Source organism: Acinetobacter sp. AOR18_HL (assembly GCF_027855145.1).
GTDB classification, from domain to species: domain Bacteria; phylum Pseudomonadota; class Gammaproteobacteria; order Pseudomonadales; family Moraxellaceae; genus Acinetobacter; species Acinetobacter pittii.
Genome location: NZ_JAKTIG010000081.1, coordinates 1 through 56,261 on the forward strand (window position 1 = coordinate 1; position 56,261 = coordinate 56,261).

At 39.3% G+C, this 56,261-nt stretch carries 46 protein-coding genes, 2 tRNA genes, 3 rRNA genes and 1 pseudogene; 28 read left to right on the top strand and 24 right to left on the bottom strand.

The window, feature by feature from the left end:
* Window positions 1–23: 23 nt before the first annotated feature.
* The 7 genes from rrf to MKL51_RS19520 form a co-directional block, all read right to left on the bottom strand.
* Window positions 24–138 (bottom strand): 5S ribosomal RNA (rrf, locus tag MKL51_RS19490).
* A 186-nt stretch (window positions 139–324) separates the two neighbouring features.
* Window positions 325–3,215 (bottom strand): 23S ribosomal RNA (locus tag MKL51_RS19495).
* A 352-nt stretch (window positions 3,216–3,567) separates the two neighbouring features.
* Window positions 3,568–3,643: transfer RNA gene (locus MKL51_RS19500), tRNA-Ala, on the bottom strand.
* A 55-nt stretch (window positions 3,644–3,698) separates the two neighbouring features.
* Window positions 3,699–3,775: transfer RNA gene (locus tag MKL51_RS19505), tRNA-Ile, on the bottom strand.
* Between the two features lie 59 nt (window positions 3,776–3,834).
* Window positions 3,835–5,372: ribosomal RNA gene (locus tag MKL51_RS19510) — 16S ribosomal RNA — on the bottom strand.
* Together the 16S, 23S and 5S rRNA genes with 2 tRNA genes alongside form the textbook arrangement of a ribosomal RNA operon.
* A gap of 398 nt (window positions 5,373–5,770) precedes the next feature.
* On the bottom strand, window positions 5,771–6,322 hold the full coding sequence (locus MKL51_RS19515) for a peptidylprolyl isomerase (protein WP_017481230.1): 552 nt from the start codon (window positions 6,320–6,322) through the stop codon (window positions 5,771–5,773).
* A gap of 158 nt (window positions 6,323–6,480) precedes the next feature.
* On the bottom strand, window positions 6,481–7,551 hold the full coding sequence (locus MKL51_RS19520) for an alpha/beta hydrolase (RefSeq protein ID WP_270904388.1): 1,071 nt from the start codon (window positions 7,549–7,551) through the stop codon (window positions 6,481–6,483).
* Window positions 7,552–7,760: 209 nt separating this feature from the next.
* Between MKL51_RS19520 and MKL51_RS19525 the strand changes: the two genes are divergently transcribed.
* Entirely contained in the window at window positions 7,761–8,087 is a 327-nt protein-coding gene (locus tag MKL51_RS19525) for a hypothetical protein (RefSeq protein ID WP_017481228.1), read from the top strand.
* Window positions 8,088–8,254: 167 nt separating this feature from the next.
* On the opposite strand, the gene MKL51_RS19530 is transcribed toward MKL51_RS19525, so the two are convergent.
* Together MKL51_RS19530 and MKL51_RS19535 are read right to left on the bottom strand one after the other, a co-directional pair.
* Complete coding sequence (locus MKL51_RS19530) at window positions 8,255–8,485, bottom strand: hypothetical protein (protein ID WP_000733015.1); 231 nt, start codon at window positions 8,483–8,485, stop codon at window positions 8,255–8,257.
* A 392-nt stretch (window positions 8,486–8,877) separates the two neighbouring features.
* Window positions 8,878–9,744, bottom strand: a complete 867-nt coding sequence (locus MKL51_RS19535; protein WP_017481227.1) for an MBL fold metallo-hydrolase — start codon at window positions 9,742–9,744, stop codon at window positions 8,878–8,880.
* Between the two features lie 107 nt (window positions 9,745–9,851).
* Here MKL51_RS19535 and MKL51_RS19540 point away from each other — a divergent pair, with 107 nt between their 5' ends.
* From MKL51_RS19540 to MKL51_RS19565, 6 genes and pseudogenes are all read left to right on the top strand, one after another.
* Window positions 9,852–10,745, top strand: coding sequence for a LysR family transcriptional regulator (locus tag MKL51_RS19540; RefSeq protein WP_009392834.1), 894 nt, complete (start codon window positions 9,852–9,854; stop codon window positions 10,743–10,745).
* A 162-nt stretch (window positions 10,746–10,907) separates the two neighbouring features.
* Window positions 10,908–11,462, top strand: a complete 555-nt coding sequence (gene grpE / locus MKL51_RS19545) for a nucleotide exchange factor GrpE (RefSeq protein WP_002115470.1) — start codon at window positions 10,908–10,910, stop codon at window positions 11,460–11,462.
* A gap of 118 nt (window positions 11,463–11,580) precedes the next feature.
* On the top strand, window positions 11,581–13,521 hold the full coding sequence (gene dnaK, locus MKL51_RS19550; protein ID WP_002115449.1) for a molecular chaperone DnaK: 1,941 nt from the start codon (window positions 11,581–11,583) through the stop codon (window positions 13,519–13,521).
* Between the two features lie 328 nt (window positions 13,522–13,849).
* Window positions 13,850–14,755 (top strand): matrixin family metalloprotease, encoded by a 906-nt coding sequence (locus tag MKL51_RS19555; protein WP_270904389.1) that lies wholly within the window; start codon window positions 13,850–13,852, stop codon window positions 14,753–14,755.
* Window positions 14,756–14,892: 137 nt separating this feature from the next.
* Window positions 14,893–15,860 (top strand): annotated as a pseudogene (locus tag MKL51_RS19560) (M57 family metalloprotease).
* Window positions 15,861–15,961: 101 nt separating this feature from the next.
* Window positions 15,962–16,336 carry a hypothetical protein gene (locus tag MKL51_RS19565; protein WP_014207668.1) on the top strand — a complete coding sequence of 125 codons (375 nt, stop codon included), beginning with the start codon at window positions 15,962–15,964 and terminating at the stop codon, window positions 16,334–16,336.
* Window positions 16,337–16,399: 63 nt separating this feature from the next.
* Here the strand turns inward: MKL51_RS19565 and MKL51_RS19570 are convergent, their stop codons facing one another.
* From MKL51_RS19570 to MKL51_RS19585, 4 genes are all read right to left on the bottom strand, one after another.
* Window positions 16,400–17,692 carry a lytic murein transglycosylase gene (locus tag MKL51_RS19570; protein ID WP_017481224.1) on the bottom strand — a complete coding sequence of 431 codons (1,293 nt, stop codon included), beginning with the start codon at window positions 17,690–17,692 and terminating at the stop codon, window positions 16,400–16,402.
* Window positions 17,693–18,383: 691 nt separating this feature from the next.
* The gene (locus tag MKL51_RS19575; protein WP_017481223.1) at window positions 18,384–19,505 is read right to left on the bottom strand and encodes a 5-(carboxyamino)imidazole ribonucleotide synthase; all 1,122 of its coding nucleotides are present in this window, start codon (window positions 19,503–19,505) and stop codon (window positions 18,384–18,386) included.
* 9 nt (window positions 19,506–19,514) lie between these two features.
* Window positions 19,515–20,027 carry a 5-(carboxyamino)imidazole ribonucleotide mutase gene (purE, locus tag MKL51_RS19580; RefSeq protein ID WP_000994663.1) on the bottom strand — a complete coding sequence of 171 codons (513 nt, stop codon included), beginning with the start codon at window positions 20,025–20,027 and terminating at the stop codon, window positions 19,515–19,517.
* Between the two features lie 183 nt (window positions 20,028–20,210).
* A complete protein-coding gene (locus MKL51_RS19585; protein ID WP_075384089.1) occupies window positions 20,211–20,573 on the bottom strand; it encodes a DMT family protein in 363 nt (120 codons plus the stop codon).
* A gap of 240 nt (window positions 20,574–20,813) precedes the next feature.
* Between MKL51_RS19585 and mpl the strand changes: the two genes are divergently transcribed.
* On the top strand, window positions 20,814–22,187 hold the full coding sequence (gene mpl / locus MKL51_RS19590) for a UDP-N-acetylmuramate:L-alanyl-gamma-D-glutamyl-meso-diaminopimelate ligase (RefSeq protein ID WP_017481220.1): 1,374 nt from the start codon (window positions 20,814–20,816) through the stop codon (window positions 22,185–22,187).
* Window positions 22,188–22,256: 69 nt separating this feature from the next.
* Here mpl and MKL51_RS19595 read toward each other — a convergent pair whose 3' ends face one another.
* The gene (locus MKL51_RS19595; protein ID WP_017481219.1) at window positions 22,257–23,507 is read right to left on the bottom strand and encodes a low temperature requirement protein A; all 1,251 of its coding nucleotides are present in this window, start codon (window positions 23,505–23,507) and stop codon (window positions 22,257–22,259) included.
* A 135-nt stretch (window positions 23,508–23,642) separates the two neighbouring features.
* On the opposite strand from MKL51_RS19595, the gene MKL51_RS19600 reads away from it, so the two are divergent.
* The 8 genes from MKL51_RS19600 to MKL51_RS19635 all read left to right on the top strand — a co-directional run bounded on the left by MKL51_RS19600 (window position 23,643) and on the right by MKL51_RS19635 (window position 31,143).
* Window positions 23,643–24,239, top strand: coding sequence for an undecaprenyl-diphosphatase (locus tag MKL51_RS19600; protein ID WP_017481218.1), 597 nt, complete (start codon window positions 23,643–23,645; stop codon window positions 24,237–24,239).
* A gap of 317 nt (window positions 24,240–24,556) precedes the next feature.
* Window positions 24,557–25,513, top strand: a complete 957-nt coding sequence (locus MKL51_RS19605; RefSeq protein ID WP_017481217.1) for a TerC family protein — start codon at window positions 24,557–24,559, stop codon at window positions 25,511–25,513.
* Between the two features lie 187 nt (window positions 25,514–25,700).
* Complete coding sequence (locus MKL51_RS19610; protein ID WP_270904390.1) at window positions 25,701–26,066, top strand: hypothetical protein; 366 nt, start codon at window positions 25,701–25,703, stop codon at window positions 26,064–26,066.
* Between the two features lie 21 nt (window positions 26,067–26,087).
* Window positions 26,088–27,248, top strand: a complete 1,161-nt coding sequence (locus tag MKL51_RS19615) for a glutathionylspermidine synthase family protein (RefSeq protein WP_000823189.1) — start codon at window positions 26,088–26,090, stop codon at window positions 27,246–27,248.
* Window positions 27,249–27,539: 291 nt separating this feature from the next.
* Complete coding sequence (locus MKL51_RS19620; protein ID WP_032007322.1) at window positions 27,540–28,595, top strand: aromatic ring-hydroxylating oxygenase subunit alpha; 1,056 nt, start codon at window positions 27,540–27,542, stop codon at window positions 28,593–28,595.
* Window positions 28,596–28,651: 56 nt separating this feature from the next.
* Window positions 28,652–29,977, top strand: coding sequence for a guanine deaminase (gene guaD, locus MKL51_RS19625; protein ID WP_017481214.1), 1,326 nt, complete (start codon window positions 28,652–28,654; stop codon window positions 29,975–29,977).
* Between the two features lie 214 nt (window positions 29,978–30,191).
* Entirely contained in the window at window positions 30,192–30,719 is a 528-nt protein-coding gene (gene hpt / locus MKL51_RS19630; protein WP_002115408.1) for a hypoxanthine phosphoribosyltransferase, read from the top strand.
* 172 nt (window positions 30,720–30,891) lie between these two features.
* A complete protein-coding gene (locus MKL51_RS19635) occupies window positions 30,892–31,143 on the top strand; it encodes a GlsB/YeaQ/YmgE family stress response membrane protein (protein WP_002115476.1) in 252 nt (83 codons plus the stop codon).
* Between the two features lie 52 nt (window positions 31,144–31,195).
* Here MKL51_RS19635 and MKL51_RS19640 read toward each other — a convergent pair whose 3' ends face one another.
* Window positions 31,196–31,894, bottom strand: a complete 699-nt coding sequence (locus MKL51_RS19640; protein WP_017481212.1) for a DsbC family protein — start codon at window positions 31,892–31,894, stop codon at window positions 31,196–31,198.
* 95 nt (window positions 31,895–31,989) lie between these two features.
* Window positions 31,990–32,982: a CDF family Co(II)/Ni(II) efflux transporter DmeF gene (dmeF, locus tag MKL51_RS19645; protein ID WP_032015090.1), complete on the bottom strand. Its 993-nt coding sequence runs from the start codon at window positions 32,980–32,982 to the stop codon at window positions 31,990–31,992.
* A 57-nt stretch (window positions 32,983–33,039) separates the two neighbouring features.
* On the opposite strand from dmeF, the gene MKL51_RS19650 reads away from it, so the two are divergent.
* Window positions 33,040–33,303, top strand: coding sequence for a metal/formaldehyde-sensitive transcriptional repressor (locus tag MKL51_RS19650; RefSeq protein WP_017481210.1), 264 nt, complete (start codon window positions 33,040–33,042; stop codon window positions 33,301–33,303).
* 48 nt (window positions 33,304–33,351) lie between these two features.
* Here the strand turns inward: MKL51_RS19650 and mnmE are convergent, their stop codons facing one another.
* The 5 genes from mnmE to rpmH form a co-directional block, all read right to left on the bottom strand.
* Window positions 33,352–34,707, bottom strand: coding sequence for a tRNA uridine-5-carboxymethylaminomethyl(34) synthesis GTPase MnmE (gene mnmE / locus MKL51_RS19655; RefSeq protein ID WP_009392881.1), 1,356 nt, complete (start codon window positions 34,705–34,707; stop codon window positions 33,352–33,354).
* Window positions 34,708–34,797: 90 nt separating this feature from the next.
* A complete protein-coding gene (yidC, locus tag MKL51_RS19660; RefSeq protein ID WP_002115440.1) occupies window positions 34,798–36,558 on the bottom strand; it encodes a membrane protein insertase YidC in 1,761 nt (586 codons plus the stop codon).
* A 5-nt stretch (window positions 36,559–36,563) separates the two neighbouring features.
* On the bottom strand, window positions 36,564–36,884 hold the full coding sequence (yidD, locus tag MKL51_RS19665) for a membrane protein insertion efficiency factor YidD (protein WP_003656027.1): 321 nt from the start codon (window positions 36,882–36,884) through the stop codon (window positions 36,564–36,566).
* A gap of 10 nt (window positions 36,885–36,894) precedes the next feature.
* On the bottom strand, window positions 36,895–37,287 hold the full coding sequence (rnpA, locus tag MKL51_RS19670) for a ribonuclease P protein component (protein ID WP_005063921.1): 393 nt from the start codon (window positions 37,285–37,287) through the stop codon (window positions 36,895–36,897).
* A 29-nt stretch (window positions 37,288–37,316) separates the two neighbouring features.
* A complete protein-coding gene (gene rpmH, locus MKL51_RS19675) occupies window positions 37,317–37,451 on the bottom strand; it encodes a 50S ribosomal protein L34 (protein ID WP_000831329.1) in 135 nt (44 codons plus the stop codon).
* A gap of 681 nt (window positions 37,452–38,132) precedes the next feature.
* Between rpmH and dnaA the strand changes: the two genes are divergently transcribed.
* From dnaA to MKL51_RS19705, 6 genes are all read left to right on the top strand, one after another.
* On the top strand, window positions 38,133–39,542 hold the full coding sequence (gene dnaA, locus MKL51_RS19680) for a chromosomal replication initiator protein DnaA (protein WP_017481209.1): 1,410 nt from the start codon (window positions 38,133–38,135) through the stop codon (window positions 39,540–39,542).
* Between the two features lie 97 nt (window positions 39,543–39,639).
* Complete coding sequence (gene dnaN / locus MKL51_RS19685; protein ID WP_017481208.1) at window positions 39,640–40,788, top strand: DNA polymerase III subunit beta; 1,149 nt, start codon at window positions 39,640–39,642, stop codon at window positions 40,786–40,788.
* Window positions 40,789–40,802: 14 nt separating this feature from the next.
* Complete coding sequence (gene recF / locus MKL51_RS19690) at window positions 40,803–41,885, top strand: DNA replication/repair protein RecF (protein WP_240283129.1); 1,083 nt, start codon at window positions 40,803–40,805, stop codon at window positions 41,883–41,885.
* A gap of 52 nt (window positions 41,886–41,937) precedes the next feature.
* The gene (gene gyrB / locus MKL51_RS19695) at window positions 41,938–44,406 is read left to right on the top strand and encodes a DNA topoisomerase (ATP-hydrolyzing) subunit B (protein WP_017481207.1); all 2,469 of its coding nucleotides are present in this window, start codon (window positions 41,938–41,940) and stop codon (window positions 44,404–44,406) included.
* Window positions 44,407–44,441: 35 nt separating this feature from the next.
* Entirely contained in the window at window positions 44,442–44,834 is a 393-nt protein-coding gene (gene cybC, locus MKL51_RS19700; RefSeq protein ID WP_023187717.1) for a cytochrome b562, read from the top strand.
* A gap of 135 nt (window positions 44,835–44,969) precedes the next feature.
* Window positions 44,970–45,896, top strand: a complete 927-nt coding sequence (locus MKL51_RS19705) for a hypothetical protein (RefSeq protein WP_032007325.1) — start codon at window positions 44,970–44,972, stop codon at window positions 45,894–45,896.
* Window positions 45,897–45,946: 50 nt separating this feature from the next.
* Here MKL51_RS19705 and MKL51_RS19710 read toward each other — a convergent pair whose 3' ends face one another.
* The gene (locus MKL51_RS19710) at window positions 45,947–47,875 is read right to left on the bottom strand and encodes an ATP-binding cassette domain-containing protein (RefSeq protein WP_032007326.1); all 1,929 of its coding nucleotides are present in this window, start codon (window positions 47,873–47,875) and stop codon (window positions 45,947–45,949) included.
* A 253-nt stretch (window positions 47,876–48,128) separates the two neighbouring features.
* Between MKL51_RS19710 and MKL51_RS19715 the strand changes: the two genes are divergently transcribed.
* The 4 genes from MKL51_RS19715 to erpA all read left to right on the top strand — a co-directional run bounded on the left by MKL51_RS19715 (window position 48,129) and on the right by erpA (window position 52,212).
* A complete protein-coding gene (locus MKL51_RS19715) occupies window positions 48,129–49,133 on the top strand; it encodes a putative solute-binding protein (protein ID WP_032007327.1) in 1,005 nt (334 codons plus the stop codon).
* 255 nt (window positions 49,134–49,388) lie between these two features.
* Window positions 49,389–50,396: a putative solute-binding protein gene (locus tag MKL51_RS19720; protein ID WP_002115480.1), complete on the top strand. Its 1,008-nt coding sequence runs from the start codon at window positions 49,389–49,391 to the stop codon at window positions 50,394–50,396.
* 351 nt (window positions 50,397–50,747) lie between these two features.
* Window positions 50,748–51,752, top strand: coding sequence for a putative solute-binding protein (locus tag MKL51_RS19725; protein ID WP_005804873.1), 1,005 nt, complete (start codon window positions 50,748–50,750; stop codon window positions 51,750–51,752).
* A 124-nt stretch (window positions 51,753–51,876) separates the two neighbouring features.
* Complete coding sequence (erpA, locus tag MKL51_RS19730; RefSeq protein WP_002115421.1) at window positions 51,877–52,212, top strand: iron-sulfur cluster insertion protein ErpA; 336 nt, start codon at window positions 51,877–51,879, stop codon at window positions 52,210–52,212.
* A gap of 60 nt (window positions 52,213–52,272) precedes the next feature.
* Here the strand turns inward: erpA and MKL51_RS19735 are convergent, their stop codons facing one another.
* Together MKL51_RS19735 and MKL51_RS19740 are read right to left on the bottom strand one after the other, a co-directional pair.
* Window positions 52,273–53,115, bottom strand: a complete 843-nt coding sequence (locus MKL51_RS19735; RefSeq protein WP_032007329.1) for an alpha/beta fold hydrolase — start codon at window positions 53,113–53,115, stop codon at window positions 52,273–52,275.
* A 127-nt stretch (window positions 53,116–53,242) separates the two neighbouring features.
* The gene (locus MKL51_RS19740) at window positions 53,243–54,370 is read right to left on the bottom strand and encodes an anhydro-N-acetylmuramic acid kinase (protein ID WP_032007330.1); all 1,128 of its coding nucleotides are present in this window, start codon (window positions 54,368–54,370) and stop codon (window positions 53,243–53,245) included.
* A gap of 61 nt (window positions 54,371–54,431) precedes the next feature.
* Between MKL51_RS19740 and tyrS the strand changes: the two genes are divergently transcribed.
* Window positions 54,432–55,664: a tyrosine--tRNA ligase gene (gene tyrS / locus MKL51_RS19745; protein ID WP_080973473.1), complete on the top strand. Its 1,233-nt coding sequence runs from the start codon at window positions 54,432–54,434 to the stop codon at window positions 55,662–55,664.
* Window positions 55,665–56,261: the final 597 nt, after the last annotated feature.

Consider the following 56,261-nt stretch of genomic DNA (forward strand, 5'->3'; position numbering starts at 1 on the left):
GAACGGGGGTGTTTAGAATAATGAGCTGGCGATGACTTACTCTCACATGGGTAACCCCACACTACCATCAGCGCTAAGAGGTTTCACTTCTGAGTTCGGGAAGGGATCAGGTGGTTCACTCTTGCTATGGTCGCCAGCACAACTGGTATGGATACTTGCTTCGTTTTATTCACTGTGTGATACGTTGCGTTTTCCAAATCTTTACAGATGGGCTGATTGGTCTGATTTTTCGTTGTTCATTTTAGCTAGTAGTATAACTAAATCAAGTTGCTTTGCATGTTTATGAATCGATTGATGCTTCATATACAACTGCTTGGGTGTTGTATAGTCAAGCCTCACGAGCAATTAGTATTGGTCAGCTTCACATATCACTATGCTTCCACATCCAACCTATCAACGTCCTAGTCTCGAACGGCTCTTTAGAGGAATAAATTCCTAGGGAAATCTTATCTTGAGGTAGGCTTCCCGCTTAGATGCTTTCAGCGGTTATCCCTTCCGAACATAGCTACCCGGCGATGCGACTGGCGTCACAACCGGTACACCAGAGGTTCGTCCACTCTGGTCCTCTCGTACTAGGAGCAGATCCTCTCAAATTTCCAGCGCCCACGGTAGATAGGGACCGAACTGTCTCACGACGTTCTAAACCCAGCTCGCGTACCTCTTTAAATGGCGAACAGCCATACCCTTGGGACCTGCTTCAGCCCCAGGATGAGATGAGCCGACATCGAGGTGCCAAACACCGCCGTCGATATGAACTCTTGGGCGGTATCAGCCTGTTATCCCCAGAGTACCTTTTATCCGTTGAGCGATGGCCCTTCCATACAGAACCACCGGATCACTAAGACCTACTTTCGTACCTGCTCGACTTGTGGGTCTCGCAGTTAAGCGCGCTTTTGCCTTTATACTCTACGCGTGATTTCCGACCACGCTGAGCGCACCTTCGTACTCCTCCGTTACTCTTTAGGAGGAGACCGCCCCAGTCAAACTACCCACCAGACACGGTCCTCGTCCCGGATAACGGGACAGAGTTAGAACCTCAACATTACCAGGGTGGTATTTCAAGGACGGCTCCATTGGAACTAGCGTTCCAACTTCAAAGCCTCCCACCTATCCTACACAAGTAAGGTCAAAGTTCAGTGTCAAGCTGCAGTAAAGGTTCACGGGGTCTTTCCGTCTAGCCGCGGGTACACTGCATCTTCACAGCGATTTCGATTTCACTGAGCCTCTGCTGGAGACAGCGCCGCCATCATTATGCCATTCGTGCAGGTCGGAACTTACCCGACAAGGAATTTCGCTACCTTAGGACCGTTATAGTTACGGCCGCCGTTTACTGGGGCTTCGATCAAGAGCTTCGCTTACGCTAACCCCATCAATTAACCTTCCAGCACCGGGCAGGCATCACACCCTATACGTCCACTTTCGTGTTTGCAGAGTGCTATGTTTTTAATAAACAGTTGCAGCGGCCTGGTTTCTGCGGCTGTCGTCAGCTCAGGAAGCAAGTTCCATCACCAACAACAGCGTACCTTCTCCCGAAGTTACGGTACCATTTTGCCTAGTTCCTTCAGCAGAGTTCTCTCAAGCGCCTTGGTCTACTCGACCTGACCACCTGTGTCGGTTTCGGGTACGATTCCTGTGTAACTGAAGCTTAGAGACTTTTCCTGGAAGCATGGTATCAGCCACTTCACTGTACAAGTACAGCTTGCTATCGGATCTCAGTATAGAGTACCCCGGATTTGCCTAAGATACATACCTACATCCTTCCACCTGGACAACCAACGCCAGGCTGACTTAACCTTCTCCGTCCTCTCATCGCATTACACAGAAGTATTGGAATATTAACCAATTTCCCATCGACTACGCCTTTCGGCCTCGCCTTAGGGGTCGACTCACCCAGCCCCGATTAACGTTGGACTGGAACCCTTGGTCTTTCGGCGAACGGGTTTTTCACCCGTTTTGTCGTTACTCACGTCAGCATTCGCACTTCTGATACCTCCAGCATACTTCTCAATACACCTTCATCGGCTTACAGAACGCTCCCCTACCACTTGACTAATGTCAAATCCGCAGCTTCGGCACATAGTTTTAGCCCCGTTACATCTTCCGCGCAGGCCGACTCGACTAGTGAGCTATTACGCTTTCTTTAAAGGGTGGCTGCTTCTAAGCCAACCTCCTAGCTGTCTATGCCTTCCCACATCGTTTCCCACTTAACTATGATTTTGGGGCCTTAGCTGGCGGTCTGGATTGTTTTCCTCTTGACTACGGACGTTAGCACCCGCAGTCTGTCTCCCGGATAGTACTCATAGGTATTCGGAGTTTGCATCGGTTTGGTAAGTCGGGATGACCCCCTAGCCGAAACAGTGCTCTACCCCCTATGGTATTCGTCCGAGGCGCTACCTAAATAGCTTTCGGGGAGAACCAGCTATCACCAGGCTTGATTAGCCTTTCACCCCTATCCACAAGTCATCCCCTGGCTTTTCAACGACAGTGGGTTCGGTCCTCCAGTTAGTGTTACCCAACCTTCAACCTGCTCATGGATAGATCGCCTGGTTTCGGGTCTATACCCAGCAACTAAACGCCCTATTAAGACTCGATTTCTCTACGGCTCCCCTATACGGTTAACCTCGCTACTGAATATAAGTCGCTGACCCATTATACAAAAGGTACGCAGTCACACCACGAAGGTGCTCCCACTGCTTGTATGCATGCGGTTTCAGGATCTATTTCACTCCCCTCACAGGGGTTCTTTTCGCCTTTCCCTCACGGTACTGGTTCACTATCGGTCAGTCAGGAGTATTTAGCCTTGGAGGATGGTCCCCCCATATTCAGACAAGGTTTCACGTGCCTCGCCCTACTCGTCATCATTATGTGTGCCCTTTCGTGTACGGGAATATCACCCTCTACGTTCGCACTTCCCAGAGCGTTCCACTAAAACACACATAACTTAATGGGCTGATCCCCGTTCGCTCGCCGCTACTGAGGGAATCTCAATTGATTTCTTTTCCTAAGGGTACTGAGATGTTTCACTTCCCCTCGTTCGCCTTGCAACACTATGTATTCATGTTGCAATACCTACCTTAAAGTAGGTGGGTTCCCCCATTCAGAAATCTCCGGATCAAAGGATATTTGCCGCCTCCCCGGAGCTTTTCGCAGGCTATCACGTCTTTCATCGCCTCTGACTGCCAAGGCATCCACCACATGCACTTAATTACTTGACTATACAACCCCAAACAGTCGTCAACACCTACAAGTGAGTGTTGTCCGTGCGATTCTTCATCGCTACTATCTGTTGTCTGTGTACTTAAACACTGTACAGCTTCAATCTAAATTCATATACCAAAACGCTTGATTCAGTTAATTTGCTAGTTCTCAATTCATCTAGATTAATTGCTTAATCTAAACTCTTGAGTGAACAATTTATTTCAGACTCAATTTTGCCAATCTGTTAATGAATAAACACGCCTTCGTCAGGTCATGCTTAATACCGTGATACTTAAATCACAGAAGTTAATAAACCAAGACCGAAATCTCTATTTACTAATTTCTGTAATCCGAACTTCTCTTAAGTTCTGGTGGAGACTAGGAGAGTCGAACTCCTGACCTCCTGCGTGCAAAGCAGGCGCTCTACCAACTAAGCTAAGTCCCCAGCTTACATCATCAGTCATGTATCTTTTATCTATAACTTCAACCAGTCAAAGTCATGGTGGGTCTGACAAGACTTGAACTTGTGACCCCACGCTTATCAAGCGTGTGCTCTAACCAACTGAGCTACAGACCCTCAGATACATCTATGAAGAACAACTTGTTGTGGATTCTTACCAATCGTCAATCTTTCGTTAAGGAGGTGATCCAGCCGCAGGTTCCCCTACGGCTACCTTGTTACGACTTCACCCCAGTCATCGGCCACACCGTGGTAACCGCCCTCTTTGCAGTTAGGCTAGCTACTTCTGGTGCAACAAACTCCCATGGTGTGACGGGCGGTGTGTACAAGGCCCGGGAACGTATTCACCGCGGCATTCTGATCCGCGATTACTAGCGATTCCGACTTCATGGAGTCGAGTTGCAGACTCCAATCCGGACTACGATCGGCTTTTTGAGATTAGCATCCTATCGCTAGGTAGCAACCCTTTGTACCGACCATTGTAGCACGTGTGTAGCCCTGGCCGTAAGGGCCATGATGACTTGACGTCGTCCCCGCCTTCCTCCAGTTTGTCACTGGCAGTATCCTTAAAGTTCCCGACATTACTCGCTGGCAAATAAGGAAAAGGGTTGCGCTCGTTGCGGGACTTAACCCAACATCTCACGACACGAGCTGACGACAGCCATGCAGCACCTGTATGTAAGTTCCCGAAGGCACCAATCCATCTCTGGAAAGTTCTTACTATGTCAAGGCCAGGTAAGGTTCTTCGCGTTGCATCGAATTAAACCACATGCTCCACCGCTTGTGCGGGCCCCCGTCAATTCATTTGAGTTTTAGTCTTGCGACCGTACTCCCCAGGCGGTCTACTTATCGCGTTAGCTGCGCCACTAAAGCCTCAAAGGCCCCAACGGCTAGTAGACATCGTTTACGGCATGGACTACCAGGGTATCTAATCCTGTTTGCTCCCCATGCTTTCGCACCTCAGCGTCAGTGTTAGGCCAGATGGCTGCCTTCGCCATCGGTATTCCTCCAGATCTCTACGCATTTCACCGCTACACCTGGAATTCTACCATCCTCTCCCACACTCTAGCTAACCAGTATCGAATGCAATTCCCAAGTTAAGCTCGGGGATTTCACATTTGACTTAATTAGCCGCCTACGCGCGCTTTACGCCCAGTAAATCCGATTAACGCTTGCACCCTCTGTATTACCGCGGCTGCTGGCACAGAGTTAGCCGGTGCTTATTCTGCGAGTAACGTCCACTATCTCTAGGTATTAACTAAAGTAGCCTCCTCCTCGCTTAAAGTGCTTTACAACCATAAGGCCTTCTTCACACACGCGGCATGGCTGGATCAGGCTTGCGCCCATTGTCCAATATTCCCCACTGCTGCCTCCCGTAGGAGTCTGGGCCGTGTCTCAGTCCCAGTGTGGCGGATCATCCTCTCAGACCCGCTACAGATCGTCGCCTTGGTAGGCCTTTACCCCACCAACTAGCTAATCCGACTTAGGCTCATCTATTAGCGCAAGGTCCGAAGATCCCCTGCTTTCTCCCGTAGGACGTATGCGGTATTAGCATTCCTTTCGAAATGTTGTCCCCCACTAATAGGCAGATTCCTAAGCATTACTCACCCGTCCGCCGCTAAGATCAGTAGCAAGCTACCTCTCTCCGCTCGACTTGCATGTGTTAAGCCTGCCGCCAGCGTTCAATCTGAGCCATGATCAAACTCTTCAGTTAAAATCATTTTGTACCTTATTTAAAGACAAGGTACCAATTCTGGCTCATCAATTACTGACTTAAATTTCGCTCAAATAAACTTCGAGTAATTTAAACCAATCAATCAATGAAAATTATTTCGATTAATCAACCAGTAAAAATCCACACAAGTTGTTCTTCAATTCTCTTAATGATTTTTCTGCTCTTCGTCAGAGACAGAATTCAACGCAATACTAAGCTTTCATCTTAACCCTGTAAGCTAAGATATTCTCGTGTATCGCGTCGGGATGAGTGCATTATAGGGAAAAAAAACTGGTACGCAAGCACTTTTATAAATATGCACGTTCGACCGGTTCTTTTTCAGCCAAAAAAAAATCTCAAAAACAAACAAATATATGATTTATATGGTTAATTTATTTTTAAAGAGTTTTAAACTTTATATCTACTATCTTTATAGCCTGTTTTGGTACGTTTTGATGCATGCCATAGTTTGATGTAGGGACCTGAACAATACGGTCAACCACATCCATTCCTTTAATTACTTTTCCAAAAACTGCGTAACCCGGATTACCAGCAGAACGATTTAAAAAATTATTATCTGCAACGTTAATAAAAAACTGACTAGTAGCTGAGTCAGGATTTGCAGTACGAGCCATCGCCAACGTTCCGCGTGTGTTAGCAATTCCATTTCCAGCTTCATTTTTGATAGGTGCTCGCGTAGTCTTTTCCTGCATATTTGCAGTAAGTCCACCGCCCTGCACCATAAAACCAGGAATTACGCGGTGAAATATCGTATCTTTATAAAAACCTGACTTTATATAGTCTTTAAAATTCTTCACACTGTTTGGTGCTTTATCATCATAAAGTTGTATTTCAATGTTGCCTAAATTTGTTTGCATTTCAACTAAAGTGTCAGCCCAGACTGAATGGCTGCTTATACCCAAACAACATAACATTAATAATTTTTTCATATTTTCCCTACAACAAAATGCCAAACTTAATGAAGGATAAATTTAATCATCTATATAAAAGAATTCTAGTGAGTATTTATTATCTTTTATTTAGTGCTTTATATTTTAGATTTGAGTATTAGTCCACGTTCCACGTGAAACATGGACTAAGCTTTTATTTAACTATTTTTATCCCAGAACTTTCTGAAGTTTTTACTAATCTCGATGGTATAGCGTTTTGCCTTTTTCGAAATAGGTGTCAAGTTTATAAAACCGTGGGTTTGATCTGGATATTCTTCATAATGCATTTTGACGCCATTTTGTCTTAGCTTATAGCTATAAATTTTTGCTTCATCATGCAGTACGTCATGACCAGCCGTAATCACAAAAGCTGGTGGATTCTTTTTCAAATTACCATAGGTTGGAGAAATAAGTGGATCATCTAATTCTACATTATACTGAGTTGCATAATATTGAGTGACATAATTAATATCGCTATCCGTCAAAACTAATCCTTCGTTATAAGCATAAAAAGAAGGATGTCGGCTTTTAAAATCAACTGTAGGATAAATGAGAAGCTGTGCTTGTGGAGCATAAGGTTTGTTTACTGATCGTTGAGCTACAACCGTACTGATATTTCCGCCTGCACTATCCCCTGCTACAGCAATACGATTTTTTAATATTTTTAGTTGTCTGCGATTTTGATAGACCCAAGCCAATGCATCTTCGCATGATTGAATTAAATGTTGAGGTGAGACTTCTGGTGCAAGAGGATAATCAATGCTGAGTACTTGTACTTTTGCGTATTTCGCCAATATGCGGCACACCTCATCATGAGTATCTAATCCACCCACGACAAAACCTCCTCCGTGATAGAAAACTAGTAGAGGTAATTTTTTATTAGGTGCCGGGTGATAGTGTCTTGCGAAGATAGTTCCGCTTTGAAGAGGTAAGCGAATATCTTCTACAGAATCAACTTCTGTTGATTTCTGACGGATAGCCAACATTTGTGTATCAAATTGCCGTCTAGACTCAATAGGATCTGAACCAATAAAACCGATACGTCCCTGTTTAATTTGTACGGCCATCATACATTTAGTAAATGAGTCGAGATCTGGGTATTGGTAGGAATATCCAAGAATTTTGGCAAGTGATTCTTGAGCCAATCGAGGTAACTTATCAAGAGCTCGAGCAGCAGGCCCTTGGCCCTTATCTAGCAATGTTTGAATTTTTTGATTAAATGCTGTCATGCCTATCTCCATGAATTCCTCTTATCCTTCATATTTTCTACAGAATTCTTTGTTGTTTGACTATATTCGCATACAACTCATGTAATCAAGATACAAAGGTAAAAACCAATCTACGCTAATCTGATTTATAGCAAATGTCATTAACAAATCTGTCGTTTAAAACAGGACTTTTTTGCCAATTATTGTTAACAGACAAAGGAGATTGGGCTATGTCAGCAAAACTCGTTGTTACTTTGTTAGCAACCAGTCTTTTAACTGTAGGCTGTGTTGCTTATACAGATGACCCTTATTATCGCGGTGGTTATGGTTACCATGATCATGATGATGATCGTTATGACCGTAACGATGGACGTGGATATAGTGATTGGGAGCGAAAACGTTGGGAAGAGCGTAAAAGAATATACGAACAACAACGTAAAGATGCTCGTGAACAGGACAAAAATCGTCGGGATTGGGAAAAAAGACATCGTGAATGGGAAAAAAAACGCTTAGAAGATCTTGATCATGACCACCGAAATTATCGTCATGATGACTAATCTCATTACTATATAAAAAGCCCCAAAGAGATAAGTCTTTTGGGGCTTTTTTGAGAATTCTAAATTCTCTTAATTATAGAGTAATGAGTAGCAGCTCACTTCATATATAAATCGGCATCTTGAATATATGTACTCTATAATCTTTTAACTGTTCTTATCGCTAAGAATTACTGAGCTGTCGCAGAACCTGAAACAGAACCAGAAGCACCAGCATCAACTTGACCTGGTTGTGCTTGACCAGAAACACCAGCGTCTACACCTACACCAGCTTGTACGCCAGATGGGCTAGCGCTAGTTTGAGCAGAACCTGATGCGTTTAAGCCAGCTTCAGATGCACAACCAACAGCTGTAAAAGCAACACCAGCAAGTACTACAGAGATAAGACCTAATTTTTTCATAATCGCTTTCCTTTCATTACGACAAACATTTAAATGCAAAGTTCATCTTCGCGCTGCCTATAATTCACAATTTTTTTTTCTGGCGTGCGTATCATTGGTTGTCTTTTGTAGTAATAGAAGTACAAATTGTGCAATTTTTTATTAAAATCTCTTCCTTAGCCTCACCTCTACCTTTTATATAGAAGCTACAACTTAAGCTTTTGTTTAATTTTATCAATTTCTAATTTTTATCTTAGCCTTTTACTCTACTCAAAAATTTTTTCTTTATAGAAACGCTATATAAGATGCGTAGAATGTTACAGAGACTTTTTACTTAAAAATGCCTTATCTCATCGAAAAAAGCCGAGTATAGACCACGGCTTTTTTGAATTTTTTTAGCGCTTCATCTTAAATTATGGCCATTGCATCTCGCCTTTTACAACTTTTGCGCCCAGCTCTAAACTGTCCACACTCTTTAATGTTGGATATTGTTTCTGCATGAGCTGACTTAGCTCACCCGCATTTTTACTTACTTTGACCGCTTTCTCATAGCTCTTGAGATAGTCGATAGAAAAGTTAACCGCATCTAAACCTTGTGGAGCTCCCTCAACCATATGAGCTGGAACAACTGTTTGAGGCTGCAGTGCTTTAATATTTTCTAAAGTTTGAATCACTTCATTGCGGTCTTTAACTTTTGGTGTATCCGCCATCCATAAATGAATACCTGAAGAGACAGGAATACCACCTACTACTGCTTTAGAAGAAGGAATCCATAAATAAGTGAGTTCTTTCTTACCTTTAATCTCGATCGACTCATTTTCTAACTTTAAAGTTTTAGCAGTATAAGCTTGAGGCAAAATAATTTGACTAGGCGCATTTGCACCCATTTGTGGACCCCAATATTTCACTTTAAGCGCTTGAGTATCTTGGATATGTTTAATAGTTTCTGGCGTTGCGATGATTTGTACATTTGGGAAGTATTGTTTAAATACATCTAAGCCAAAATAATAGTCTGGATCGCCATAACTTACGAAAATTGTCTTTAATGTTTTACCACTATCCAAAATATCCGCAGCAATACGTAATGCTTCAGATTTTGAGAATTGCGCATTCACCAACAGAACTTCTTTATCGCCTTCAATTAAAGTAGAAGTCACACCGAAATGTTCGGGTTTAGCCAAGAAACTTTGGATTTTCAAATCTTGCGCAAAAGCTGAGGAAGTTACTGTTAAAGAAGTAGCAGTTGCTAGGACTGAAGCAGTTAATTTAAAAAATTTCATTATGTATTCTCCAAATTCATGAGAAATACTTTAAATTGCAATTCTTGTAAGGTAAATGCACTAAATTAAGATAAACTGTTGCATATATTGTAATAATGATAAAGTATATGGACACATTAAAAGCCATACAAGTCTTTGTTTCTATTGCTCAACATGGCAATTTAACCAAAGCCGCAGAACACCTAAATTATTCCCGTGCGATGGTTTCTCGCTATCTTGAGCACCTAGAGCACACATTCTCAACTCGACTATTTCAAAGAAATACCCGAAAAATATCTCTCACTCCAGCGGGTGAAAAAGCCCTACTCTACTGTGAGAATATTTTACAACAACAGCAACTTTTACAAGAGTTAGCCGCACCCGAACAACATAACGGTACGATTCGCTTTACCTGTGGTTTATTTTTATTTCAATTAGGGGTTGGGGAATGTATTCGCCAATTTAAACAGCAACATCCACATATTCAATTTGATGTATATCTGACCGAAAATACAATGGACTTAATTGATGCACAGGTCGATTTAGCCTTACGTATAACGCAAAAAGTTGCAGATGGATTAATTGCACGACCTGTTTGTCAAATCGAGTCTGTTTTCTGTGCTCATCCTGATTATTTAAAACAGCACAGTCCCCTCTCCCATCCAAGACAACTGATTCAACATGAATGTTTAGCTCACCATAGCCAACATCAATTTTGGACTCTTTTTGATAATGAACAGCAGCCTCAAAACTATCCTTTGAACGTTACCTTTAAAAGTAATGATGTAAATGCTGTTTATGACATGTGTATACATGCTCAAGGGGTAGCGATGCTACCTACTTTATTAGTTAAAAAAGATTTAAAAGAAAAACGATTAGTTCCTTTATTTAAAAACTTTTCAGCTCCTGAATTAAGTTTGTCGGTGGTATATGCTTCAAGGCAACATTTACCCAAAATAACGCAAGAATTTATTGCATTTATGATCGAAAATTTAAATTTTTACTTAAAACCGCAAAATTAAAAGTTTTAAATTGCCGTGTACGCTTGAATTTTTAGGCAATGCCCATACTTCATCCCTATTAATGAATTACAGCATATGCATGGCAGTTCAGGTTTTACCCAGTAAATGCTGATGCCAAAAGGACTGTACATGTTTAAAAACCCATTTAAACGGAGATCATCAATGGCTAATGAGCAAAATGAGCAAGCTCAAGACATTCAACACGAGCAAGCAGAGCAATCTAATGAGCAAACTCAGGCTGAAGGTGTAGAGCAAGCAAACGACGTTACCGTTGAATCTTTACAAGCGCAAATCACCAAATTAGAAGAAAGCCTAAAACTTGAAAAAGCACGTACTGCGAATGCAGTTTACGAAGCACAAAAAAGTGTAGAGCGTATTCAACGTGAGTCTGACAAGCATAAAGAGACTGTGCTTGAAAAATTTGCAAAAGAATTACTAGATTCTGTTGATAATTTAGAGCGTGCAATTCAAGCAGCTGGCGATGAAGAAACACCAGTACTTGAAGGTATTAAACTAACCTTGAAGTCGCTGTTAACCACACTTGAAAAATTTGGTGTTGTAGAAGCTGATACAAAAAATGGCTTCAATGCGGATTTACATCAAGCTGTAGGTATTGACCCAAATGCTAAAGCGAATGAAATCGGTAGCGTTTTACAAAAGGGCTATACATTAAATGGTCGCTTATTGCGCCCTGCTATGGTTATGGTTGGTCAATAAATAATTTTTTGAGAGTTTTTAGATTTTTTTTCGCTAAAACGCTTGAAAAAAATAGATTCACTCTCATATCGGATAACAAGCAAAAACATTGCAAAAGAATTTTTGAGGAAAACGTCACATGGCAAAAATTATTGGTATTGACTTAGGTACTACCAACTCATGCGTTGCTGTACTTGAAGGCGATAAAGTAAAAGTAATCGAAAACGCTGAAGGCGCACGTACAACTCCATCGATCATTGCTTATAAAGATGGCGAGATCTTAGTAGGTCAAAGTGCTAAGCGTCAGGCAGTAACTAACCCAAAAAATACATTATTCGCTATCAAGCGTTTAATCGGTCGTCGTTATGAAGATCAAGCGGTACAAAAAGATATCGGTCTTGTACCTTATAAAATCATCAAAGCAGACAATGGCGATGCTTGGGTTGAAGTAAACGATAAAAAATTAGCGCCTCAACAGGTTTCTGCTGAAATCTTGAAAAAGATGAAGAAAACTGCAGAAGACTATTTAGGTGAAACAGTTACTGAAGCAGTTATTACTGTTCCTGCTTACTTTAACGATGCTCAACGTCAAGCAACTAAAGATGCGGGTAAAATCGCTGGTTTAGACGTTAAACGTATCATTAACGAACCAACTGCTGCTGCACTTGCGTTCGGTATGGACAAAAAAGAAGGCGACCGTAAAGTTGCAGTTTACGACTTAGGTGGTGGTACTTTTGACGTATCAATCATTGAAATCGCAGACCTTGATGGCGACCAACAAATCGAAGTGTTATCAACAAACGGTGATACTTTCCTTGGTGGTGAAGACTTTGATAACGCCTTAATTGAATTCTTAGTTGAAGAATTTAAGAAAGAACAAAGTGTGAACTTGAAAAATGATCCACTTGCGTTACAACGTTTGAAAGAAGCTGCTGAAAAAGCAAAAATCGAGCTTTCTTCATCAAATGCAACTGAAATCAACCTTCCATACATCACTGCTGATGCAACTGGTCCTAAACACTTAGTAATCAATGTAACACGTGCGAAACTTGAAGGTTTAGTTGCTGATTTAGTTGCTCGCACTATTGAGCCTTGTAAAATCGCACTTAAAGATGCTGGTCTTTCGACTTCAGACATCTCTGACGTGATCTTGGTTGGTGGTCAGTCTCGTATGCCACTTGTACAACAAAAAGTACAAGAATTCTTTGGCAAAGAGCCACGTAAAGACGTGAACCCTGACGAAGCAGTTGCAATCGGTGCTGCGATTCAAGGTGCTGTATTGTCTGGTGACAAAACTGACGTTCTCTTATTAGACGTAACACCATTAACTTTAGGTATTGAAACAATGGGTGGTGTATTAACACCAATCATTGAGAAAAACACGACGATTCCTGCGAAGAAATCACAAGTGTTCTCTACTGCTGCTGACAACCAGCCTGCCGTAGACATTTCAGTTTACCAAGGTGAACGTAAGATGGCTCAACAAAACAAATTGTTGGGTAACTTCCAATTAGGCGATATTCCACCTGCTCCACGTGGTGTGCCACAAATTGAAGTATCTTTCGACATCAATGCTGATGGTATCTTGAAAGTATCTGCTAAAGATAAGAGCACTGGTAAAGAGCAATCGATCCAGATTAAAGCGAACTCAGGTTTGTCTGATGCTGAAATCGAAGCAATGATTAAAGATGCTGAAGCGAATGCTGAAGAAGATCGTAAGTTTGAAGAACTTGCAAAAGCTCGTAACGAAGCTGATGCATTAATTTCAAGCTCGAACAAAGCTGTTAAAGATCTTGGTGATAAAGTTACTGAAGATGAAAAAACAGCTGTAAGCACTGCCGTTTCTGAACTTGAAGCAGCAACAAAAGAAAATGATGTAGAAGATATCAAAGCGAAAACTGAAGCTTTACAAAATATCTTGATGCCTATCACTCAACGTGCTTATGAACAAGCGCAACAAGCTGGTGGTGCTGAAGGCTTTGATCCAAATGCATTCCAAGGTGGTGATGCGGGTCAACAAAAAGCAGATGATGGCGTTGTAGATGCTGAATTCACAGAAGTAAAAGATGACAAAAAATAATTTGTCGCTTTAAAAAAGACCGCGCGAAAGCGCGGTTTTTTATTGTTTACAAAAAGTAACAATAAGTTTTTTAATGATATTATTCAAATGTTTCTGTCAGAAAGATCAATGATAAAAACTAAATATTTAATTTTAAATAATATTTTTTTGCTAAAAAATCACTGTTATTTACTACATTAATTATTTAATTATTGCCAAGTCTGAGAACATCTTTTTTAATTTTTCGACCAATATCACAAACCTCACCTAATCTATTGAGATTTTTATCGTTTTGACGAATTAAATTAAGTAGCTAACAATAAGATTTATTTATATTTTTTATTTTGCCATGAAAAAATTTCTATGGTGGGGATTGAGCTTATGCTTATGCATGGGCTTACAAACAACACTTTTTGCTCAAAGCAATCTGCCAATTAATTCATCTCATCAGCCTTTAAAATACCGAATTGCTTTTATTGATCCACGATTTCAACTTACTAAAGAACAATTAGTCGAGGTAAGTCAGCAAGCTGCTGAAATCTGGCAAAAAGAAACTGGGAAGACCTATTTTATTTATGATTCACAGGCTCAATTGTCAATTAACTTAATCTATGATGATCATCAAATGCTTAAAGATGAACAACAAAACAATTTGGATGCACTTTTGCAAAAGCAGGAAGCTTGGCGCATTAAAAATGAAGAAATTGTTCTAAACAAACAGCAAGTTGCTCAACTATCAACTGATTTGAACAAGAAAAAGGCCAATCTAAAAGCGGAGTTTGAACAATATCAACAAGAGGTAACGCGCTTTAATCAAGGAGAACAGCAGTACTCTAGTGCCAATAATTTAAAAGAATGGCAAAAACAACTAGAACAAAAATCGGAAGATTTACGAAATGAATCCAATAGTCTAAATTTTAAAATTCAATCACTTAACTTAAAAATTAAAGAGTTAAATCGAGAGCAAATTGATTTAAGCGCTTTAAAAACACAATTCAAACTAGAGCAGAAAACTAGTATTCAACCCTTCCATAAAGGATTATTCAGTCAAAACCAAATCCAGATTTACGGCTATGCTTCTTTAAATGACTTACGTTTGACCATTGCTCATGAACTTGGGCATGCATTAGGACTAAAACATACTACTGATCCTAAATCATTAATGTATCCACGGTTAAAAGAGCAAGATATTCATAACTTTAAATTAACAGATTCAGATTTAGATTTATTAGGTTCAATTTATAGACCAAATTAAGGAAAAATCGTTAAAGTTAAATGATTAAAAAAACTAAATAAAACGAAATATATTAAATTTTTTCTAAAAAATAATTTGGCATTTGGTAAAAAATAATGAGACTAAAGTCTCATTTATTTTCCTGATTTGTACGTTTTTTGATTGATCTTTCATTTTATATTCTTATAATACGTTTTTTTTAAAATCTCCCCTTTCGATTATGCGTTTAACATCTTTGTTATTAGGCGTAGCCTTTGCTTTTTCTAATTTTCAGGCTAATGCTAATCTTGCAACTCCAGCACATACTCAAATCCAGCAAAAAACAGGTCAACATTTGACTTATAAAATTGCTGATATTGATCCACGTTTTGGTTTAAGCCAAGACCAATTAATTCAAATTAGTCAACAAGCTGCGGACATTTGGAAACAAGGTACTGGACAGGATTATTTTACTTATGATCCAAATGCAAAGTTAGAAATTCGTTTAGTTTACGATAATAGTCAAAGCCGTTCTGAACAGCGTCAAAAAATTGCAGCTCAGTTCCAACAAGAACAGCAACGTGTAATTGATGAACAGCAACAAATTAAGCAATTGAAGCAAACTCTTGGTCAAACTCAGTCTGAGCTTGAAAATAAGAAGCAGATTTTGAATGGCAAATTGAAAAATCTTGACCAACTAATGATGCAGCTTAACCAAGGCAAATTAGCTCCTGAATACAGCGCTAAATCTTTGGCTAAAACTCAGAAAGATTTGCAAAAACAAACTGTTGCTTTAAAGAAAGAAATTGCTGCATATAATCAGCAAGCTAAAGACTTAAATGTCAAAGTTACTCATTTTAATCAGATTAATAATGAGTTTAATAATTCATTGAACCAATTTAAGCAAAATGCTCAAGCGGATGTCTTTAAAAAAGGTATCTATAACGGCAAACAAATTGTGATTTATGAGTTTAAATCTATTGATGACTTACGCTTAACCATTGCTCATGAGTTAGGACATGCACTGGGTTTAAAACATAGTGATCAACCAAATGCATTGATGTACTCAGTACGTAAAGATGGTGACAAAAAAATCACTGGACTTACGGATGCTGACCGTGATCTATTAAGTGCTTTACCTCAATAATTAAAAGCTTGATATAAAATGATGTATCTATTTCTATGTAGATACATCGAAATTGATATCAAAGTCATGTTATTGTGGTCATAAGAGCTAACGAAAATAGAATGGAGATCAAGATGAGTTATTATCATATCCTGATTGAAGTAAATGATCATATCAGCACGATTGAACAGACTCGTGATATTGAACTGTTTGATATTATTGAAATTAAACCATACCTCCATTCTATTTTAATTCCCTTTTTCAATGAGCATGAAATCGAGCTTGAGGATGAAAATATCGAATATAAAGATATTCTCCATCTTGAAGTAAAACAGACTCTGTTACCGATTGAACATTTAATTGAAGAAGAGCAAAAGCAATTACCAAGTGATACTGATGTCACCATTACTGCATATGAAATCTTTAATGATCGTGATTTAAGCCAAGATGTTACGTCAGTTATTTTTGATATTTTGGAAGCAGTTAAATTAGAGTAATTATCTTATATAAGTACCTATAAAAAAGGTCTGCATGAGCAGACCTTTTTTATTATTTCCAGTTTATTGCATCATTTTTTGAGCTTGTTCTTGACGGAATGCGCGTAAAATTTGCTGCCCTGCCCGTCCTGTTGGATTTAAACCTAAACGAGTCTGCTCCTGACGAATAGCTACGCGGGTTTTACCTCCAATAAGACCGTCAACTGCACCAATATCATAGCCACGATTAATCAAAAATTGTTGGATTTCACGACGTTCTGCACGTGAAGTTCCCGGATCATCAGTTGGCCAAGACGCAACAAATGGACCAGCACCTTTTAAACGATCAGATAAATGTGCAATCGCAAGTCCATAGCTTTCCGCAGCGTTATAGCTGTAGATAGCATCAAAATTCTTAAATACTAAAAATACTGGACCATTTATACCTGCAGGTGCCATTAAACCCGCTGAAGTATTACCAGATAAAGCTCCTTGAACAAGTGGAGAACCATCAATTCGGGTCACCCCTCGTGCACTCCAGCTACTTAAAGCTTTCTTTGAACGTCGCCCTTCTCCATCAATTGACATACCTTGGGGAACTTTGACTTCAAAACCCCACGGCATTCCTGTTTGCCAACCTGCTTTATTTAAGAAATTAGCAGTTGAAGCCAGTGCATCAGCTGTACTCGACACTAAATCTCGACGACCATCTCCATCAAAATCAACAGCTAAACGTTCATAGGTAGATGGCATAAATTGAGTATGACCAAATGCCCCAGCCCATGAACCTTTCAGTTGATCTTCGGTTAAATCACCACGTTGTAAAATACGCATAGTGGCAAAAAACTCAGTGCGGAAATAACTTTGTCGACGCCCTTCACAACTTAAAGTGCCGAGTGCTTGTAATAAAGGATATTTACCAGAAATATCACCAAAATTACTTTCAACACCCCACACTGCTACAATTGTTTCCGGCGGCACACCGTAGATTTGAGAAGCACGGTTTAAAACATCTCGATGTTGCGCCAGTTTTTGTTTACCAAGCTCAACGCGCTCTTCATCAACTAGACCAGAAAGATAATCCCAAATTGGTGTCGAAAATTCTGGTTGATAGTTTAATTTATCAATAACTGAATAATCTGGGGTCAAGTTTTGGGTATAACGATCATAAGTTGTACCAGATACTCCAGCAGCAATTGCTTGAGAACGTAAATTTGCCAAACAGCTTTGGAAATTATTATTAGGCGTATAATCTTCACTCGTCACTACTGGAACAGTAGCACTGCTAGATATTGTAGAACCATTAATTACGAGCTCTGCTTGAGCCTGAGTCATCGCTAAAAATACAGAGCCAACAATACAAGAAAAACGTCGCATATTATCCTAGTTCGATTTTTAAATTTAAATTTGTAAGTACCATACCATTATGAGTCCAAAATTTCAGAGAGAAAACGTAAATTTGAATTCATAATCTCTACTTTAAATTCATTCCCCATGTTTTAAATTCAAATTTTCTACTTTATTTTTGAATTTAAAATTCTTTAGATCCAAATTATTAGTTTTGAATTCAAAACCGATACTCAAGTTTAAATTCAAAAGTACTTCTTTAAATTTAAACTATAAATCTCTCTTTATTGTGGATAACTTTATCCACAGCACAGCAAAAAACACTTCTATTCCTTAATAATTATATTCTATATCTCCTTATTATTTATTACAGACTAGAGTCTACCACCACAAAAATCCGTATTTTTTAAATTTAAAGATCAGCCAAAATTTTTAAATTTAAAACCCCATACCAACAGACTTCTATTTTTGAATTTAAAAAGCACATCCAACTCTCTCATTTAAATTTAAAAATACTTTTGTGGATAACTAATTTTAAATTCAAAAACAACCAAGGCTGCCTTTTGTAGTTTTAAATTCAAATTACAGTAGCTTTTTTAAATTCAAAAGTTCCAATTAAAGTTATCCACAACCCCAAAATATGTATGTTCTATTATTTTTTAAATTTAAAAGATAAAAAAAAGCGATCCGAAGATCGCTTTTTAGAGAATTAAAAATACTTTTAGAGGGTCATATCTGCTGTTAAAGCGAGTGGTTCTGGCAAAATTTCCGCCAATTGACGGCATAAATTTGTCAATTCATTACTATCCACAGGCATTAAAGTGATATGACCTAATTTGCGGCCAGCACGTTCTGACTTGTTATAAAGATGCAGATGAGCACCATTTAAGGCAAGTACATCCTCAGTTTTAGGATGTTGACCAATAATATTGATCATAACCGTTGGGCGAACAACTTCTGTTGAGCCTAATGGTAATCCTGCAACAGCTCGAATATGGTTTTCAAACTGAGAACAAACCGCGCCTTCAATTGACCAGTGGCCTGAGTTATGCACACGTGGTGCCATCTCATTTGCACACAAACCTTGTTCTGTTACAAATAGCTCTAGAGTCAGCACGCCAACATAGTTGAGATGATTCAGCAAACGTGTAATGTAGTCTTGAGCAACAGGTTGCAAAGCTTCACTATTTGGTGCCGGAACAATTGAATGCGATAAAATACCATTATGATGATGGTTTTCAGCCAGAGGCCAAGTTTTTACTTCACCATTTTGGCCACGCACCGCAATAATTGAAACTTCGCGAGAGAATTTAACAAAGCTTTCGGCAACTAGACTTTTTGCAGGACCAAGCTCAGCCCAAGCAGTATCAATCTGGTCTTCTGAACGAAGTACAAACTGGCCTTTGCCGTCATATCCACCAGTTGCAGTCTTAAGCACGATCGGTAAACCAAGCTCAGCCACAGCCTTTTTCAAGCTTTCTAAGCTATCTACAGCACGATACGGCGCAACAGGAATATTAAGCTCATCAAACAATGCTTTTTCTGACAAACGATTTTGCGCAGTTGCTAAAGCAACACGGGGAGGGTGCAATGTTTTAGTTTGTGTCAAAACATCCACATCTTCAACTGGCGTATTTTCAAACTCAAGACTGAAAACATCAGCACTTTCAATAAACTGCTTTAAACCTTGCTCATCTTGACTAGAAAAAACTTGGCCTAAAACACCTGCTGGACAATCTGTATTTGCTTCAAAAAAAGTACATTGAATATTTAATGGTAAAGCTGCTTGCGCCATCATACGGCCCAATTGCCCACCACCAAAAATACCGATAGTTTTATCCATTTCAGCCTCTTACACCTGACCCGGAATATTGTTGCTTGCAACTTTATCAGTTTGCGCAGCACGGAAATCAGCAACATTTTTTGCGATTTCTGGACGAGTTAAACCTAAGATTTGTGCAGCCATAATCGCAGCATTGGTCGCACCAGCTGGTCCAATCGCTAAAGTACCCACTGCGATACCTGCTGGCATTTGTACGATTGAAAGTAATGAATCTACACCATTTAAAATTGATGATTTAACTGGTACACCCAACACAGGTAAGTCAGTTTTTGCGGCACACATACCTGGTAAGTGCGCAGCACCACCAGCGCCTGCAATAATCACTTGAATACCGCGATCACGCGCAGTTTCTGCATATTCAAATAAACGGTCTGGAGTACGATGAGCAGATACCACTTCCGCTTCAAATGGGACACCAAGCTGTTTAAGCATATTGGCAGTATGTTCAAGCGTTGCCCAATCGGACTGGGAACCCATGATAATTCCGACTAAAGGTTGGGTATCTGTTGCGACCGCGTTCATTGGCATTTCCAAAGCGTAAAAATGGTAAAACTCGACTTGTACCAAGCCAAGCATGAGAGAAAAAGATGAGGCCAATATTATAGCTGTTTTTTCACTCACCCCAAAGCCCAAGTTTATGAGGAAAAAGCATGAATCCGATGGATTTAACAACGATCTATCTGAAAACAAGATTTTGATTAATTTTTACTGGCTTCTAAATACGAAATAAACACAACCAAATAGGCATAACATTGCCCATAAGTAATCGAGTTTAAAGGGTTGCTTAAACAAGAAAATCATAAATGGCACAAACACAACTAGGGTAACCACTTCCTGAGTGATCTTCATTTCACCGAGTAACCAGCCTTGTGCGCTTAGCATACGAGTGGCAGGGATCATAAAACTATATTCAAGTAAGGCAATAATCCACCCGAATAGAATTGCTTGCCAGAGTGGGGCATGGTGCAAAAATTTAAGATGCCCATACCATGCAAGTGTCATAAAGCAGTTAGAAATAATTAATAGCGTAAAAGCTAAAACCGTTGGGCTCAAAGGCACATCCTTCATCATCACGATGATTTAAGTATTTTAACGATACAAAATATTATAAAAGATAAAACTGTAATTCAGCTTAAATCCAAAAAATAAACCTGTAGTTTTATCCGGGCCTCAAACACATAGAACAACAACGATTTTTGACTATCTTTTCGAGTTTAGCCTTGCTATCGTTGCTGGCAAATTTATCAATAATGCACACACAGCAATTCATTTTAATGTTGTGTACAAAAGCAGTGGAGAAGGCGAGCAATGCATCTGCATATCTTGGGTATTTGTGGCACTTTTATGGGCTCTTTAGCACTTTTGGCTCGTGATTTAGGACATAAGGTAACCGGTTCCGATTTAAACGTTTACCCACCGATGTCTACCCAGTTAGAAAATGCAGGCATTACACTCATGCAAGGCTATGATCGTAGTCATTTACAGCCTCATCCAGACTTGGTTATTGTCGGCAATGCCATGAAACGTGGTATTGATGCTGTGGAATATATGCTGAACGAAGGCTTGCCATATATTTCTGGCCCACAGTTTCTTGCAGATCATGTTTTACAAGGCAAACATGTCCTTGGTGTAGCAGGTACTCACGGAAAAACAACAACTACAACCATGTTGGCTTGGGTACTTGATCAGGCTGGTTTAAATCCAGGCTTTTTAATTGGTGGTGTTCCACTTGGTTTTAGTGAAAGTGCTCGTTTAGGCGGTGGAAAATACTTCTGCGTTGAAGCCGATGAATATGACTCTGCTTTTTTTGATAAGCGTTCTAAGTTTGTTCATTATCATCCAAAAACGGCGATTTTAAATAACCTTGAATTTGACCATGCCGATATTTTTGATGACCTAGCAGCGATTCAAAAACAGTTCCACCATCTTGTGCGTACCATTCCAAGTGAAGGCCGTATTATTGCGCCGATTACTGAAACTCATATTGATGAAGTGCTTGAAATGGGTTGCTGGACACCAGTGATTCGTACAAGTTTAGAAGCGAATGAAAAAGCAGCTTTATCTGCCGAACTCATTTCAATTGATGGCAGCCATTTTAAAGTACTCGAAAATGGCAATGTTGTTGGCGAAGTAAAATGGAGCATGACTGGTCAACATAGCGTAGCGAATGCTTTGGCAACGATTGCAGCCGCTCAACATGTAGGTGTTACGCTTGAACAAGCTTGTGAAGCTTTGTCTAACTTTGGCGGTGTAAAACGTCGTATGGAGTTGTTAGGCACAGTCAATGGTATTGAAGTCTATGATGACTTTGCTCACCATCCAACAGCAATTGACACAACTTTAGATGGCGCACGCAAACGCTTAGGTGAACGCCGTTTATGGGCCATTATTGAACCACGTTCAAACACCATGCGTATGGGCAGTCATAAAGATGGCTTAGCACACTCAGCACGCTTAGCAGACGAAGTCATCTGGTATCAGCCAGAAGGCTTAGATTGGGATTTACAACCAGTGATTGAAGCTGCTTCTAACCATGCTCAAGTGAGCCGTTCACTTGATGAAATTACTGAGCGTATTGTCAATGAAGCAGGTGAGGGCGATGCCGTTGTGATTATGTCTAATGGTGGCTTTGGTGGCTTACATCAAAAATTAATGAGCGCATTAAAAGCAAAAGCTGCTTAACTTCCGCTTTAGATGATTCAATAAAAAAATGGGTTTCAAATTGAAACCCATTTTTTATATCAGTGACTTTTAAATCTTTTCTGGCTCTATATTGGCCATAAATTTATTGGAAACCATTAAACGTAAACTATAGACAATGCCCATCGCAAAAACGCTATATCCCACGTTATTACAAATAAACGGAATACATAAAATGATGAGCGCTGTGATTGGATAAAACCATTTCGTGATTCCAGATAAACACTGAAACTCATAAAGTATCCAAATACAGGTGGTATAGAGCACCACACTCACCGCAACGACTATTCCCATGTATAAATCAGAAATATGTGCATGATGAGTTGTAACATCAACGGCAGCAGCAAGCGCAGCACCTACCGCAGCAATACTGACAAAAACAAAATAATGACCGTATCCCCAAACAAATGGGCGTACACCTTTTACATGATGGTGTTGCTCACTACGATCAAAATAAGCCCACCACATTGCGAACATCAACATCAATCCACCGACCATCAAGAAAATGGCAGGGATATTCATTGACTGAGCGGCTAAAGCATCACGTATGGCATTAAAACTACCGACAATCGACTCACCCAACACAATAATTGTGAGTAAGGCATAACGTTCTACAATATGATGAGGATGCCACGGCGTTGGATTATATTTTTCTGCATAGATAGGAATAAATAGCTCCATCACTGCTAAAAATAAAAATAGAGGAATAGAAAGTATGTGTGCAAAATTAGCAACTAACCAACCTACCTGAACCAAGACAATGCCTACAGCATAGCGGTAAGCTGTAATACGCCTTTCTGGGTCATGTTTTGCAGCTCGGAGCCACTGAGTCACTAAGGCCATTCGCATGATCACATAACCAATAATGATTACATCAAAATCCTGACTACGAAATACATCAGGGATACCCGCTGCCATCACCAATGAACCTACAATCTGTACAAAGGTAAGGCATCGATACAATGCATCATCGTTATCGTAAGCCGAGGCAAACCATGAAAAATTCATCCATGCCCACCACAGCGCAAAAAATACCATCAAATAACTTGGCAGCGCATGCCAGAGGTGATTTTCAATAATTGCATGATGTAACTGCTGACCTGCTGTTGCAATCGCGACCACAAAAATCAAATCGAACAATAATTCGAGGGGAGTTGCTGCTCTATGCGGCTGTTTTGGATCTCTTGGAGTTAAAGACCTCAAACTTAATTTTTTCTGTTTTTCTTGAGTAGTCATAAAATAACGTTCTCGAATAAAGTGCCAACACGTTAACACTTTAATATTAACGGCCAGAACACGCATTAAAAATTATCTAGACCTGCTGTTTAATCTTTACTCACAAACGAGCTATATTTCATTTTTGTGACAATTCTTTATAAAGACCTTAAGCTTAATTCTTTATCATAGCTCACGTTTTTGTTCGTGTTTGGAATATGAATGTCTTTAGAAACACTCAACCTTAGCTTATTCCATGTGATTAATGGGGCTCAGGATGCGAGTCAATTTATCATTCGTCTTGCTATCTTTTTCGCTAATGATCTCCTCTATATTCTTTTATTCATCCTTACATTTTTATGGTTTTATGGCGATCAAGATTTAAAAAATAGGGTTATTAAATCTGTCTTTTTAACCTGTGTTTCGCTTTTAGTCGGTTATGTTATTTCTCTGTTTTACCATCACTCCAGACCGTTTGTAATGGGTGTGGGTACTACATTTATTGAACATGCACCAACGGCATCTTTTCCAAGTAATCACATGCTGATTTTCAGCACTATTGCTCTGTCTTATTTGTTTGCTCAGCGCAAAATAATTGGAATCATCCTTTTATTTTTGTCATTTGTAGTGGCGTGGTCACGTATTTATTTAGGTGTGCATTTCCCTTTAGACATGTTAGGGGCTTTTATTGTCGCACTACTAGTCAATACAGCAGGTTATTACTTCTGGAATGCTTACGGCACAAGTTTGACCACATTCTGTATTCACCTTTACCAGATTATCTGCAAACCGCTTTTAGATCGCGGATTGATTAAATAATCCATAGATCTTTTTGCATTAGAACTACGACATTAAGTTCAGTTGCGTAATACAAAAAAATCTGCCATTCTATGTGTACTTGGATATGTTTTATCCAAAACAGAATTTAGTTTGACAAGGGGAGTAGCCTCCTCCAAACATAACAGCAATGTTATGTGTCAGATATCGTCAATACGCTTTTATTAAAAAGTCGGTATCTGAGCATCGTGAAATTCATGATGTAGGCAAGACCTTGATCATGTTGAAACAGATGTTTAATTCATCTGGCAACTGGTCGAGGTTTTTTTATGCCCAATTGCCGGATGTATGGAGGATTTATGGAAACAATCGGCAATTTATGGCTGTATGTAGCATTCTTTGGCATAGTCATTGTCATGCTCCTGATTGACTTTTTAGGCTTTAAGCAAAAGCAAGGTCAGGATGTCTCAATTAAGCAAGCTGCTTACTGGAGTGTGGCGTGGGTAAGCGTCGCAGCCTTATTTGGTGGTGGTTTATGGCTTTACCTACAACAAACGGTTGGGGTGACCTTAGCAAACCAAAAAACCATGGAATACTTTGCAGGTTACTTACTCGAAAAGTCCCTCGCAATTGACAACGTTTTCGTCTGGTTAATGATTTTCGCAGCGTTTGCTATTCCAGCTGCACTACAACGTAAAATTTTGCTCTACGGCGTATTAGGCGCAATCGTACTACGTACCCTCTTTATTTTTATTGGTGCATGGTTCGTTCAAGAGTTTTCCTGGGTACTTTATATCTTCGGTGCGTTCTTGGTATATACAGGCTTTAAGTTCTTAAAAGGCCAAGAAGAAGAAACCAATATTGAAGATATCAAACTCTTAAAATGGTTACGTAACCATATACGTATTACACCACAGCTTGAAGGTGACAAATTCTTTGTACGTCAAAACGGTTTATTATGGGCAACGCCGTTATTTCTAGTTTTGATTTTGGTTGAAGCTTCAGACGTGATTTTCGCCGTAGATTCTATTCCTGCTATTTTCGCGGTAACTAGCGATCCGTTTATTGTTTTAACGGCGAACTTAATGGCAATTTTAGGTTTACGCGCAATGTTCTTTTTACTTGCTGGCGCTGCAACTAAATTGCATTACCTGCCATACGGCTTAGGCATCATCTTATTGTTCATTGGTGCAAAAATGTTGTTGCTTGATGTATTCCACATGCCAATCTGGATCTCGTTAAGCTTTATCGTAATAGTGTTAGCAATCACTGCTTACCTTTCTTTACGACACAACAAAAAGCAATTGCAGTCTTAATTCATCACAACAAGGCATCTACACGTGAGATGCCTTGTTATCTAAATTTTCAAAATAGACTGTACTTTAAAAAAACAGATCAATATCATATGCCAACTTAAAATTTATCTTCCTAATCAGAAACATAATAGATAACAGCTATTCGGTATTTTATGCCGAACATACTTATTAAAATGTGTGGAGTCTCATGCGTTCTAAAAAAATTAATCTTGTCGTTGTCCCTCTATTACTCACAGCATGTAGCCATAATGATGGTCCTTTAGTACAAGATGTATATAACAACCAATATGACTGTGCTCGCGACTGGAATAATGAAACATGTGAAGAAGAAAATAGCTCAAGTGGACATGGTTCTAGCTATGTTGGTAGTCGCTATTTAGGTCCTGCGTATTATCAAAATAATCGGGAAGTTTCTTACCACGGTAATACCTTACATCCTTACAGCAATTTGAGTGTAGGCCGACCAGTTATTTCAAGCACATCGAAAAGTTCGTCTTTTTCATCCCCAATTCGTGGTGGTTTTGGTCGTAGCGGTTTTTCTTTCGGCGGTTAAGTCTTTAGGCATTCACTTAATATGAAAAGAAAAATATTTACTCCACGACCAGACTGGCAAGTGGAGCATCAGAATATTGGTTTTGATTATTTCAATTTACCTTCTCTCGATGGCTCAATTTACTGGTCTGAAGGAGTTGCTTATGAGTTTACCCTTAAACAGATTGAACAACTGGAAGATGCGGCAAATGAACTGCATCAAATGTGTTTATCGGTAGTAGGAGACCTTATTCAACGGGGCGACTATCCTGCTTATTTTCAAATTCCTGAAGTCGCTATAAACCATATTGAACATTCATGGAAACAAAATGCTCCGATGCTGTATGGCCGCTTTGATTTCGCTTACGATGGGCGAAATATCAAAATGCTGGAATATAACGCCGACACGCCGACGGGCTTACTCGAAGCCTCTGTCGCGCAGTGGCTGTGGATAGAACAAGTCTCAGGCATTGCAAACCGAGATCAATTCAATAGCATTCATGAAGACCTGATTAAACGCTGGAAAACAATTTTACCGCGTGGTAGCCATGTGCATTTTGCTGCTTGTCAGGAGGCTGGAAGGGAAGACTGGGGTAATTTAGAGTACTTAATGGATACCGCTTATCAAGCTCATCTACAAGTTTCCGAGCTTTCTATGGAGAACATAGGCTGGAACGGGCAAGATTTTGTTGATCTTCATAATCAGCCCATTCAAAACATATTTAAGCTCTACCCATGGGAATGGATCTGGGAAGAAGCCTTTTCTCAATATATCCACCCACAAACACAGTGGATTGAACCTTGCTGGAAAATGTTACTTTCAAATAAAGCGATTTTGGTTGAGCTTTGGAAGCGTTATCCAAACCATCCATTGTTGGTCGAAACCCATACCTATGACCCGCAACAAGCGTTGTCTGGCAAATGGGTGAAAAAGCCGATTTTGGCAAGGGAAGGGGCCAATATTCGAGTTTTACAAGACGGCCATGACCAAGGCGCGGCTTCTGGTAGCTTTTATTTTGATGACTATGACAAATACGGTTATGTCGTACAGAAATGGGTAGATACCCCATTATTTTCAGGGCAACTACCTACACTCGGTTTATGGATGGTTGGACATCAATGCGCCGGCATGTCTATTCGTGAAGATTGCTATGACATTATTGGTAATGATGCTCACTTTGCAGCACATTATTTTGTCGAGTAATAAGTACCTAGAGGTATTTTAAAAAGCACTTTTTAGGTGCTTTTTTATTATGCTTGATTCGCAATCAAACAGAGCATTTTACGTATATAGCGATAATGAATATTTATTTTTAAAGCTAAATTAGAACAAAAATTCAAAAATATAATGACTTAATATTATGTAATTTAATAATTTTATTCTTATTTCTTCAATTAAAAATCAATATTGGCAAGCTCTTTGCATCTCCTAAAAAGAAAAAAGCCTAGATTTTAAGGGCTCGTGAGAGCCCTGATTTTTTTAAGGAGTGATGCCATGAATGCGATTCCAACTTTAACGCCCGTTGCCATGCCGTGTAACAGCAGTTTTGAAGCAAAAGATTGGGAAATTTTATCTACTCACTGGTATCCCGTCGCACGTACTCAAGATGTCTCTACTGCACCTCAACGAGTCACGCTACTAGACGTCAATATGGCGTTATATAAAACAGAAAGTGGGGAAATTCATCTGGTTCGAGATATTTGCCCACATCGTGGGGTGCCATTAACCAAAGGTTGGGTGGATGGTGAGGAGATTGTCTGTCCTTATCATGGTCTACGCTATAACACCGAAGGGAAATGTACCCAAATACCAGCTCAGCCCGAACTAACTAAAATTTCTGATCGTTTTTCTCTGACCAAATTTCCAGTTGTACAAAGATATGGTCTCATTTGGACCAGTATTCATGGTCGTGATATTGCTAAAGCCAATATTCCTATATTAGATACTTGGGACCACGCAGAGCATCAATCAATTTTACCGCCTTTCGTCGATATTGGTGGTTCTAGTGGACGTCAACTTGAAGGGTTTATCGATGTCGCTCATTTTGCGTGGGTACATCACAATGCCTTTGCGAATCGCGATAATCCCATCGTCCCTAAATATCACACTGAACGTACCGACTATGGCTTAAAAACGGTCTATATCAGCAATGTCAGTAACTATCCTCATGAACTAAAACATCTCGAACCAGAAGGCTTTTTGTGGACGCGCACCTTTGATGTCTATCCACCTTTTTCAGCCGTACTCACGGTCGATTTTCCAGAAGGTGGAGTCTTAAAAATTTTGAATGCCTGTTGTCCTATCTCAAATAATAAAACCCGTTTATTTGTTCCACTCACCCGTAACTTTGACCAAACAGGTGATTTAGAAAAGGTATATGCATTTAATGCCCAAATTTTTGCCGAAGACCAAGACATGGTCGAATCACAAAAACCAGAAGAACTACCGCTTGATCTAATGATGGAAGCACATTTTGAAGCAGACCGTTCATCAACGACTTATCGACGGATTTTGGCTGAATGGGGACTAAGTAAACGTTATACCGTTTAAATATTAGCTAACTGGGGTACAATCAATCGAAAAAAGTGAAAATATAAAGGCTTTCCATGTCATTAATCGCAAATACCACCGTTGTGCGTGGTCGTTTTTTAGATATCCAGCAAACCGTCTCTGAGCCAACAGATATTCCAAATCAAGTGCGTTATTTGGAAGATGGTGTATTGGTTAGTGAACATGGAAAAATCAAATGGTTTGGTGCATGGGAAGACGCTCAGACGCATCTACCTGCTGGGGTTGAGATTCAACATTATCCAGAACAATTGATTGTACCCGGCTTTATTGATACCCATATTCACTTCCCGCAAACCGAAATGGTTGGAGCATATGGTGAACAACTTTTAAGTTGGCTCAATACTTATACTTTCCCAACTGAAATCCAATTTCAGGACAAAGCATATGCAAGTGAAATTGCCCAGTTCTTTGTTCAAGAGCTACTGAAACACGGTACAACCACAGCACTGGTTTTCTGTACAGTTCACCCCGAGTCTGTTGATGCCTTATTTAAAGCCGCAGAACACGTTCAGATGCGTTTAATTGCTGGTAAGGTACTCATGGACCGCCATGCACCTGAAGCGCTTTGTGATACGCCAGAAACAGCTTACAGCGACACCAAAGCACTGATTGAGAAATGGCATGGTAAGGGCCGTGCTCTCTATGCGATTACTCCACGTTTTGCACCAACGTCTACACCTGAACAGTTAGAAAGAGCAGGGCAGTTAAAACAAGAATTTCCAGATGTTTATGTACATACCCATTTAAGTGAAAACAAAGATGAAATCGCTTGGGTGAAATCTTTATTTCCAGAACAAGCAGGCTATTTAGATGTTTATCAACATTATGGCCTGACTGGTAAACGTTCTGTATTTGCTCATTGCGTTCACTTAGAAGATCAAGAATGGCAATGTATGCATGATACACAATCGGCTATTGCATTTTGCCCAACGTCAAACCTGTTCTTAGGCAGTGGTTTATTTCCACTGAAAAAAACTTGGGAAAAACAAGTGAAAGTAGGCTTAGGGACAGATATCGGTGCTGGTACATCATTTAGTTTGCTGCAAACCGTTAACGAGGCTTATAAGGTTCAGCAGTTACAAGGTGATAAACTTTCAGCTTATGAAGCGCTCTATCATGCAACTTTAGGTGGAGCAAAAGCGCTTGATTTACAAGATCAGTTAGGCAACTTCAATGTCGGTAAAGAAGCAGACTTTGTGGTACTGAATCTCAAGCCAACAGCATTACAGGAACTTCGCCAGTCTAAATCCAAATCTGTTGAAGACTCACTGTTTGCATTATTCACTTTAGGTGATGACCGTAATATTGAGGCGACTTATATTTATGGAAACCGTGCTTATCAAAAAGAAACAGCCAAATAAAAAAGTCATTGTTAAGTTTTTGTTATTATTTGGAATATGTGCTCTTGCATTAAAGCGTGATCGACATAATCCGCAAAATGATAAAATTTCACAGCCATCAAAGGGTGCATGAAACGTCATTTTGCTTTAAAATTTTACCATTAACTCAGATTTTCGAGGTGTTGCAGGTCAACACCTTTTTTATTTTTTCTTTTATATCTTGTAGGAATCTGCCATGACTGTTGCAATGAGCATCATGATTTCAACCGAAGAAATTCAAGCAAAAGTCAAAGAGCTCGGCGAGCAAATTAACGCTCACTATGCAAATAGTGATAAAGAATTAGTTCTTATTGGACTACTTCGTGGTTCTGTTATTTTCATGGCAGACTTGTGCCGTACAATTACTAAACCGCATGAACTCGACTTCATGACAGTGTCTAGCTACGGCGGCGGTACGACTTCAAGTCGAGATGTCAAAATCTTAAAAGATCTTGACGGTGAAATTCGCGGTAAAGATGTATTGGTTGTTGAAGATATTATCGACTCAGGCAATACCTTAAGCAAAGTCGTTGAAATGTTGCAAACTCGCGAGCCAAATTCAATCCAACTCTGCACATTAGTGAGTAAACCGTCTCGCCGTGAAATTGATCTTGAAGTGAAATTTTTAGGTTTTGAAGTTGAAGACAGATTCATTGTGGGTTACGGCTTAGACTACGATCAAAAATATCGCCACTTGCCATTTATTGGTGAAATTGGTTTATAAATTTCAGAGAAATAGCACCGCAAGGTGCTATTTTTTTATATAAAGCCTTAGCTTTGAACAAAAAAGACACAAAAAGTCGCAATCTGCTACAGACAAAATAGACAGCTCTACCGCACGATAGAATATGAAGCAAAATCATTAACTTCATCAAAAAAACAACTGGAGAACAAATATGTGGTCACTTATTGTTGCTATTGTAGTTGGTTTCTTTGCTGGCTTAATCGCTCGTGCTTTGCATCCTGGGGATGATAAAGCAGGTTTCATCGTAACGACCTTGATTGGTATTGCAGGTTCACTTCTAGCTACTTATGGTGGTCGTTTACTTGGACTTTACGGCGAAAACTCAGCTGCAGGCTTTATCGCATCCGTGATTGGTGCCATCGTTATTCTTTTTATCTACAACTTGATTGCACGAAAAAGCTAAACTTTAATTCATTTATAAAAAAAGCATCTTATGGTGCTTTTTTTAATTTATTTTAAAGACCTAACTCTTTCCATACGGCCTGAATTTCTTCAGCAGAGCGTGCGCCAACCAGTTTGAAACCATTCGCAAAAATTAGGGTAGGGGTGCCGTTAAAGCCGAGTTTTTTTCCTAATTCCAAATTACGATCAATTGGGTTTGCACAGCTCGCAGCTATTGGTTTAACACCTTGCTGAATCAGTTTTTTCCATGAATAAGATTGATTTGGTGCACACCAAACTTGTCTAGAAACCACAATAGACTGAGGTTTTAAAGGATAGATGAACGTGTAAATAGTCACATCTTTCAGCTTGTCGAGTTCAGGCTCAAGCTGTTTACAATAAGGGCAGTTTGGATCAGAAAATACTGCTAAAACATGCTGTCCATTACCTTTCACCGTTTTAATCGCATCTTTTAAAGGCAGCTGTTTCCAATCAATTGAGTTCTGTCTTAAAACTAGATCTTTGGTTAAGTTCTTTTGGTCTTTTAACCGAATCATAGAGCCTATAAACATATGTTGCCCATCTTCACCAACATAAATGATTTGCTGATCAAGATTAGCGCTATATAACCCAGGCATTTCAGTTTTCTGAATATTGCTAATTTTCAAATTAGGATATTGTTTTTTAATATTTTCCCTAACAGTATCTACATTAGCGAAACTCACACTTGCAGTTAGGCTAAATAATGCCAATATTCCTAATTTTTTAAGCATAAAACTGACTCATAGGTAGGAGAGGAGATCATTTTAATCAGTTCAGCTTTTTAAAACAGAACTGATTACCGAGTTATAACCAAACTTCCACTCATTTATGCCAATGTTTCACGTGGAACATAAATAGATTTTAGAGTATTAATTTCTACAGATATATGCACGATTTCATCATGAATGGATAAAGCATGACGAATCTGATCTGCGGTTAAAGAAATATCATCAGTTTCGAGTGCCAAAATACAAGAAAACTTACCTTTCGCGACTTTCCAGACATGAATATCCGTAATTTCAATGTGTTTAGGAAACTCAGCAATTACTTCACGGATCTCTTCAACTACCGGATGATCCATTTCTGCGTCTAAAAGGGTTTTTCCTGTCTCTTTCATTAATCCCAGAGACCATTTTGCAACCAAAATAGCACCTAAAATTCCTAAAAGTGCGTCTAAAAAATCCCATCCGAAATACTTACCTGCGAAAAGCGCAATAATTGCAAAAACAGAAGTTACTGCATCTGCAACTACATGTAAAAATGCAGCTTTTTGGTTTAAATCGTGGTGATGATGCCCATGATCATGCTCGTGGTGGTGATGGTGGTGGTGATGGTGATGGTGATGGTGATGGTGATGGTGATGGTGCCCATCATCGTGAAGTAACCATGCGCAAATCAAGTTAATGACCAAACCTAAAATTGCAATCGGAATCGCTTCATTATAAAAAATTTCAACTGGATTAAATAAACGTTGTATCGACTGAAACGCCATAAAAATGGCGACAACCATCAACAAAATTGCACTGCTATAACCCGCTAAAATCTCGATTTTCCAAGTTCCGAAACTAAACCGACGATCTTTGGAATAATGACGAGCCGCGCGATAGGCAAAATAGGCTAAACCGAGAGCCAACATATGGGAACTCATATGCCAACCATCAGCCAAAAGTGCCATTGAATTGAAAAACCATCCACCGAATATTTCTAACACCATCATTGATGCCGTTAAAATCGTTGCAATCAAAATACGTTTTTGTGCAAGTGGATTTCCTTCATCAAACTGATGTTGATGATGACGTGATACACTATGATCCTGCATAATATTTAAACCCAATATACTCCCTACCAGTATATTGAATTATACAAGAGAACACAGATGAGTCACATTGGTCAGGATAAAAAAATACTTAATCGTGTAAAACGACTAAAAGGACAAATCAACAGCATTGAGCATGCTGTTGAACAGCCAGATATTTCATGCATAGAAATACTACAACAAGTTGCTGCAATTAAAGGGGCAATAAACGGTTTGATGAGTGAATTGATGGAACAGCATTTACATTATCACGTGCTCAAAGACGCACAAGTTGATCAGAATGAGCTAGATGAGTTTTTAAAGGTTCTAAAAAGATACGGTTAACGAGGTGACTGAATGACACAGCGATGTGCATCATTCAGAATTTTGTAATTATTTTCCAATACAGAATGAACCAAAAATCTTGCCTAATAAGTCATCGGCACTAAAGTCACCAGTAATTTCACCTAAAGCATTTTGGGCAAGACGTAGTGACTCAGCAACCAGTTCACCTGCGTTAAACACAACAAGTTGTTCACGTGCTTCTGAAAGATAGAGCTGCGTGCGCTTCATTGCGTCTAAATGACGTGTTCTTGCAATAAAGGTGTCTTCCTCAGGGTGGAAGCCTGCATGCGCTGTAATCGCGTCTACGAGGCCTTGTACGCCCATCTCTTGTTTTGCAGAAACAGTTATATGACGGAAACCTTGAAAATCACTTATTTCAGCTAATTGACCAGTTAAATCGCATTTATTACCAATTAACATTAAACGACGCGGTTCAATATGTTCCGCAAAATACTCTTGAGCGAGTTTTAATGGGTCATCACCTTGGTTTAAATCATAAACCAGCAATAACAAATCAGCTTGTTCAATTTCTTTGATTGCACGACGAATCCCTTCTTTTTCAACGATGTCACCTGTTTCACGAAGACCCGCAGTATCTGTTAAGGTGATTGGTAGACCATTTAAGCTAATTTTTTCATGTAAAACATCACGAGTTGTACCAGCAATATCTGTCACAATTGCACGCTCAACACCAGCAAGTGCATTTAACAAGCTCGACTTACCCGCATTTGGTTTACCCGCAATAACGACTTGCAAACCTTCACGGAGTAATTGCCCTTGTCGTGCAGAGGTTTGAACGGCATGTACCGACTGCTGAACATCCTCAAGTAAAGCTAAAATTTTGCCATCTGCCAAGAAATCGATTTCTTCTTCAGGAAAATCAATTGCTGCTTCAACATGCAAGCGTAAATGAATCAGTTTTTCTAAAACGGTATTAATTTTTGTTGAAAATGCGCCTTGTAAAGAGCGAACCGCAGAGCGTGCCGCAGCTTGCGAAGTCGCATCAATCAAGTCGGCAATCGCTTCCGCTTGTACCAAGTCCATCTTGCCATTTTCAAAAGCACGCATGGAAAATTCGCCGGCTTTTGCAGCAATTGCACCAAGCTCAAATAGACGTCCAAGCAAGGCATTTTGGATGACTGGACCGCCGTGACCTTGTAGCTCTACAACATCTTCACCTGTAAACGAGTGAGGATTGGGAAAGCATAGAACAATCCCTTCATCCATAATACTGCCATCAGCATCATAAAATTTACGGAAACCCGCCATACGCGCTTCTGGCAAGTTTTTTTGTGTCAGGTTTTGAGCAATTTCATAAGCCTTAGGTCCAGATAGGCGAATCACGCCCACACCACCACGCCCAGGTGGCGTTGCAATTGCGGCAATCGTGGTTTGACTTTGCATATTATTCACCTAAAAACCTAAAATCCAGCCAAAGAAAAATCCGCCTAAGATTACCATCTTAAGCGGATTTATTCAGCAAAAGTTCAACGATTAAGAAGCTGATTCAGTCTTATTGATACGACTTTTCTCAACGCTCTTATTAATAAACGACTGCTGTAAAATAGTAATACTGTTGTTCACAATCCAGTACAGTACAAGACCGGCAGGGAAGAACAACATAAATACCGTGAACATAATCGGCATAATGCGGAACACTTTTGCCTGCATTGGATCAGCGGGTTGCGGGTTCAACATTTGCTGTGCAAACATGGTAGCACCCATGATTAACGGCAAGATGAACCAAGGATCCATTGCTGACAAGTCCTGAATCCAACCTAACCATGGTGCGTGACGTAATTCCACACTTTCCATGAGTACCCAGTACAAAGCAAGGAAAATTGGCATTTGTAGCAACAATGGTAAACAACCTGAAAGTGGATTTACTTGTTCACGCTTGTATAAAGCCATCATTTCTTGCGAGAAGCGCATACGGTCTTCACCGAACTCTTCTTTCATGCGTTGCATTTCTGGTGCAATCACACGCATTTTCGCCATAGAACGATAACTTTTTGAAGATAAAGGCCACAAGATCATCTTCACCATAATGGTAAGCAAGATGATTGACCATCCCCAGTTGCCCACAATGCTATGGAAGAATTGAAGACCTAAGAACAAGAGTTTAGCAATCGGCCATAACCAACCATAATCAACAGTCTGATTTAAACCAACAGCTAAATCTTTTAATTCAGATTGTACTTTCGGACCTGAATAAAGTTTTGCATCCACTTCCATTGAAGTGCCTGCCGGAACATTAATCACTGGTGAGGTAAAACCAATGATATTCATGTGATCAGCAGATTGACGAGATTCAAGCTTAGCTACATAAGGCTGACCATTCGCTTGAGTCAGCTTAAGGTTTCCAGGAATCCAAGCACTTACAAAATAATGCTGAACAATCGCAACCCATCCACCTTTCGCTTCAGTATTTACTTTTTCTTCTGAGAAATTAGCAAATTTAAGCTTGTTGTAATGTGCATCAGGCGTTCCCCAAGCTCCACCTAAGAAAGTTCCTAGAGTGAAAATACCTTGAGAAGATTTACCTGGATCTTCAGAATTATCGCGCTTTAATTGTCCAAACATCTGACCTTGCCAGCTTTGTTGACTACGGTTAATGACTTGATGTTTTACAACAATTGGATATTGACCTTGAGTAAAGGTAAAAGTTTTAATAATTTCAACGCCTTCAGGTGTTTTAAATACCATCGGAACGTTTAAAACTTTTTCAGATTGCCCCTTTTGGTCCTGTACACCTTTAGCATCAGCCAAAGTATATGATGTCTTTTCAACAGCATATAATGGACGACCACCACGACTACTATCTGGTCCATTCAAACCAATTAAGCCAGATTGAGCAACATATGTACGCTTGGCATCATTTTCAAGCATAACAAAAGGTTGATCGCTGTCTTTGCTTTTGTCGTGTGAGAGTAATTCAATACGAACAATATCACCACCTTTTGGATTGATCCAAATATGGTAAAGGTCAGTTTGTACTGAAATAAGCTGTTGATTCACAGGTGCAGTTGCATCTGTGGTTTGTGACTGCGCAATATTTGCTTGTGGCACATCGGAAGCCACTGTTGCATTTTTAGCATTTGGCAAATCAGCAGATACTTCATGCGAACTTACAGCTGCCGCTTGTTGTTGCGGAGCAGTTGCAGCATTTCCATAATCTTTTTGCCAAGCCAAAATGAGCAAATATGCGGTGACAAACATGGCCCCGAGAATTGCAAACCTGGCCCATTGTTGCATATCTATTACCCCAAATGGTTAGAGAGATTTTGCTTCAGTAAACGATCACGAAAGGGTACAGCAACATGATGCGTTTGAGAATCTATTTGATGAAACGAAATAAAACGAATTGCTTTTGGCGGTACCGGATCATATCCAGATCCTCCCCACGGATGACAACGACATATCCGTTTAGAAGATAACCAAACGCCTTTTATCGCACCATGAGTTTGCAATGCTTCTATCGCATATTGGGAACAAGTCGGGATATAACGACAACGGGGTCCAAGAAGCGGACTAATCGCAATTTGATACAGTCGAATCAACCAACGTAGAAAACGGACCATTGGCTATCTCTTAATTCTGCGAGGTTGTGCCAACTTTAGAATGTTTTTTTGCTAAGCGCTGTAATTTTTGCCAAGCAAAGTCTAATTGTTGATATAGCTCAGCATTCGTAATCGTTTCTATACCAACTTTCGGCATCACCACAACATCTATGTCTGATCCAAAATTCGGCTGATGTAGACGAAAGCTCTCACGAGCAAGACGTTTTATTCGATTTCTTTCATGCGCTCGGCGCACTTTTTTCTTAGCAACAACAATACCCAAACGGCTTTTAGGCTGTTCGGTTAATTTTGCAAGAAATAAAAAATGGGGTTGATGCACTTTAAAAAGCGCACCATCAAATACACTTTTATAATCTGCAGCACAGCGTATTCGCACGTCTGTGCTAAAACTGTAAAGTGTCATCACACCCAAGTCTGGTCAGCGTAACAGTATTAAACAGTTAAGCTATGACGACCTTTTGCACGACGACGAGCTAATACTTGACGACCAGCTTTAGTTGCCATACGAGCACGGAAACCATGAACGCGTTTACGCTTTAATTCAGATGGTTGGAAAGTACGTTTCATATTGAAACTCCCAAAAATGATCTTTCTATAAAGGTCCGCGATTTTATTGTGCAATGTTTACGCTGTCAATGAAAAACCAAGAAAGTTTTGTATTTAACCCAAATTTTTAATCTCTTCTCTTCTTTTTATCACGGTCATAATTCAGTGCAATATATAGCTTTAAAAGTTATACACAAAGTAATTGTCTATTTTTATTAGAACTTTTAATATATACACACCTTATATACATATTTATCAACAAAACAAGATACCATCTTGGTTTGGATTTGCTGTATTTGAATTTAAATTCATATTTTGCAGTTATCCACAAAAGATCTCCACCCTATTAAATAAATTCAAATTTAGAAATTTAAATTTATTCTTATTAGGGATAACTTTTTCTGTGGATTTCGCACTTTTAAATTTAAAAAACATATATTTGAGTTGTTGATAACTCTGTTTTTACTATATTTATGGATTGTGGATAAGTTTATGTGTTAATTTATCCACAGCTTGTGCAAAAAGTTATACACAAGCCATTTTGAATTTAAATTCATTCACAAGAGATTTCTTTTTAGACAAAATCAACTGAAATCGTCATGACAGATGTGGATAACTTGGTTAGAATGGCGACCCCTTCTCATCAGGAAGGGTTAATCTTTAGATTATTTGAATTTAAAAACGCAGAAATAGGGGATACACATGCTTTGGACAGACTGCTTAACTCGCTTGCGACAAGAGCTCTCTGATAACGTCTTTGCGATGTGGATTCGCCCATTAGTTGCTGAAGAAGTAGAAGGGACACTGCGTCTTTATGCACCTAATCCTTATTGGACGCGTTACATTCAAGAGAACCATCTAGAATTAATTTCTATATTGGCCGAACAGTTATCAGAAGGGCGAGTACGTCAGGTTGAGATTTTAGTTGATTCTCGTCCTGGTAGTATTTTGTCATCAGGTGAGCAGCCAGCAACTACAACTGCTGCTTTGCAAACTGCGTCCCAACAAAGTATTAAAGTAAAAAAAGAACCAGATTCTATTTCCAGTTCACCTACTACTAATAGTGTAGTGAACCCAAAAACACCGAAAAAGAAACTATTAAACCCCCAATTTACTTTTTCTTTATTTGTTGAAGGCCGTTCGAACCAGATGGCTGCTGAAACATGTAGAAAGGTATTAACACAATTAGGTGCTTCACAGCATAACCCTTTATTCTTATATGGTCCGACAGGATTGGGTAAGACTCACTTGATGCAGGCAGTTGGTAATGCTTTATTGCAAGCCAAGCCTAATGCACGGGTGATGTATATGACCTCTGAGAGCTTCGTTCAGGATTTTGTAAGTTCTTTGCAAAAAGGCAAAGTTGAAGAATTTAAGAAAAATTGCCGTTCTTTAGATTTATTGTTGGTCGATGATATTCATCTTTTAGCAGGTAAAGAAGCAAGTTTGGTTGAATTCTTCTATACATTCAATGCATTACTTGATGAATCTAAACAGATTATTTTAACTTCAGATCGTTATCCAAAAGAATTGACCGAGTTAGACCCGCGTTTGGTTTCTCGCTTTTCTTGGGGTCTTTCAGTAGGCGTTGAACCGCCAGATATTGAAACTCGTATCGAAATTCTATTGAAAAAAGCCGAAAATAGCGGCGTTGATTTACCTCGAAATTGCGCATTATTTATTGCACAACAAGTAGTTGCCAACGTACGTGAACTTGAAGGCGCACTCAATAAAGTCGTCGCAATTTCTCGTTTTAAAGGTGCACCAATTGATCTTGATGTTGTCCGAGAGTCTTTAAAAGATGTGTTGGCAATCCGTGCGCGTACAATTAGTGTAGAAAATATCCAACGTGTGGTGAGTGAATATTTCCGTATTCCTTTAAAAGAATTGGTAGGACCAAAGCGGACTCGAATCTATGCGCGACCACGTCAGTTAGCAATGGGACTTGCTCGTGAGTTAACTGGTGATAGTTTTCCCGAAATTGGAATGGCTTTTGGTGGACGTGACCACAGTACAGTCATGCATGCTTGCGAAAAAGTAGTAAGTCTACGTGAAGAAGATCCGATTTTTGACGAAGATTATAAAAATCTACTGCGTCTACTCCAGAGTTAATGAAATGATAAGACGTTGTTGCAAAGTCTACGTAAGTGCAGCATAGTACACAGCTAAAAAATGAAATATTTGCTCCAAGTTGCTAGAGGAATGAATCGTGCGTTTGAAAATCGCTAAAGAAAGCTTACTCAATGTTTTATCGCATGTTGTCGGTGCGGTAGAACGTCGTCATACATTGAATATTCTTTCAAACGTCAAAATTCAGACTAATGCTCAGGCACTCACCATTACCGGTTCTGATTTAGAAGTCGAGCTGGTTGCCAGTACTGTTTTAACAGAAGGGGCATGCATTGAAGCAGGTGAAACAACTGTTCCTGCTCGTAAGTTGATGGAAATTTGTAAATCATTGCCTATAGCTGCATTGATTGACTTACAAATTACAGAAGATCAAAGATGTATTTTAAAATCTGGTAATAGCCGTTTTGTATTAGGTACTTTACCGGCAGAAGATTATCCATTATTGACCACTGAAAATAGTCAAGGTACACAAGTAAAGGTCACTCAACGTGAGTTAAAGCGTTTATTTGAAAAAACGGCTTTTGCTATGGCCGTACAAGATGTACGTTTCTATTTAACGGGTACTTTATTAGAAATTGATGAAAATCAATTACGTGCAGTAACAACAGATGGTCACCGTTTAGCACTTTGTGAAATTACTGCTTCTTCTACATCATCTCAATTGGTCCAAGCAATTGTGCCTCGTAAAGCTGTTGGTGAATTACAGCGTTTACTTAGCATTGAAGATGAACAATTAACGTTGCTGATTGGTCGCGAATTGTTAAATGTCACAATTAATACGCCAAGCCGTGACAAAGAGCAGGGCGATATCACTGTTCGCTTTACTACAAAGTTGATTGATGGAAAATTCCCTGATTATCGTCGTGTAATTCCACGTGGTGGCGATAAACATGTGTTAATTAGCCATGATGTGTTCAAACAATCATTACAACGTGTCGCAATTTTGAGTAATGAGAAATTACGTGGTGTTTTCTTGAATTTTAATCAAGATTCTTTACAGCTACGTGCAAATAACCCTGAACAAGACGAAGCGATTGAAGATTTAGCGATTCAGTATCAAAACATACCGCTTGAAATGTCATTTAATGCACAATATTTGCTGGATGTTTTAGGTGTGCTTGATGGTGATGATGTAAATATGAGCATGACTGAGGCAAATCAATCTGTATTGGTTCAAGATCCGGCACATCCTGATCAAACCTATGTCGTTATGCCGATGCGTGTATAATCTGGCTATCTAATATGCATCTTACGCGTTTAAATATTGAACGTGTGCGTAATTTAAAAACGGTTGCACTCCAAGGGTTGCAACCGTTTAATGTATTTTATGGCGCTAACGGTTCAGGAAAAACTTCAATACTGGAAGCAATCCATTTGCTTGCAACAGGGCGGTCGTTCCGTACCCATATACCTAAAAATTATATTCAATACTCTGCTGAAGATGCGATTGTTTTCGCGCAATCTGCAACTGAAAAAATTGGCATGCAAAAGTTGGCCTCTGGTGAGCAGTTGATGAAGGTCAATGGCGATACAGTGGCTACACAAGGACAACTCGCTAAACTGCTTCCTTTGCAGCATATTGATCCACAAAGTACAGATATTATTGACCATGGGGCGAAACCTCGGCGCCAGCTTTTAGATTGGCTGATGTTCCACGTGGAACCTGAGTTTTATTTTGCTTGGCAATATTATTCTCGTGCATTAAAGCAGCGTAATACTTTACTTAAAACCAGACGGAATATTTCTCTAGCGGATTTAGAGCCGTGGAATAAAATGTTGAGTGATTATGGTGAAATTTTACACTCTCAGCGTTTAAGTATTGTGGAACAATGGAATGTCTTTTTTCAAAATGATTTAAGTCAATTGCTACCTGATCTAGAGATTGAACTGGAATATAGTCCCGGTTTTCATACAGAGCAGGGACTCATGCAAGACTTGCTGAATCAACACCAGAAAGACGTCGAACGACGCTATACCGAGTATGGCCCACATCGTGCAGATTTGCGCTTAAAAACCCCGTTTGGACATGCTGATGTAGTTTTATCAAGAGGTCAGAAAAAACTCTTGATTATTGCCTTAAAACTGTCACAAATTGCAATGTTACATGCGAGTAATAAGGAAACTGTGGTATTATTAGATGATCTGACAGCAGAATTAGACTTAACCGCACAACAACGTTTAATTGAACGATTAAGCCAACTTGGTAGCCAGGTTTTTATGACAACTTTAGATCATGCATCGGTAAAAAAACACTTACATGATCTGTCTATTTCATATCAATTATTCAATGTTGAATCCGGTCAAGTTAGTCTTGCTTCACCATAATTTTTTGATGTTACCCATCTTTGAATAAACCTATATTTGCTAGGGAGAAACCATGAGTTCAGAGTCTCAATCAGCCTCTCAAACAGAACAAACCAATGAAAAGGCTTATGATTCCTCTAGTATTAAAGTATTACGTGGATTAGATGCAGTTCGTAAACGTCCGGGTATGTATATTGGGGATACAGACGACGGTACCGGTTTACACCATATGGTATTCGAGGTTGTCGATAACGCAATCGATGAAGCTTTAGCTGGGCATTGTGACGAAATTATTGTCACGATACACGAAGATGAATCGGTAAGTGTTTCTGATAATGGCCGTGGTATTCCAACAGATATCCACCCTGAAGAAGGGGTGTCTGCAGCGGAAGTAATTCTTACGATCTTGCACGCAGGCGGTAAGTTTGACGATAACAGCTATAAAGTTTCAGGTGGTTTGCACGGCGTAGGCGTTTCAGTTGTAAATGCGCTTTCAAGTAAATTGCATTTAATTATTAATCGCGCTGGCCAAGTGCACGAACAAGAGTATCACCACGGTGATCCGCAATATCCATTACGTGTGATTGGTGAAACGGATAGCAGTGGTACAACTGTACGTTTTTGGCCAAGTGAATTAACTTTTAGTCAAACCATTTTTAACGTTGAAATTTTAGCGCGTCGTTTACGAGAGCTTTCATTTTTAAACGCGGGCGTGCGTATTGTTTTACGTGATGAACGTATTAACCTTGAGCACGTATATGACTACGAAGGTGGTTTATCTGAGTTTGTAAAATACATTAACGAAGGTAAAACTCATCTAAACGAGATTTTCCATTTCACTGCTGATACAGAAAACGGTATTGGTGTAGAAGTTGCATTACAGTGGAATGAAAGTTATCAAGAAAACGTGCGTTGTTTTACCAACAATATTCCTCAAAAGGATGGCGGTACTCATTTAGCAGGTTTCCGTGCAGCTTTAACGCGTGGTCTTAACCAATATCTTGAAAATGAAAATATTCTCAAGAAAGAAAAAGTCAATGTGACAGGCGATGATGCACGTGAAGGTTTAACCGCGATTATTTCGGTAAAAGTACCTGATCCGAAATTCTCTTCTCAAACTAAAGAAAAACTAGTATCGAGTGAAGTAAAACCAGCGGTTGAGCAAGCAATGAACAAAGAGTTCTCTGCTTACTTACTTGAAAATCCGCAAGCTGCAAAATCGATTGCCGGTAAAATTATTGATGCTGCGCGTGCACGTGATGCTGCACGTAAGGCGCGTGAAATGACACGTCGTAAGAGTGCACTTGATATTGCAGGTTTACCAGGTAAATTGGCTGACTGTCAGGAAAAAGACCCAGCACTTTCTGAATTATATCTAGTCGAGGGTGACTCTGCTGGTGGTAGTGCTAAACAAGGTCGTAATCGTAAAATGCAGGCTATTTTACCGTTGAAAGGTAAAATCCTGAACGTTGAACGTGCACGCTTTGACAAAATGATTTCTAGTCAGGAAGTGGGTACTTTAATCACTGCACTTGGCTGTGGTATTGGTCGTGAAGAATATAACCCTGATAAGCTTCGCTATCATAAAATCATTATCATGACCGATGCCGACGTCGATGGTTCGCACATCCGTACCTTGTTGTTAACGTTCTTCTTCCGTCAAATGCCAGAATTGGTTGAGCGTGGGCATATTTATATTGCTCAGCCACCTTTGTATAAATTGAAGAAAGGTAAGCAAGAACAATACATCAAAGATAATGATGCATTGGAAACTTATCTCATCTCAAATGCAATTGATGAGCTATCTCTACATACCAATGCTGAAGCACCTGCAATTACTGGTGAAGCACTGGCGAAAGTGATTCAAGACTATCAAGTTTCACAAAAGAGCTTACAGCGCTTAACTTTACGTTATCCAGCTAGCTTATTGGATGCTTTACTTGAAGTAGAAGTATTCAAGAGTGATCAAAACCATGATGAAGCTTATGTACAACAATGGGCAGATCAGGTACGCGATATCATTACCAGATTACAGCCAAGTTTACGTGCAGAAATCTCTTTAGAGGCATTTGAGCGTGAAAATGCTCAAGGTGAAAAATCTGCGCATTATTGGCCGCGTATTACTGTCTATGTTCATAATCTGCCGCATGCGTATTTGCTTGATGCAGCTTTATTGAATTCAGCTGAATATGCACGTTTACTCAAAAACTCGAAGAGTTGGTTCACTTTACTTGAAGACGGTGCTTTTTTACAAAAAGGTGATCGCCGTATTCAAGTGGCTAACTTCCATCAAGTTTGGCAACATATTTTGCAAGATTCACGCCGCGGTATGATGATCCAACGCTATAAAGGTCTTGGAGAGATGAATGCTGAACAGCTGTGGGAAACAACAATGGACCCTGAAAACCGTAATATGTTGCAGGTGACAATTGATGATGCGATTGAAGCAGATCGTATGTTCTCTTGCTTAATGGGTGATGATGTTGAACCACGTCGTGCATTCATCGAAGAGAATGCTTTAAATGCGGATATTGATGCTTAATTCATAACATGATTCTAAATCAGTCTAGGGAGAGAATGATGAGTCAGAAATTATTAGCTAGCCTATTAATTTCATGTGTGTTTTTAGGAAGTTCTGCTGTTTGGGCGGCAGACCTAGAAACGAATATGAAAACTTTAGCGAAGAGTACTAAAGCATTTGCTGAAGCGAAAGATGCTGATAACGCGAAAAAACAGCTTGTTGTAATGCGTGAAGCAGCAGTTTCTTCTAAGCAATATTTGCCGCATAAACTCGAAGGTTTGCCATCAGAAAATGTAAAGGTAAAAGAGTACCAAGCTGGTTTAGATCAGCTTGTTGCCGAAATTGATAAAGTAACTGTTTTAGTTGAGCAAGGACAATTAGATCAAGCCAAAACTGAAGCAATTAATTTAGTCAAAATACGAAATGAAAATCATAAAAAATTTAGGTAATTGATTTTTTATGGTAAAGGGCTAATCATCATTAGCCCTTTTTTGTATCCGAAAAAAGTATTTTGTTTAACAAGTAAACTATTCGAAGTTATATTCTCTATGCGGTACTTACTAATAACAATAGGAAATATAATTATGAAAAAAATACAAAAACTCTTATGTATTGGAATCATATTTTTTAATTGTTTATTTCAACTGCATGCTGCCATAGCCCCCACCTTTTATGGAAAATTAGTATTTCATCGTTATAGTGATTATGAGGCATGGGACAGTAAGCTTTATCTTTATAACTTCACAACACAGCAGACCACATTACTCGGCGCAAATTGGAAAATTGACCATATGATGAATGGCCATTTCTCTCCAGATGGAAAATGGTTAACGTTTATGGGAGTGAATTCTGGACAGCATTATGGCGATGCATGGGATGTGTATGTTTGGAAAGTCGGAAGCACTGAGTTACCCATTAACCTAACTCAGGGCAATAATAAGCGCGATGAAGACCCTAAATTTATAGATAACCAGCGTATTATTTTTAAACAAAATGGCGATCTAAAAATTATTAAAATGACGGATCGGACGATGACTTCTGTGACTCAAAATGGTTGGGATATAGAAGAATCGATGCCTTATCCGATGGTGAATACCACTCAAATTTTGTATGCAAAAGGTGCTGGAAATAATTCTAGAATTTTTAGTATTGATCAGTCGGGTGCTTATGATACACAACTGACCAATATCGCTTCATATTATCCAGTATGGTGGCAAGGAAGTCGGTTCTTATATGTGTGCTGGTATAGCCCAACAAATCCTCATGACCAGATCTATATTTATGATATGGCTAATAAACAAACTACACGTTTGCCATTTAACAACACTAATTATGATACTTCCGATCCAGCTCCTTTAGATCAGCGTTACATGGTGGTATCTCTTGCAGGACAAACAGGGAGTCGAGGCGGATACGATTTATATATTGCTGACAGCTTATCAAGCAGTGTTTGGCCTTTACCGATCAATACCAATTTAAATGAATTAGGGGCTTTTTATACGCCTTACTAATCAATAAAAAAGCCGATTAAGAAATCGGCTTTTTTATTTTAGAAAATGGATTAATCAAAAGAAGCTTCCATTTCTTCTAATTCCATCATGAGTTCCAAAAGCTGCTCTTCGTGTTGCTCAAGTTTAGCTTTCAGCTCTGTCTGCTCATTCATAAGTTTGAGTAGATCATCCTTACGTGCAGCCTCATATAAAGATGTGTCTGCTAAGGATTCTTCAATTTTGGCAAGCTGCGGTTGTAGCTTTTCAATTTGAGACTCAACTTTTTCAATATTTTTACGAATAGGTCGAGTCTGTTCACGACGGCGAGCTGCTTCTTTACGCTGTGCTTCTTTATCAACTTTAGCAGGCGCTGGAGCGGCAGAGGAAGAGTTGTTCTGTGCGACAGCAGTCTGAGCATTGATTTGTTGCTGACGGGCTTCACGTAGCCATTTAGCATAGTCCTGTAAATCACCCTCGAACTCAGTACATTTACCGCCGTGTACTAAAAGAAGCTCATCACATACACTTGCAATAAGTTGACGTTCGTGGGAAACCAGAACAACTGCACCTTCAAAATCTTGTAATGCCATGCTCAGTGCATGACGCATATCAAGATCTAAATGGTTTGTTGGTTCATCGAGAATTAAAACATTTGGACGCTGCCATACAATGAGTGCTAGGGCTAAACGAGCGCGTTCTCCACCAGAAAAGCTTTCACATGGTGTATCCATGCGTTCACCACTAAAGCCAAAACTACCTAAGAATGAACGTAAAGTGGCTTCACTAATTTGTTTATCTGCTATACGTGCAAGCTGTAGCATTGGGCTAGCGTGACCATCTAAAGCATCCATCTGGTGCTGCGCAAAGTAACCGATATTAAGCAGCTCGGAAGCTTTACGTTCACCTGCCAAGAGTGGTAAATCACCTACCAAGCTCTTAATCAATGTTGACTTACCTGCGCCGTTCATACCCAGTAAACCAATACGTGAGTTTGGTGTAATTTGTAATCTGATTTTTTCGGCTATTTGCTTATCACCATAACCAATGCTGGCGTTGTCTAAAGTCAGCAAAGGTGAACTCATTTTAGTTGGTTCACGGAAACTAAAAGTAAACGGCGTATCTATATGGGCTGGTGCAAGTTGCTGCATGCGCTCAAGTTGTTTAATACGACTTTGTGCCTGACGAGCTTTAGTCGCTTTTGCTTTAAAACGGTCAATAAACTTTTGTAGATGAGCACGTGTTTCTTGCTGCTTCTCAAAAGCTTGCTGTTGCTGGGCAAGACGTTCACTACGTGTGGTTTCAAACGTAGAGTAGTTTCCGGTGTAAAGCGTGAGTTCTTGATTTTCAATGTGAAGAATATGATCTGTAATCGCATCTAAAAAGTCGCGGTCATGCGAAATTAGAATGAGTGTACCTTCATAGGCTTTAAGCCAATCTTCTAACCACAGAATTGCATCCAAATCTAAGTGGTTTGTTGGTTCATCCAGTAAGAGTAGATCAGAACGACTCATCAATGTACGCGCCAAATTTAAACGCATACGCCATCCACCTGAGAAGCTCTCAACGTTCAAACGTAATTGATTTTCTAGAAAGCCAAGACCTGCCATGAGCTGCGCAGCTTTAGAGGGCGCTGAATAACCATGAATTTCATCAAAGCGGCCATGCAATTTAGCCAGTTCAAAATCAGTCAGTTGATCTGGTTGAGCAAGCTTATTTTGAATATCCCAAAACTCTTCATCACCTGAAAGAACAAAATCAATTGCAGGCATATCTAGGGCTTTCACTTCTTGGGCCATATGCGCCACGGTCCAGCCTGTCGGACGAGTAAGTGAACCTTCATCTGCACCTAAACTTCCAAGTAGTGCAGCAAATAAGGTCGATTTACCCGCGCCATTTACACCAGTTAGACCAATCTTCCAACCTGGGTGTAATTGCATAGACGCTTTTTGAAATAAAACACGTCCACCGCGGCGTAAAGAAACTTGGTCAAATTGAATCATCTTATTGTATCGAGGTGAGTTAGGGATGCTGTATTTTAAAGAGAACTGCCGATGAAAACAAAACTTTCCGGATTTTAGTGAGCAGGTATTAATAATTAGATATATCAAGACATCCTAAATTTCGCTATTCATCCGAAATTTTCAAAATATTGAATAAGATAGAATACTTTTAAAAAAATATGGCTAAAATAAAAACAGTTTGAAATTTGGTTGATTAATGAGCTACTAATAAAACTAGACTAAGGAAAGTCAAATGAAAAAAAGATTGGGGATAATTGGTGCAGTATTTTGCTGTGCTGTGGGGACAGTACATGCTGGGCAAAGTGTCTGTGTGTTTGATTTATTAGGAAAGTCAGGTGAATCCTATAAAATGATGGAAGAGTGGGCGCTTGCAGCGAAAGAATGGCAAGCAGATATCACTTTAATTCCATTTCAAGATGAAGGCTTAGTTGACCGTAGACTGCGTGAAGGAAAATGTGACGCCGCTTATCTGACCTCCATGCGGGCGCGAAATTATAATAAATTTGCAGGTTCAATTGATGCGATTGGAGGGGTAACCAGTAATGCAATCGCCCAAAAAGCTATTAGTTATGTTTTAGATAAGCGTAATAAACATCGCATGGTGACTACACAAACTGGAACCAATTACGAGGTCGTTGGTATTGTTCAGATTGGATTGGCTTATTTATTTGTAAGAGATAAAAACCTCAACTCAATTGAAAAAGTACGTGGGACTAAGTTTGCTATTTTGCAATATGACGCAGCACAAAAAATTATGGTGGAAAGCGTTGGCGCTCAGCCCATTCCTTCAGAAATTATCGATTTTGTGAAAAAGTTTAATAGTGGCCAAGTCGATGCAATTGCGGCACCAGCCTATGCTTATAAACCTTTAGAGATTGGTAAAGGGGTCGGTGTGAAAGGGGCAATGTTTACTTTCCCCGTAGTTAACGTTACGGGTGATTTAATTGCCCGAAGTGATAAGTTCCCCACAGATTTCGGTATAAAGTCACGTGCTTGGTTTATACAAAAATTACCTCAGAATTTTGCCATGATAAAGCGGCTAGAAATGGGTGTACCCTCAAAAATTAAAATTAATTTTTCAGCAGAAGACAAAACTAAATATCAAAAAATTTTACGTGAAGGTCGCCTCAGCTTAACAAAACAAGGTGTATACGATGCAACAATGATGAGTGTGCTAAAGCGTGCCCGCTGTACAGTTGAACGGACAAATTTTGAATGTACGCTTAATGGAGAGTAGTTTATTTTTTAAACACAAAAACGCTACATATATTTCAAAGCTGAATATGGGTATGAAAATTATGAATATAAAAAATAACTTACGGAAAATTAGCGATTTTTCCTTTTAATAAATAATTTAAAACCAACAAACAATGGTTCAATGAGATAAAAATATTTGAGTAAAAGCTCTATTTTTTTCTAAAAAACATGATTAATATCTGTGTTTGAAAGGAAACTTCAAACAAAAAATCTGTTCCGTGGAAGGATGAAGAAAATGAAAAAAATCGTACTTGCTATGGCTGCCGCTTCTGTTGTTGGTTTTTCTGCTTCAGCGCAAGCAGCGAGTACCGTATGTGTATTCGACCTCTTAGGAAAAGCAGGCGACTCATATAAAATGATGGAAGAATGGGCTCTTGCTGCAAAAGGCTGGGGTACTGAAATTAACTTAGTTCCTCGTCAGGACGAGGCTGTTGCCGATAATGATTTTAAAGCGGGTAAATGTGATGCTGTAGCAATGACAGCAATGCGTGCACGCCAATATAACAAATTCGCAGGATCTATCGACTCACTCGGTGGTGTTCCAAACAACCAAATCGCTCAACGTGCAATTACTTATGTATTAGATGCGCGTAATGCAGCAAAAATGACCACGAATATGGGTGGTAAAAAATACGAAGTTGCTGGTATTTCTCCGCTAGGTTCAGCATTCATTTTCGTACGCGACAAAAACATCAACTCTGTTGAAAAAGCTGCGGGTAAAAAATTCGCTGTACTTGGCTATGACGATGCACAAAAAATTATGGTGCAACGTGTAGGAGCTCAAGCAGTTCTTTCTGATATCTCAAACTTTGCTGCTAAATTTAACAATGGTCAGGTAGATATGGTAGGTGCACCTGCTTATGCTTACAAACCATTAGAGTTAAATAAAGGTTTAGGCGCAAACGGTGTAATGTGGAACTTCCCTGTATTACACGTTACAGCAGATCTAGTATTACGTTCTGATAAATTCCCAGCTGGTTTTGGTCAAAAATCTCGTGACTGGTTTGTTAAACAGTTACCTAAGAGCTTTGCAATGATCAACCGTTTAGAAGCGCAAATTCCTGGCAAATACAAAATGAACTTAAGTGCAGAAGACAAACTTAAGTATCAAAAAATGTTGCGTGATGGCCGTATGGACTTAACTAAACGCGGTGTTTACGATGCAGGAATGATGTCTGTACTCAAAAAAGCACGTTGTTCTGTAGACAAGGCTAACTTTGAATGTTCAATGCCTGGTGAATAATCCTAATTTCTTTCAGAAAGCCTAGACTGAGTTCTAGGCTTTTTGTTTTATATGCGCTGTCAGTTCTGCCATTGTGGATAAATAGAAAGACGTTAAGCTAAATTTAGATAAAAACTTCATAAGGAAACATGAAGGTATAAAAATGGATCAAGGACTTGAGTGATTAAAATAATTGCTAATAGATAGATCAATCGCTATCTATTTTTCAGGGAAATAAAATCATAAAAGTAAAAACGGTCTATACAAATATTCCATCATGATTTTTATATGAAGCCTATCCGATTCATACCTGATGGTGTGAAATTTCTTGGTATCGAAAAACAAAAACTCCACAAGGAAAGGAAAAAGAATATGCAATTTTCCAAAACGCTATTACTTGCGATGGGACTTACCACAGTTTCTTTTGCAGCCGAGGCTAAACAAACAGTATGTGTTTTTGACTTCGTTGGAAAAAATGGCGACGTTTATGCGCTGATGAAGGATTATCAACTTGCCGCTAAAAACTGGGGAGCTGATATCGAGCTTAAAGTAAACCAGAATGAAGCCGTGATTGCTGAAGATTTTAAAGCGGGTAAATGTGATGGCATTAGCGTGTCAGGGATGCGTGGTCGCCAATTTAACTCATTTACTGGATCATTAGATGCAATTGGGGCCATTCCTGATCTCAAGCTTGCTGTAAAAGTGATGCAAGGTTTAGCGAGTCCGACTTTTAGTAAATATATGGTTAATGGTCGCTATGAGGTGGTCGGTGTTATTCCGGTTGGTGATGCTTACCTTTTGGTAAATGACCGTAGCATCAATACAGTAGCGAAAGCTGCAGGTAAGAAAATTGCTGTGCTTGATTATGATGAAGCACAAAAAATTATGGTTCAGCAGGTCGGGGCACAGGCGGTTAGTGCTGACGTAACAAATTTCGGTGCGAAATTTAATAACCATCAAGTTGATATTATTGGTGCGCCAGCAGCAGCATTTAAACCTTTGGAACTACAAAAAGGTTTAGGTACAAAAGGTGCGATCGTGAATTATCCAATCTTACAGGTCACAGGAAATATTATTATCCGACCTGATAAGTTCCCAGCTGGTTTTGGCCAAAAATCTAGGGAATGGGTTTCAGGTCAGCTACCACGTGCTTTTACCATCTTGGGTAAAATGAAAGCTGATATTCCACAAAAATACTGGATGGATGTCCCAGCAGCCGATAAACCGGGCTACCAAAAGCTCATGCGTGAGTCTCGAATTAACCTTACACAACGTGGTGTATATGATAAACGCATGATGAAACTACTATGGCAATTCCGTTGCAAGCAAGATGCTAAGAACTTCGAATGTGGCTTACAGGATGAGAATTACAAATAATCTTGATAAAAATACTCAAGATTCGCTTTAAACTTCGAAGACAGACCCTATATTGATTATGCTATACTCAATATAGGGTCTTTTTTATTTTGAAAGGCACAGCAAAATCCGAGGAACAATCATCATGAATGCCCAAGCTCTAGTTTTGACAGATAATGCTGCCAATAAGGTACGCCAACTCCGTGATAGTGAAGGGAATGACGATCTCATGTTACGTGTATATGTAACAGGAGGCGGGTGTTCAGGGTTTTCGTATGGCTTTAATTTTGCTGAAAGCGTAAATGAAGATGATGCAGAATTCGTAAATGGCGATGTGAAAATGCTGGTTGACTCATTAAGCTACCAATACCTTATTGGTTCAGTAGTTGACTATGTAGAAGGTCTTGAGGGTTCACGTTTTATCGTACAAAACCCGAATGCAACAACAACATGTGGTTGTGGTTCTTCATTCTCGATTTAAAAGAATTTTAAAATTTAAAAAACCTCTCAAAATAGAGAGGTTTTTTTATTGATCAGATCATTATATTTTACGGACAGATTCTAAAAAGTATTGTACCAGTTCAGGTGCATTCTGATATGGAATCCAATGCGATGCATCCATAAAAACTGCTTCATAACTATTTTTAAAATAACGTGAGTTTAGCTCCGCACTTTTTTCTGTAACGGCAATATCATGTTTACCCCAAATAAAAAGAGTTGGAACATCTATGGCTTTAAATGGATTTTGAGGTTTGTTCCAAAAAAAGCCACGATACCAATTCAACGCCGTAGTTAATCTATTTTCTTTTATAAACTCAGTCTCGAATATAGCAATTTGCTGTTCAGTCATGCCTGATGACTTTAGAAACTTACGACCCAATTTAGGTATCTTTTTAAATAAAAGTTCTGGCAGGACTGGTAGCTGAAAAATTGCAAAATAATAAGATTTAAAAAGTTGTCTGCTGCTTAAACAAGCTTTTAAAAAAGCAGCTTGATGGGGCACAGAAACTAAAGTGAGATGCTGAATATATTGTGGATACTTCATAGCAATGCCCGAAGCGATTGCCGAGCCCCAGTCATGCCCAATTAAATAAACTGGTTGGCTAAGCTGCTCAATGAAACTTGCCACATCTTCTACAAGTTCACTCAATGAATATTGAAATCGGCTTTGAGGCCTAGCACTTAAACTATAACCACGTTGATGAATCGCAAGCGTTCTAAATTGATGCTGATGCAATAATTCAGAGGTTTGCTCCCAACTATGAGCAGTTTCTGGAAAACCATGCAATAAAACAACGAGTGGACCATCTATAGGGCCTGAATCAATCACATCGAATGTCCAAGCCCCGCGTGTATATTGATGAATACGTTTGGTCAGATCCATACAAACATGCCTTAAATTATTTTTATCGGCATTTATCATGAGTTTTTATGCTCATTTACATAACAGCATTTCGGGTCAGTAAATGTGCTATGAGGTCGAATCTAACCAAACAAATCAATAAATAGTTTTATACTGCAGTGATCGTACCTAGGATTCTGAAATCCGAAGCGCCTGTGACTGCTGGCAAATTTCCACTTAAACCATCTACAAAGCGCATTGCTAACCATGCAAATGCTGTAGCCTCGACCCAAGTAGGGGAAAGTCCTAACACATCGGTAGGTTGAACAGACCAATTATGTTTACGTAAACGCCAACGTAACTGTTCTAGTAAATAAGAGTTATAAGCTCCACCACCGCAAACATACACTTCGCCTGTTTCCATCTCAGAACGATAAATCGCTTTTTGAATAGCACGCACAGTAAGTTTTAATAGGGTAGCTTGGATGTTTTCAGGTGTATCTTCTAACTCGTCATAAGTTAAATCATTTCGCCAATCGATTAACTGATCATCTAACCAATCAATATTAAAGTCTTCACGTCCTGTGCTCTTAGGTGGTTCTTTAGAAAAATACTCATGCGCATGAAGACGGTCGAGTAAAGAGCGAATAGGGTGACCATAAGCTGCCCAGTCACCATTTTCATCATATGGATGACCTGTATGGCGATGGCACCAAGCATCCATCAAAATATTTGCAGGTCCTGTATCAAAACCAAATACGCCGTCACTGTTATTGGCAGGCAGCATACTCACATTAGCAATACCACCCAAATTCAAAATTACACGATGAATACTTGGATGTTGAAATAATGCTTGATGGAAAGCCGGAACCAATGGCGCGCCTTGACCACCTGCTGCCATATCTCTACGACGGAAATCTGAAACAACCGGAATCTGAGTGATTTCAGTAATAATGTTTGGATCACCAATTTGTAACGTAAAGCCATGTTCTGGACGATGACGAATGGTTTGCCCATGCGAACCAATTGCTTTTATTTGGCTACGGTCTAATTGGTGCTTTTCAATGAGAGTATTAATCCCATCACCAATCATTTTGGCTAGAGCAACATCAGCTTTACCCATGCGGTCAATTTCATTGTCATCGGGTAAAGTTAATGCCATAAGCTCATCACGTAACTCGGGTTCGAATGGAACTGTAAGAGTGGCATGAAGCTGTAGTGGCTCAAATGAAGCCGCTACAATATCTACACCATCCATACTAGTGCCAGTCATTACGCCGATATAGATTGCGCTCATATGCAACTTCCCCTGCAAGACGCTGAAAAAATGTTAGTATATCGCACAAATTGAATAACTGATGTGTTTAGGTTTTGTGATGTCAAATTTCTTGCCCGCCGAAGAACAGCTTGCCCTCATCCAACGAGGCACGCACGAAATTATTTCAGAAGAAGATTTACTGAAAAAGCTTAAAGAGAATCGTCCTCTTAAAATTAAAGCTGGTTTTGACCCTACAGCACCAGATTTACATTTAGGCCATACGGTTCTTATTAATAAACTAAAAACTTTCCAAGACTTGGGCCATGAAGTTACCTTCTTAATTGGTGACTATACAGCGATGATTGGTGACCCAACTGGTAAAAGTGCAACTCGTCCGCCGTTATCACGTGAACAAGTAGAAGCCAATGCTAAAACTTATCAAGAGCAAGTATTCAAGATATTAGATCCGAATAAAACAAAAGTACGTTTTAACTCAGAATGGTTTAATCAAAAGTCTGCTGCTGACCTTATCCAATTAGCAAGTCAGCAAACCGTATCACGTATGTTAGAGCGTGATGACTTTACTAAGCGTTATAGCAATCATCAGCCGATTGCAATTCATGAGTTTTTATATCCTTTAGTTCAAGGTTATGACTCAATTGCGCTTGAAGCTGACGTTGAGTTAGGCGGTACAGACCAGACCTTTAACTTACTTATGGGTCGTACTTTACAAAGCCGTTATGGCCAAGAATCTCAAGTGTGTATCACCGTGCCGATTCTAGAAGGTCTAGATGGCGTAAATAAAATGTCTAAATCTTTAGGTAACTATATTGGTGTATTTGATACACCAGGGGCAATGTACCAAAAAGTTTTATCAATGCCAGACTCTTTAATTGAACGCTATTTCGATTTATTAAGCTTCAAATCTCTTGATGAGATCAAAGCTCTATTAGATGAAATTGCTGCTGGTCGTAATCCGCAAGAAGTAAAACGTATCCTTGCGCTTGAGTTAGTTGAACGCTTCCATGATGCAGAAGCTGCTACTAATGCCCATAAGAGTGCTGGTAACCGTATTACAGAAGGTGAAGTACCTGAAGACACACCAGAAGTGACTATTTCACTTGGTGAGTTTGGAGGAGAAATCTTTATTGCTACGATTTTACGTGTAGCAGGCCTAAACCCAAATGCAGCTGCGGCAAAAGATGCGGTTGCTCGTGGTGCGGTAAAAGTTGACTGGAATGCTGTTGATGCAAGCTTCTCTGTAAAAGAAAACGGAAGCTTTATTATTCAATCAGGTAAAAAAGCAATTGCACGTGTAATTTTCACTGACTAATAAAAAATTTATAGATTAAAAAAGCAGGAGTAATCCTGCTTTTTTTTTATTTCTGGATCACAAAATCAATTAAAGCGTTCCACGTGGAACCATCTAAACATAATTAATAGTTAAAGAATTAAATTAAAAATAATAAGAAATATAAAGCAGGGTAGAGTATTTACTCTATTATTTCTTTAGATTCTTTAGATTCTTTAGATTCTTTAGATTCTTTAGATTCTTTAGATTCTTTAGATTCTTTAGATTCTTTAGATTCTTTAGATTCTTTAGATTCTTTAGATTCTTTAGATTCTTTAGAATTAAGGGACTATATATGTCTATAACGTCTATTGAAGATATAGAAAATTAAAAATGTCCTAAATTCTTAAATATAAAAACTAATAAAAAGTAATGAAAATGCCTAAAAAAAAGCCATATATATCACTTTTTTCGCAAAATAGTAGAAAAAAACGGCACTCAAGTGAAAAAGGCTGAAATATCCCTTGCAAAGGGATCTTAATCATCTATAATGCACATCCATCGGCGGTGATGCAGATAGAAACTTGTTGAAAAACAGTTACTTGAGATTAGATTGGTTGCTTTAAGTGATGAATTTGA

Coding starts and splice junctions, on each gene's coding strand:
- MKL51_RS19515 (WP_017481230.1), bottom strand. CDS start 6,322: ATGAAAAAATTATTAATGTTATGTTGTTTGGGTATAAGCAGCCATTCA.
- MKL51_RS19520 (WP_270904388.1), bottom strand. CDS start 7,551: ATGACAGCATTTAATCAAAAAATTCAAACATTGCTAGATAAGGGCCAA.
- MKL51_RS19525 (WP_017481228.1), top strand. CDS start 7,761: ATGTCAGCAAAACTCGTTGTTACTTTGTTAGCAACCAGTCTTTTAACT.
- MKL51_RS19530 (WP_000733015.1), bottom strand. CDS start 8,485: ATGAAAAAATTAGGTCTTATCTCTGTAGTACTTGCTGGTGTTGCTTTT.
- MKL51_RS19535 (WP_017481227.1), bottom strand. CDS start 9,744: ATGAAATTTTTTAAATTAACTGCTTCAGTCCTAGCAACTGCTACTTCT.
- MKL51_RS19540 (WP_009392834.1), top strand. CDS start 9,852: ATGGACACATTAAAAGCCATACAAGTCTTTGTTTCTATTGCTCAACAT.
- grpE (WP_002115470.1), top strand. CDS start 10,908: ATGGCTAATGAGCAAAATGAGCAAGCTCAAGACATTCAACACGAGCAA.
- dnaK (WP_002115449.1), top strand. CDS start 11,581: ATGGCAAAAATTATTGGTATTGACTTAGGTACTACCAACTCATGCGTT.
- MKL51_RS19555 (WP_270904389.1), top strand. CDS start 13,850: ATGAAAAAATTTCTATGGTGGGGATTGAGCTTATGCTTATGCATGGGC.
- MKL51_RS19565 (WP_014207668.1), top strand. CDS start 15,962: ATGGAGATCAAGATGAGTTATTATCATATCCTGATTGAAGTAAATGAT.
- MKL51_RS19570 (WP_017481224.1), bottom strand. CDS start 17,692: ATGCGACGTTTTTCTTGTATTGTTGGCTCTGTATTTTTAGCGATGACT.
- MKL51_RS19575 (WP_017481223.1), bottom strand. CDS start 19,505: ATGGATAAAACTATCGGTATTTTTGGTGGTGGGCAATTGGGCCGTATG.
- purE (WP_000994663.1), bottom strand. CDS start 20,027: ATGAACGCGGTCGCAACAGATACCCAACCTTTAGTCGGAATTATCATG.
- MKL51_RS19585 (WP_075384089.1), bottom strand. CDS start 20,573: ATGAAGGATGTGCCTTTGAGCCCAACGGTTTTAGCTTTTACGCTATTA.
- mpl (WP_017481220.1), top strand. CDS start 20,814: ATGCATCTGCATATCTTGGGTATTTGTGGCACTTTTATGGGCTCTTTA.
- MKL51_RS19595 (WP_017481219.1), bottom strand. CDS start 23,507: ATGCGTGTTCTGGCCGTTAATATTAAAGTGTTAACGTGTTGGCACTTT.
- MKL51_RS19600 (WP_017481218.1), top strand. CDS start 23,643: ATGTCTTTAGAAACACTCAACCTTAGCTTATTCCATGTGATTAATGGG.
- MKL51_RS19605 (WP_017481217.1), top strand. CDS start 24,557: ATGGAAACAATCGGCAATTTATGGCTGTATGTAGCATTCTTTGGCATA.
- MKL51_RS19610 (WP_270904390.1), top strand. CDS start 25,701: ATGCGTTCTAAAAAAATTAATCTTGTCGTTGTCCCTCTATTACTCACA.
- MKL51_RS19615 (WP_000823189.1), top strand. CDS start 26,088: ATGAAAAGAAAAATATTTACTCCACGACCAGACTGGCAAGTGGAGCAT.
- MKL51_RS19620 (WP_032007322.1), top strand. CDS start 27,540: ATGAATGCGATTCCAACTTTAACGCCCGTTGCCATGCCGTGTAACAGC.
- guaD (WP_017481214.1), top strand. CDS start 28,652: ATGTCATTAATCGCAAATACCACCGTTGTGCGTGGTCGTTTTTTAGAT.
- hpt (WP_002115408.1), top strand. CDS start 30,192: ATGACTGTTGCAATGAGCATCATGATTTCAACCGAAGAAATTCAAGCA.
- MKL51_RS19635 (WP_002115476.1), top strand. CDS start 30,892: ATGTGGTCACTTATTGTTGCTATTGTAGTTGGTTTCTTTGCTGGCTTA.
- MKL51_RS19640 (WP_017481212.1), bottom strand. CDS start 31,894: ATGCTTAAAAAATTAGGAATATTGGCATTATTTAGCCTAACTGCAAGT.
- dmeF (WP_032015090.1), bottom strand. CDS start 32,982: ATGCAGGATCATAGTGTATCACGTCATCATCAACATCAGTTTGATGAA.
- MKL51_RS19650 (WP_017481210.1), top strand. CDS start 33,040: ATGAGTCACATTGGTCAGGATAAAAAAATACTTAATCGTGTAAAACGA.
- mnmE (WP_009392881.1), bottom strand. CDS start 34,707: ATGCAAAGTCAAACCACGATTGCCGCAATTGCAACGCCACCTGGGCGT.
- yidC (WP_002115440.1), bottom strand. CDS start 36,558: ATGCAACAATGGGCCAGGTTTGCAATTCTCGGGGCCATGTTTGTCACC.
- yidD (WP_003656027.1), bottom strand. CDS start 36,884: ATGGTCCGTTTTCTACGTTGGTTGATTCGACTGTATCAAATTGCGATT.
- rnpA (WP_005063921.1), bottom strand. CDS start 37,287: ATGACACTTTACAGTTTTAGCACAGACGTGCGAATACGCTGTGCTGCA.
- rpmH (WP_000831329.1), bottom strand. CDS start 37,451: ATGAAACGTACTTTCCAACCATCTGAATTAAAGCGTAAACGCGTTCAT.
- dnaA (WP_017481209.1), top strand. CDS start 38,133: ATGCTTTGGACAGACTGCTTAACTCGCTTGCGACAAGAGCTCTCTGAT.
- recF (WP_240283129.1), top strand. CDS start 40,803: ATGCATCTTACGCGTTTAAATATTGAACGTGTGCGTAATTTAAAAACG.
- gyrB (WP_017481207.1), top strand. CDS start 41,938: ATGAGTTCAGAGTCTCAATCAGCCTCTCAAACAGAACAAACCAATGAA.
- cybC (WP_023187717.1), top strand. CDS start 44,442: ATGATGAGTCAGAAATTATTAGCTAGCCTATTAATTTCATGTGTGTTT.
- MKL51_RS19705 (WP_032007325.1), top strand. CDS start 44,970: ATGAAAAAAATACAAAAACTCTTATGTATTGGAATCATATTTTTTAAT.
- MKL51_RS19710 (WP_032007326.1), bottom strand. CDS start 47,875: ATGATTCAATTTGACCAAGTTTCTTTACGCCGCGGTGGACGTGTTTTA.
- MKL51_RS19715 (WP_032007327.1), top strand. CDS start 48,129: ATGAAAAAAAGATTGGGGATAATTGGTGCAGTATTTTGCTGTGCTGTG.
- MKL51_RS19720 (WP_002115480.1), top strand. CDS start 49,389: ATGAAAAAAATCGTACTTGCTATGGCTGCCGCTTCTGTTGTTGGTTTT.
- MKL51_RS19725 (WP_005804873.1), top strand. CDS start 50,748: ATGCAATTTTCCAAAACGCTATTACTTGCGATGGGACTTACCACAGTT.
- erpA (WP_002115421.1), top strand. CDS start 51,877: ATGAATGCCCAAGCTCTAGTTTTGACAGATAATGCTGCCAATAAGGTA.
- MKL51_RS19735 (WP_032007329.1), bottom strand. CDS start 53,115: ATGGATCTGACCAAACGTATTCATCAATATACACGCGGGGCTTGGACA.
- MKL51_RS19740 (WP_032007330.1), bottom strand. CDS start 54,370: ATGAGCGCAATCTATATCGGCGTAATGACTGGCACTAGTATGGATGGT.
- tyrS (WP_080973473.1), top strand. CDS start 54,432: ATGTGTTTAGGTTTTGTGATGTCAAATTTCTTGCCCGCCGAAGAACAG.